This is a genomic window from bacterium, assembly GCA_026416715.1.
In the GTDB taxonomy this organism is placed as follows: domain Bacteria; phylum UBP4; class UBA4092; order JAOAEQ01; family JAOAEQ01; genus JAOAEQ01.
The window spans coordinates 1-49556 of record JAOAEQ010000024.1; the positions used below are offsets into that span (position 1 = coordinate 1).

42 protein-coding genes are annotated in these 49556 nt (G+C 41.3%); 24 read left to right on the forward strand and 18 right to left on the reverse strand.

Annotated features, from left to right (window positions below):
* Positions 1-580, forward strand: a 580-nt coding sequence (locus N3A72_10105) for an NAD-dependent epimerase/dehydratase family protein (protein MCX7919934.1), incomplete at its 5' end; no start/stop codon positions are given.
* 46 nt (positions 581-626) lie between these two features.
* Positions 627-1958 carry an MFS transporter gene (locus N3A72_10110; GenBank protein MCX7919935.1) on the forward strand — a complete coding sequence of 444 codons (1332 nt, stop codon included), beginning with the start codon at positions 627-629 and terminating at the stop codon, positions 1956-1958.
* Between the two features lie 33 nt (positions 1959-1991).
* On the opposite strand, the gene N3A72_10115 is transcribed toward N3A72_10110, so the two are convergent.
* From N3A72_10115 to N3A72_10130, 4 genes are all read right to left on the reverse strand, one after another.
* Positions 1992-2315: a prepilin-type N-terminal cleavage/methylation domain-containing protein gene (locus tag N3A72_10115; GenBank protein MCX7919936.1), complete on the reverse strand. Its 324-nt coding sequence runs from the start codon at positions 2313-2315 to the stop codon at positions 1992-1994.
* Positions 2316-2385: 70 nt separating this feature from the next.
* Entirely contained in the window at positions 2386-3252 is an 867-nt protein-coding gene (locus tag N3A72_10120; protein ID MCX7919937.1) for an SPFH/Band 7/PHB domain protein, read from the reverse strand.
* Positions 3253-3321: 69 nt separating this feature from the next.
* A complete protein-coding gene (locus N3A72_10125; protein ID MCX7919938.1) occupies positions 3322-4626 on the reverse strand; it encodes a nodulation protein NfeD in 1305 nt (434 codons plus the stop codon).
* A gap of 267 nt (positions 4627-4893) precedes the next feature.
* Positions 4894-6978, reverse strand: a complete 2085-nt coding sequence (locus N3A72_10130) for an ATP-binding protein (GenBank protein ID MCX7919939.1) — start codon at positions 6976-6978, stop codon at positions 4894-4896.
* A gap of 441 nt (positions 6979-7419) precedes the next feature.
* Between N3A72_10130 and N3A72_10135 the strand changes: the two genes are divergently transcribed.
* Positions 7420-10245, forward strand: coding sequence for a DEAD/DEAH box helicase (locus N3A72_10135; GenBank protein MCX7919940.1), 2826 nt, complete (start codon positions 7420-7422; stop codon positions 10243-10245).
* A 259-nt stretch (positions 10246-10504) separates the two neighbouring features.
* Positions 10505-10852 carry a hypothetical protein gene (locus N3A72_10140; GenBank protein MCX7919941.1) on the forward strand — a complete coding sequence of 116 codons (348 nt, stop codon included), beginning with the start codon at positions 10505-10507 and terminating at the stop codon, positions 10850-10852.
* Between the two features lie 145 nt (positions 10853-10997).
* Here N3A72_10140 and N3A72_10145 read toward each other — a convergent pair whose 3' ends face one another.
* Both N3A72_10145 and N3A72_10150 read right to left on the reverse strand, forming a co-directional pair.
* Complete coding sequence (locus N3A72_10145; GenBank protein MCX7919942.1) at positions 10998-11270, reverse strand: hypothetical protein; 273 nt, start codon at positions 11268-11270, stop codon at positions 10998-11000.
* Positions 11271-11329: 59 nt separating this feature from the next.
* Positions 11330-11563 (reverse strand): Lrp/AsnC ligand binding domain-containing protein, encoded by a 234-nt coding sequence (locus tag N3A72_10150; protein ID MCX7919943.1) that lies wholly within the window; start codon positions 11561-11563, stop codon positions 11330-11332.
* 288 nt (positions 11564-11851) lie between these two features.
* Between N3A72_10150 and leuS the strand changes: the two genes are divergently transcribed.
* The 3 genes from leuS (at position 11852) to N3A72_10165 (ending at position 16384) form a co-directional block, all read left to right on the forward strand.
* A complete protein-coding gene (gene leuS / locus N3A72_10155) occupies positions 11852-14335 on the forward strand; it encodes a leucine--tRNA ligase (GenBank protein MCX7919944.1) in 2484 nt (827 codons plus the stop codon).
* A 119-nt stretch (positions 14336-14454) separates the two neighbouring features.
* Positions 14455-15489, forward strand: a complete 1035-nt coding sequence (locus tag N3A72_10160; protein MCX7919945.1) for a Gfo/Idh/MocA family oxidoreductase — start codon at positions 14455-14457, stop codon at positions 15487-15489.
* Positions 15490-15625: 136 nt separating this feature from the next.
* Entirely contained in the window at positions 15626-16384 is a 759-nt protein-coding gene (locus tag N3A72_10165) for a sugar phosphate isomerase/epimerase (GenBank protein MCX7919946.1), read from the forward strand.
* Between the two features lie 106 nt (positions 16385-16490).
* Here N3A72_10165 and N3A72_10170 read toward each other — a convergent pair whose 3' ends face one another.
* A complete protein-coding gene (locus N3A72_10170) occupies positions 16491-17018 on the reverse strand; it encodes a DUF4416 family protein (protein MCX7919947.1) in 528 nt (175 codons plus the stop codon).
* Positions 17019-17042: 24 nt separating this feature from the next.
* Positions 17043-17747 carry an amino acid racemase gene (locus N3A72_10175; protein MCX7919948.1) on the reverse strand — a complete coding sequence of 235 codons (705 nt, stop codon included), beginning with the start codon at positions 17745-17747 and terminating at the stop codon, positions 17043-17045.
* 200 nt (positions 17748-17947) lie between these two features.
* On the opposite strand from N3A72_10175, the gene N3A72_10180 reads away from it, so the two are divergent.
* The 4 genes from N3A72_10180 (at position 17948) to N3A72_10195 (ending at position 22066) form a co-directional block, all read left to right on the forward strand.
* The gene (locus N3A72_10180; GenBank protein ID MCX7919949.1) at positions 17948-19021 is read left to right on the forward strand and encodes an aldose 1-epimerase family protein; all 1074 of its coding nucleotides are present in this window, start codon (positions 17948-17950) and stop codon (positions 19019-19021) included.
* Between the two features lie 118 nt (positions 19022-19139).
* Complete coding sequence (locus N3A72_10185; GenBank protein MCX7919950.1) at positions 19140-20660, forward strand: FGGY family carbohydrate kinase; 1521 nt, start codon at positions 19140-19142, stop codon at positions 20658-20660.
* Between the two features lie 53 nt (positions 20661-20713).
* Positions 20714-21571 carry a 16S rRNA (adenine(1518)-N(6)/adenine(1519)-N(6))-dimethyltransferase RsmA gene (gene rsmA / locus N3A72_10190; GenBank protein ID MCX7919951.1) on the forward strand — a complete coding sequence of 286 codons (858 nt, stop codon included), beginning with the start codon at positions 20714-20716 and terminating at the stop codon, positions 21569-21571.
* Positions 21572-21613: 42 nt separating this feature from the next.
* On the forward strand, positions 21614-22066 hold the full coding sequence (locus tag N3A72_10195) for a (2Fe-2S)-binding protein (protein MCX7919952.1): 453 nt from the start codon (positions 21614-21616) through the stop codon (positions 22064-22066).
* Between the two features lie 74 nt (positions 22067-22140).
* On the opposite strand, the gene acpS is transcribed toward N3A72_10195, so the two are convergent.
* The 6 genes from acpS to ftsH form a co-directional block, all read right to left on the reverse strand.
* A complete protein-coding gene (gene acpS, locus N3A72_10200) occupies positions 22141-22551 on the reverse strand; it encodes a holo-ACP synthase (GenBank protein ID MCX7919953.1) in 411 nt (136 codons plus the stop codon).
* Between the two features lie 66 nt (positions 22552-22617).
* The gene (locus N3A72_10205; GenBank protein MCX7919954.1) at positions 22618-23331 is read right to left on the reverse strand and encodes a pyridoxine 5'-phosphate synthase; all 714 of its coding nucleotides are present in this window, start codon (positions 23329-23331) and stop codon (positions 22618-22620) included.
* 76 nt (positions 23332-23407) lie between these two features.
* Positions 23408-23827, reverse strand: a complete 420-nt coding sequence (locus tag N3A72_10210; GenBank protein MCX7919955.1) for a CdaR family protein — start codon at positions 23825-23827, stop codon at positions 23408-23410.
* Positions 23824-24621: a diadenylate cyclase CdaA gene (gene cdaA / locus N3A72_10215; protein ID MCX7919956.1), complete on the reverse strand. Its 798-nt coding sequence runs from the start codon at positions 24619-24621 to the stop codon at positions 23824-23826. Before cdaA ends, N3A72_10210 begins: the two co-directional genes overlap by 4 nt.
* A 14-nt stretch (positions 24622-24635) precedes the next feature.
* Positions 24636-25526, reverse strand: a complete 891-nt coding sequence (gene folP / locus N3A72_10220) for a dihydropteroate synthase (protein MCX7919957.1) — start codon at positions 25524-25526, stop codon at positions 24636-24638.
* Positions 25527-25557: 31 nt separating this feature from the next.
* Positions 25558-27519 (reverse strand): ATP-dependent zinc metalloprotease FtsH, encoded by a 1962-nt coding sequence (gene ftsH / locus N3A72_10225; protein ID MCX7919958.1) that lies wholly within the window; start codon positions 27517-27519, stop codon positions 25558-25560.
* 572 nt (positions 27520-28091) lie between these two features.
* Here ftsH and ugpC point away from each other — a divergent pair.
* The 4 genes from ugpC to N3A72_10245 all read left to right on the forward strand — a co-directional run bounded on the left by ugpC (position 28092) and on the right by N3A72_10245 (position 31938).
* A complete protein-coding gene (gene ugpC, locus N3A72_10230) occupies positions 28092-29195 on the forward strand; it encodes a sn-glycerol-3-phosphate ABC transporter ATP-binding protein UgpC (GenBank protein ID MCX7919959.1) in 1104 nt (367 codons plus the stop codon).
* An 82-nt stretch (positions 29196-29277) separates the two neighbouring features.
* Positions 29278-29868 (forward strand): RNA 2',3'-cyclic phosphodiesterase, encoded by a 591-nt coding sequence (gene thpR / locus N3A72_10235; protein ID MCX7919960.1) that lies wholly within the window; start codon positions 29278-29280, stop codon positions 29866-29868.
* Positions 29869-30074: 206 nt separating this feature from the next.
* Positions 30075-31121: a recombinase RecA gene (gene recA, locus N3A72_10240; protein MCX7919961.1), complete on the forward strand. Its 1047-nt coding sequence runs from the start codon at positions 30075-30077 to the stop codon at positions 31119-31121.
* 127 nt (positions 31122-31248) lie between these two features.
* Complete coding sequence (locus N3A72_10245; GenBank protein ID MCX7919962.1) at positions 31249-31938, forward strand: regulatory protein RecX; 690 nt, start codon at positions 31249-31251, stop codon at positions 31936-31938.
* A gap of 182 nt (positions 31939-32120) precedes the next feature.
* On the opposite strand, the gene N3A72_10250 is transcribed toward N3A72_10245, so the two are convergent.
* From N3A72_10250 to N3A72_10265, 4 genes are all read right to left on the reverse strand, one after another.
* Positions 32121-33620 carry a DUF2779 domain-containing protein gene (locus N3A72_10250; protein MCX7919963.1) on the reverse strand — a complete coding sequence of 500 codons (1500 nt, stop codon included), beginning with the start codon at positions 33618-33620 and terminating at the stop codon, positions 32121-32123.
* The gene (locus N3A72_10255) at positions 33607-34599 is read right to left on the reverse strand and encodes a hypothetical protein (protein ID MCX7919964.1); all 993 of its coding nucleotides are present in this window, start codon (positions 34597-34599) and stop codon (positions 33607-33609) included. The genes N3A72_10250 and N3A72_10255 overlap by 14 nt, the downstream gene beginning before the upstream one ends.
* Before the next feature lie 203 nt (positions 34600-34802).
* Entirely contained in the window at positions 34803-36185 is a 1383-nt protein-coding gene (locus N3A72_10260; protein MCX7919965.1) for an ATP-binding protein, read from the reverse strand.
* A gap of 545 nt (positions 36186-36730) precedes the next feature.
* Positions 36731-37708: a WYL domain-containing protein gene (locus N3A72_10265; protein ID MCX7919966.1), complete on the reverse strand. Its 978-nt coding sequence runs from the start codon at positions 37706-37708 to the stop codon at positions 36731-36733.
* A 168-nt stretch (positions 37709-37876) separates the two neighbouring features.
* Between N3A72_10265 and N3A72_10270 the strand changes: the two genes are divergently transcribed.
* From N3A72_10270 to N3A72_10310, 9 genes are all read left to right on the forward strand, one after another.
* Positions 37877-40444: an SLBB domain-containing protein gene (locus N3A72_10270; GenBank protein ID MCX7919967.1), complete on the forward strand. Its 2568-nt coding sequence runs from the start codon at positions 37877-37879 to the stop codon at positions 40442-40444.
* 95 nt (positions 40445-40539) lie between these two features.
* Entirely contained in the window at positions 40540-41784 is a 1245-nt protein-coding gene (locus tag N3A72_10275) for a Wzz/FepE/Etk N-terminal domain-containing protein (GenBank protein MCX7919968.1), read from the forward strand.
* Positions 41785-41909: 125 nt separating this feature from the next.
* Positions 41910-43259, forward strand: coding sequence for a polysaccharide biosynthesis C-terminal domain-containing protein (locus N3A72_10280; protein MCX7919969.1), 1350 nt, complete (start codon positions 41910-41912; stop codon positions 43257-43259).
* Position 43260: 1 nt separating this feature from the next.
* On the forward strand, positions 43261-44154 hold the full coding sequence (locus N3A72_10285) for a class I SAM-dependent methyltransferase (GenBank protein MCX7919970.1): 894 nt from the start codon (positions 43261-43263) through the stop codon (positions 44152-44154).
* 3 nt (positions 44155-44157) lie between these two features.
* Positions 44158-45300, forward strand: coding sequence for a glycosyltransferase (locus N3A72_10290; GenBank protein MCX7919971.1), 1143 nt, complete (start codon positions 44158-44160; stop codon positions 45298-45300).
* Positions 45301-45326: 26 nt separating this feature from the next.
* Complete coding sequence (locus N3A72_10295; GenBank protein ID MCX7919972.1) at positions 45327-46589, forward strand: O-antigen ligase family protein; 1263 nt, start codon at positions 45327-45329, stop codon at positions 46587-46589.
* Entirely contained in the window at positions 46573-48312 is a 1740-nt protein-coding gene (locus tag N3A72_10300) for a hypothetical protein (protein MCX7919973.1), read from the forward strand. Before N3A72_10295 ends, N3A72_10300 begins: the two co-directional genes overlap by 17 nt.
* A gap of 67 nt (positions 48313-48379) precedes the next feature.
* Positions 48380-48562, forward strand: a complete 183-nt coding sequence (locus tag N3A72_10305; GenBank protein ID MCX7919974.1) for a hypothetical protein — start codon at positions 48380-48382, stop codon at positions 48560-48562.
* Positions 48563-48609: 47 nt separating this feature from the next.
* On the forward strand, positions 48610-49556 hold a 947-nt coding region (locus N3A72_10310; protein MCX7919975.1), incomplete at its 3' end, for a glycosyltransferase.

The following is a 49556-nucleotide window of genomic DNA, read 5'->3' on the forward strand; positions in this document are numbered from 1 at the left end:
TGGGGTATTTCGGTTGATTCATATCAGTGCCCTTGGTGCAAGTTCCGACCAACGGTTTCGCTATACCTATTCAAAATGGCTCGGAGAACAAGAAGTTAAAAATAGCGGAATTGATTGGACGATATTCCAACCGTCAATTATGTTCGGAACAGGCGATGAGTTCATCAATAAACTTGCCCGAATCATTCGACTATCGCCGATTATCCCGATTCTCGGTTCTGGGAAAACCCGATTCCAACCGATTTGGGTTGAAGATATCTGTACCTGCATCCTGAAAGTTTTAGATGATAATACAACTGTCGGAAAAACTTATCAACTTGGCGGTCCGGAACAGCTGACGTATGAACAGCTCATAGATATCCTTATGGCGAAACTCAATAAACGGAAATTCAAAGTGCATGTTCCGATACCGCTGATACAACCGTTCGTTAACATGATGGAGATGGTTATCCCAAACCCGCCGATTACTACCGACCAACTCGCTTTATTAGCCGTAGATAATATTACCGCACTGGATGCAGTCAATCACCATTTCGGTTTTCAACCGAAACGGTTACAAGATGTCCTAGACTATATCTAATGTCAAATCAGTGTATTTAAATTTCGATTTCTAATATCCCTTCATTATGCCGAGTTACGAAACTTATCAGGAACTAACCCAAACGATGGTCGCGTTCATTGCCGAGCGACCACGAAAAATGCGATTGATGCTGCGCGATTTGGTTGGAAATGCGCGTGTTCTGGTTATCACCGAACCGTGCTGGAGTATCCCAATCGGGTGGTTTTCAACCTATACGGTGCTATATATGCAAGCGTTGAATCTAACCAAACTCGATATCGGTTGGGTCACTTTCCTATTTGTTGCCGCGCAAATCCCTGCAACGTTAATTGGCGGTTATATTGCCGACCATTGGGGACGGAAAAGAACTGTAATGTGGTTCGATTTAATCTGCTGGGGTATCCCGTTACTCATCTGGTTATTCGCGAAAACAAAAACGGATTTTATTCTTGCAGCGGTGTTTAACGGATTCGCCTGGATCGTTCTGCCGGCATGGTTATGTTTATTTGCTGAAGATATTCCGCCGGAGAAAACCGCAAATAATTTCGGATTTTTATATGTCGTGTTCTTTCTTTCCGGCATGTTTGTTCCGGTCGGAGGATATTTCGTAGCTCAATTTGGCACGGAACTTGGCTGCCGCTTGATGTATGGGCTTGCGCTTATCTTGGTAGCTAGCGGTTTAACGATTCGCTGGATTCATTTAAAAGAACCGAAAAGAAATGTTACGGTTGCCCTGAACCAACAGTTCGTATGCAATATGAAAAATAGTTTTTCAGAGTATCTTGCCGCAATGAAATATGGCTGGAATAATTTGACCTTACGCATCCTTTTTTTCGCCGGATGTATTGGTGGACTCCAATATACGATCTGGACAACCTTCCAACCATTATACTTAACTGATACGAACGGGCTTCAATTTAACCAAGCGATTATCTCCTGGCTTCCGCCGGTAAGCGCAATAACGATGATCTTGATTATTTTATTAATCATTCCGCAGGTGCGCGCGAACCAAATAAAATTTTATCTCCGGATAAGCTATGGGCTTATCGTCTTATCCTCAATTATTTTTCTGCTCATACCAGCAGGTCAATTTCTTCTTCTCTTATTATTTGCTTCTATTTCAGCAGGAGGATTGGGACTTTTATCTCCCTTACGGGATAGTCTGGTTATGAACAGTTTGACGGAAGACCGATATCGGGCGAAAGTATTGGCAGTGAGCGGACTCGGGGCAATGCTCTTCAGTCTTCCCGGCGGACCGCTCGGCGCCTCTCTCTATACGTTCCATCCAAAACTACCGTTTATCACGGCATTAGGCCTGCAATGTATCAATTTTGGACTACTCTGCTATTTACAAAAAGTAAACGCGTGCGGAGTAACGGAGATAGATAATCTGCGCTAACGTAAACTCAGGATTTATATCCTCGTTCGAAGGTCATGGAAGGTAAATATCTCCCCGACTTTTCACGCCATTCGTCGGGTCGTAAAGCACCAATCCGGCATCATCTTGTTCATCGGGTCCGTAACTATAATCTATGCCGGTCTGCGGATTATATTGATATGGATTTCCCCACGGGTCAGCATCGGGGATTTTCGTCAACGATAACGGAGATGTTTTGATCAATCGCAGTTCTGCCATTGCTCGGGATACTTTCGACCGGGTTATCCCCTGAGAATAGTTGTATATCGCAACCGTGGCAATCAAAGCAATGATAGCGATTACCATTAAAAGCTCAATTAAAGAAAATCCGCGTTTCATAAAAAAGGGCGCAATCGATTCCGTCTAATTGCGCCCGAATATTTATTTTCGAATATGTTCAATCAAACATTTACTTCATTGATTCGCTCGCATGTTCGATAAACGGTTTCAGTAAGTTGGTAAATTCCATTGGAAGAACGAATTTCGTTGAAGCACTTGCTCCCAACGATTTCAAGGTTTCTAGATACTGTAAACTCATCGTTTTCGCATCAATAATTTTTGCTGAATCGTAAATCGTCTTCAATGCTAACGCATATCCTTCTGCGCGCAGGATCGCCGCTTGTCGGTCGCCTTCCGCCCGTAAAATAGCCGATTGTTTATCTCCTTCAGCGATAGTAATCGTTGCTTGTTTCTTCCCTTCCGCTTCCGTAACGATAGCACGCCGATTCCGTTCTGCGGTCATCTGTTTCACCATCGCTTCACTAACATCTTTCGGCGGTAGAATTTCCCGAATTTCAACGGTGGTAACTTTCACGCCCCATCGTTCTGTAACTTCATCAAGTTTGGTGCGCAGAACGACATTAATCTGTTCTCGTTTCGCAAGTACATCGTCGAGTAGAATATCTCCAACCACCGCACGTAACGTCGTCGTTGCTATCCCTTGGGAAGCGCCAGCGAAATTCGATACCTGAATAACGCTCCGTTCCGGATCCATAACTTTCCAATAGATTAAGAAGTCGATTGAAATCGGAGCGTTATCTTTCGTAATACAGGTCTGCGACGGAACTTCGAGGAATAGTTCCCGTAAATCTACCCAAACCGGCTGGTCTATAAACGGAATAAGAATAACTAAACCTGGTCCCTTCTGTCCAATACATTTTCCTAAACGAAACACTACCAGTCGTTGGTAATCTCGCACGATCTTGATTGCCATCGACCCGAGCATCAACAGAAATAAAAGAACGACAAACCCGATGATAACCGTGATTTGTTGCATATTCTCAATTCACCTCCTTTATGCAAAAGTTCAATGAAAAATGTACAATACTAAATTGGCTATGAAGGATTATACTCTTTCAACCTTAACCCGAAGTCCGTCTAAATCGATAACTCGGATTTTTTCACCACGCGCAATCGGTCCTTGCTCGGTAAACGCGCTCCATCGTTCACCTAACACCTGCACTTCACCAGCTGGATTCAAATCAACGGTAACTTCGCCGATTGCGCCTATGATACCTTCCTTTCCGCTGATAGTCTTTCGTCGTTGCGCAAGGAGTCCTTTCGTAATCGCAAACACGAAAAATGCCGTGGTTAAAATAACCATCGTGATAATAACACTTAATGATACGCCCATAGAGATATACGGTGCCTCCTTTGTCCCGGCAGGTGAAAAGATTAATAACGAGCCAATAAACAATGAGACAATTCCACCGACCGTAAGCACGCCATGTGTTGGCGCTTTAATATCCGCAATGAATAACGCTATCCCAAAGAGAATAAGCAGTAATCCCGCTAAGTTAAATGGTAAACTTTCAAATGCGACTAATGCGAGAATAATACATATTCCGCCTAGAATACCGGATAAGCCGAATCCCGGACTCGCCAGTTCATAAATTAATCCGTAGATGCCTAAAATAAATAATACATAGGCAACATTTGGATTGCCGAGCGCATGCAAAAATTGTTCGCGAAGTGTCATGGGCACTTCTTTAACCGTAGCATTTTTCGTTGCCAAAGTAATTTGTTTTCCGAGAACAGTAACCGAGACCCCGTCTAGTTTCGCTAATAGTTCCTGCCGGTCTTTCGCAATAAAATCTACCATCTTTAAGGTAGTCGCTTCTGATGCCGTGGCGGATACACTCCGTTTAACCGCCGCTTCTGCCCATTGGACATTTCGACCCCGCTGTTCCGCAATACTCCGAATATACGCCGCTGCATCTTCCGTAATTTTATCCGAAGCTCCTTTTCCGGTCATATCAACCGGATGCGCAGCACCGAGATTAGTTCCCGGCGCCATTGCCACCAGATGCGATGCTACCGCAAGGAACAACCCCGCTGATGCCGCTCGGCTTCCTGCTGGAGAAACATAGGTTATAACTGGAACTTTACTTGCCAACATTTTCTGGATGATACTCCGCATCGAACTATCTAATCCGCCAGGCGTATTCAGCTCCAACACGATACAAACCGCATTCTCTTTTTCCGCAAGTTCAATCCCACGAACGATATATTCCGCAGCAACTGGATTAATTATCCCATCTAACCGAATCCAATGTACCACCCCATTACTATCCGAAAAAGCAATCCCACTACATCCGATAATCAATATAGCACCAAATAATACTCGAAAAAGATATGTATTTTTTTTCATAGACTCACCTAAGAATTTATTTCTCAGTATTTACTAGCTGATATTATATGTAGCTAAAAAACTTTAACCTAAGCGCTAACGGTTGCGCTATTCCCTAACGAGGATAGATCAAAACAATCCGCCCAAAAGTTCGTTTCTACCCAACGTTAGTCGAAAATTATTAAGGATTTATCCTTATCCTTAAAATTATTCTTTTCAACTTCTAAACAACCGCTGTTCAGAATTTTTTGCAAGATTTTGGCGTTTCTGCCCTCGAGAACAATATTCTTATCTTCCTGCTAGAATGCGGCGTATCACCTCGCGAACCATTTGGATAGTAAACGGCTTCTCCAGAAATGCGGCCTGCGTTTGCGCTAGGAACTGTTTCGTTTGCGGATTAATGATATCTCCGGTCATAAACACCAGCTGAGTCACTAGTTCTGGTTTCACCTGCTTAATCTGTTGATATAATGTTTCACCATCTAACCCTGGCATTTTTATGTCACTTAACACAATATCATATTCCGTCGCAATAATTTTCCGCAAAGCATCACTACCGTTAGTTGCAATATCAACCTGATGCTGTTCATCGCGCAACGCTTCCTGCAAGAACATACCGATACTTTCTTCGTCGTCAATAACCAAAATCTTTTTCGGCTGCTGCTGACTTATATCCTTTTCGCTTCTAGTCAACGTCAACCTCGGTTTCGGTATTCCGTTCTCTTCTAATATTGGTAACTCAATGATAAACTTTGCGCCGTGACCAGGTTCACTCTGAGCAAATATCGTGCCTTGATGCTCTTGAATTATTCCATACGCTATCGATAGACCGAGTCCTGTTCCATGACCAGCTTCCTTCGTAGTAAAAAACGGGTCGAAAATTTTCGATAAATGCTCTGGCGCTATCCCCGGTCCGTTATCAATAAATTCAATTCGCAGCCGATTTTCTTCCGAAACCGCAAATTTGGTGCTAATGGTTAGTTTCCGCTCTACGGTTATCGGAAGCTGGCTCAACGCCGATTCGGCATTCATAATAATATTCAGGAACACTTGCTGCATCTGATGCGGGTCGAGCATTGTTTTCGGTAAATGTGGTGTATAGTCGCGTTCTATCGTAATACGATTGACCCGCAATTCGTATTCCCGTAATGCAAGAGTATCTTCGAGCACTTGATGAATATGCGTATAGATTTTTTCCGGCTTATATGGTCGAGCGAATCCAAGGAGATTCTGAATGATTTTCACTGCCCGTTGCGATTCACGATAGATTTTTTCTATTGCCGGCTTTACACTCGGGTCAAGTTCTTTCCGCATTAACAGTTCCGCATAACCGAATACGCCGGTTAACGGGTTATTCAACTCATGCGCTACTCCCGACATCAACTGACCTAGCGCAGCGAGTTTTTCTGATTGTATTAGTTGCTGTTGCATTTGTTTCCATTTCGTAATATCGCGGTTGATATGTACTGCTCCCGTAATTTCGTTCCGGTCATTCTTTATTGGTATAATGTTGATTTGCAGGGTTTCTCCCCGTTGGATATCATCAAATTCGTTGGTAACCGGTTCTTTGAGCAACATCATTTTATGTTGCTGACAATATTCTGGTGGGCGGTTCATTCGTTCAACAATTTCATAACATTTTTTGCCAATAATCTGATGGAACGGAAGACCGAGTTTATCCGCAAACGCACGGTTCGCCCGACGAATCGTGTAGTTCGTATCCGTAATAAAAACCTCGTCGGGGATAGCATCAAATGTTTCAACCCAATCCTGTTTCGTTTGTTGCATAGATTCAAAGGTACGCGCATTTTCAATAGCAATTGCAGCATGATTCGCTACCACGACTAAATGCTCTAATTCAGTATCAGTAAATTGTCGTGGTTCTTTGGTATAGACTCCGATAATGCCGATTAGGGTATCTCGAACCACTAATGGAGCACCTAGAAAAGAAGAAAAATCAAATCGTGCTCCGTGTCGGAAATAATATTCCCGAGTAATCGGATGGGTTTTAATATCATTAATTCGCAGGGGTTGTTTCTCGCGAGTGACGTATCCAGCAATACCTTCATTTGCTGGCAATCGTTCAAACACCATATCTTGCGGAATCCCAACTTGCGCACCTAATACCAATTCATCTCCTTCAAGTAACCGCAATACACAGATTTCGGTTCGTAATAGTTCTGCGGTAAAAAAAACGAGCTGGCTTAATATCTCTTTCAGCGAAAAAGTTGAGGTTAATGTCCAACTTATTTGCGATAAAAACGATAGCCAGATATGGTCTGCTTCCAATTCTTCAACGCGCGCTTGTAATTGGGCAAGCGTTTTCTGCAAATCAGATTCCGTGATTGTTTTCTTGTTATTTATATCTAGCATAAAACTGGTCAATAAACAAAACTATATATGTTTAAGTATCGCATTCAGTCCCGAAGTTGTCAAGTGAAATCGAACGAAAAAGTCAATTTTCTTCTCGGTTTTTATCAAGGAAGTAAATATATTTTTTTGGGTCTGCACTTAACTGATGAAGGTGAGAACTGCTATGTATTCTCAATTTTCATAACACCTAATCAAAACCAACAATAAACATTAGACCTGATTGCGCGTAGCTGAAGTATCATTATTCTTTCAGCAGGTACACCATCCGTTACATCAACGGGTAATTCGAACTCGCGTTTATTTGTCGAGAGAAAAGCATGAAGATTTCTATATTTCTTAAGAATATTCGTTCTGGTGGTTACCCCGACACAAGACTTGACAAATTTATAGCTATATATTATTATATATATAAAAATTATTGCATTTTTATTTGGTGGTTATATGAAATTACGGTATCTAGAAGCTTTCAACATTCCACAGGAAATTATTTCATTATGGGAGCAGAAGTATAGTGATAAATTATTGCCAATACAAGAGTTGGCAGTTAAACAATATCACGTTCTTGACGGCGAAAGTCTACTGGTTTTTTCACCAACTTCTTCTGGAAAAACGTTTATTGCTGAACTTGCTGCAGTTAAACAAGCGCTGGAAAAAAAGAAGGTTATCTTTGCGGTTCCATTGAAATCGCTTGCAGAAGAAAAATTTCGGCAGTTTCAGAATGTTTATACCCTATTCGGTTTGCGAACAGTTATCGCGACTCGCGACCGCATTGAATTTGACCGCAGTATTGAAGAATATCATTTCGAAATAGCTGTTATGGTGTATGAAAAAGTTAATTCGTTATTAATAAAACATCCTAAATTTCTAGACCATATCGGATTGCTAGTGATTGATGAACTGCAGATGCTGGGCGATGAATCTCGGGGAGTTGAACTCGATTTATTACTCACTAAAATTATTTTCGATAGGCAAAAGAACCGAAAAAATCTTCAATTGCTTGGATTATCCGCAGTTCTCGGTGATATAGAACAACTTGCGCGATGGTTAGCTATTCCGGTATTAACTCATGCCGAGCGACCGGTAGAACTACGGAAAGGAATCCTGTATAACGGCATATTCGAATATCAGGAACATAACTCGAAACAAAACGGAGAAGAAATATTTTTCGCACCTGAGACAGGAAATCAAAGAGCGATTCTTCGCACCAAACAATCCGTACATAATGGTTTGATACATCATACGCCTACTTCACCATCAATTGATGGTGATCCATATAATACTGACCAGATATTATCGCTGGTTCAATACCTTGCGGAAGTTAAACATGAATCCAGCGTCGTTTTCGTTCCCAAAAAATCGTTAACTCGGCTTTGGGCGAACATCTTAGCTGATAGAGTTAAACTTGACCCAGCACTCACTGCATTATCTGCAATGAATGAATTTGAAGATAGTCTGGTGAAAGAAGAGTTGTGTCGATTATTGAATCGAGCGATTGCCTATCATAATGCAGATTTAGATATCGAATTCCGTCAGATTATCGAAACCTATTTTCGCTCTGGGGAAATCCGAATTGTTATCGCGACTAGCACGCTCGGGCAAGGAGTGAATTTAAAGGCGAAAAATGCTATTATCGTTCCGCATACTCTCTGCTATCATCGCCAAGAAAAAACTGTTACCCCAACGATGATGAGCAAATCCCAGTTCGAAAATTTCGCTGGTCGCGTTGGTCGGTTCGGGATAGAATCGGAGTTCGGTCGGGCGATTCTCGTTGCGGGAAATGAACATCAACGGTTATCCTATTGGTTATGGTATATCGAGAGACCGTTCGAAAAACTTGCACCGCACTTCCTGCAGGAGAATCTAGAAATGCTCTGTCTGAATTTGATATGTTCCGGTTGGTGTAAAACGGTGAGGGAATTAACCGATTTTATCTGTCGGATGTATCGAAGTTTTGGAATCATTGAACGGAGAGACAGGGTTTTCCTGTCTGATCATTCAGATAATATAACCGCATTTCAACCTGGGACTACTGTCGAATTGAATTCAGATGTTCCTTTGGGCAATAGTATCACTCAATCGATTGACGTTGCACAACAATGGGGATTAATTACCACCTCTGCACGAAATGAATTAGAAGCTACTGCAATCGGCCAAGCAACAGCATCTGCTGGAATAACTTTTGATACTACCCGGCATTTTCTGAACTGGTTGCAACAAGTTGATTCCTGGCATATTTCAGAACTTGAAATACTGCTCGTCAGCGCATTGACTCCGGATGCAAGTCATCTCCTTTTTCCGATAACGAAAAACGAAATCAGAACCGGAATGTATCAAACTGAATTGATGAAACTCATCTTCGAATTGGGGACAGAACCTCGATTGTTTCTTAAGCACATTTTGAACCAGAGTCTACTCCCGATGCAAACGAAATTGCTCGCGATGAAAAAAACCCTGGTTCTCTATCACTGGATCAATGAAATCCCGACGCCAGACCTTGAACGCAGATATCGGGTATATTTCGGTGCGATTAAAAATCTTGCGGAAGAATTCGCTTGGTTAGTTCAAGCGGTATCCGGATTAGCGCAATCGCTCGGTTTACCCAATGAATCTATCGCAATCATGCACCCATTGATTTTGCGGTTACGCTATGGGGTTAAAACAGAATCACTTCCATTGATTCAACTCAATATACCCGGATTAGGTCGGATGCGAGTCGCCTGTTTGGTTCGAGAAGGATATTCAACTCCGGAAGCGATTGCTGAACTTACGCTCGACCAATTATCGAATCTCGTGACCCAACCAGTTGCGGAACGACTACAGCGGCGGATAGCTGACCTTTTACCACCTCGAGTAACGGTTCCATCTGCAGATACTCACGTTCAGCATACTTTAGAGTACGATACGCTCGAACTGCTCGGGATACCAGAGAGAAAACGAACCTTACTTCGCATCAATAACCAAGCAGTCGGGTTACGGAACCGCGATTATTTGATTCTCTTAAAATTAGCGCTAGCAGGCCAAAAGGGAATTAAATGGACGCATAAAGATGAACTTGATAATCCGGATAATGTTTCTCGATATTTATCTCGGTTGCGATGTGCGTTGCGGAGGTTCCAAAAACATAAAAAATATAAACTGATTGATAACGATTTACAGGGATATTATCGTCTCAATCTTCCGCCGGAAAATGTGGTTATCCACTTTGATAATTTCAGCCAGCATTGGCATCATGAGTTTCGAGAAATCATCCAACAGTGGCAACGTTAGGAACGGCATCTTCTCAATTCTACTAAAACTGGATTCGAACCGATTGAAATATAACAGGTTAAGATAAGATTTATTGTCATCTACCCGGAAGGTTAATTGAGCAAACTCCAGACTCTGGAGTTTGCTCAATTAAACTTTGATTTTTTTTTTACTATCAATTTTCTTATTTTAATGCTACAATAAAGCACCGAGATAATTCATTTTGTGTCTATACTATTGGGGTAATTCTCTCGGTGATTATGAGAATAGAGAAATATCTATGCCACAGAAATCGCCTTATAAATCGGTATTGTTAGCTGTGCTATTGAGCGTTTTATATCCCGGATTGGGACATTACTATGTTGGCAGTTATCTACCTGCAATACTTTGGGCAATTATTGGATTTATTACCCAATGGTTTATTTATAGTTGTTATAGTAGCCCGTTAGGATTTAATGAGGCGGGTGGTTGGTCTTATGTTATCATATATCTTGCGATTATCGTTGCAAGTTCTATCCGGGCATATATTGTTGCGGTTAAAAAAAATCAGCATATCGAACATTTGGAAAAAACGAAAAAAGAAGCTAGCCAACGCGACCGCAGCTACGATTTATTACCTAGACGATGACGATTCAATCCTCAACTCTAATCTCTCGATAATGCCTTTATAATGAACCAACCCAGTTTTTATGCGGAAACCACTATCCGAGCGATAGAAATCGTAGTGTGCAAAAGCTCATCTTTAGTGTAGCATCCGCGAGTAAACAGGAAAATTAACCATTATTAGCTGTCGGTTTATAATCTTTTCTATCAGCAATCTTTTTTTCCTGGAGAATCCGATTAAACCGTGGACGGTAGATTAATTCAAACTGGAACTCTTTATCGGGGAATAACTCGAGAACTTTTCGTTTCGTTTCCTCAATTAACTGCTGGGCATGCTCGGTATCAAAATTTCCTACTCGCAACTGTTGAGCAACTAAATCAACCAGCGATTTCAGTTTCCGCATACGCTGTTCTTCTTCATAGATTTCATGCAGTGTTGTCATAACGGAAGTTCCCACCGTTGACGCCGAAATATTCTCGACGCTTACCAGGGGTTATTAGCTCAAATTTCTACGACTAAGCAGGTGATTGTTTTACTCACCCCGCTTACCGCCCGAACCTTCGAGACCACCATATCCCCAAGCTCGTTGATATCTTTCGCTTCTGCATAGGCAATCGCATCATACGGTCCGGTTACCGCTGAAACACATTCTATCCCGTTAATTGCTTTAATCTTCTTTAACGCTTCTTTCGCTTTCCCACCAGTTAACTCGATGAGAATATACGCTGCTGCCATAAAGGTTCACCTCCTCTCTTCTCACAAACGAAAAGGTAAATATATCTCCAGTTAACATTATGTATCAGAGAGCGATCTTTTTCAAGTCGTAGTGTTAACGGTTAACCAAATTATTATTTCAGAATTTGGTATATAGCTACGGACATTGAGCGTCTCTTTTGCGAAATAAACCAAAACAGCTTATAATAATATGACTCAAATAAGATTTTAGAGAGATTATAAAATTGATTACATTGCTTGATAATCGTTGTAATCGTTTTTTTATACTCTGGATAATTAGGTTTTAGTATGGAAGAAAAATATCCATTCCACCAGATCGAAGCGAAATGGCAGAACCTCTGGCAAGAACAACAGGTTGACCGTGCGGAATCACAGTCTAATAAACCAAAATATTATGTGTTAGAAATGTATCCGTATCCTTCCGGAGATATCCATATGGGACATGTCCGGAACTATGCGATTGGCGATGTTATTGCGCGATATAAACGGTTACGAGGGTATAATGTTCTGCATCCGATGGGATTCGACTCGTTCGGTATGCCGTCCGAAACCGCAGCGATTAAACGGAATATGCATCCGCGCACATGGACGTATCAATGTATTGAACGAATGAAAACTCAACTGAAACGGCTCGGATTCTCTTATGATTGGTCTCGGGAAATCCGAACCTGTGATGCAGAATACTATCACTGGAACCAATGGATATTTTTAAAACTCTTTGAAAGAGGATTGGCGTATAAGAAATATGCTGCGGTAAACTGGTGTCCAACTTGCCAGACTGTTCTGGCGAACGAGCAGGTTGAATCTGGGAAATGCTGGCGTTGTGAAAGCACGGTAACCCAAAAAGAATTAGAACAATGGTTCTTGAAAATAACGGAGTATGCAGAACAACTACTCGCTGATTTAGAGAAACTTCCCGGCTGGTCAGACCGAGCGAAATCGTTGCAACGGAATTGGATTGGAAAAAGTTATGGTGTTGAAATAGATTTTCCAGTTCCGGATAAAAACGAAAATATTCGCGTGTTTACCACCCGATGCGATACGATTTTCGGGGCGACGTATGTCGTCTTATCTCCGGAACATCCGTTAGTCGAAAAATTAATTGTTGATTCCCCGGAACGACAAAAGGTTGAAGCGTTTATCCAGAAAGCGAAACAACAAGACCGAACGGTTGAAACTCTGCTTCTTCTAGAAAAAGAAGGGGTATTTACTGGGGTCTATGCAATCAATCCGACGACAAATGAACGTATTCCGATCTGGGTAGCGAATTATGTGTTAATGGAATATGGTACCGGAGCAATTATGGCCGTACCGACCCATGACCAGCGAGATTTCGAGTTTGCGAAACGATATCATCTTCCGCTGCGCGTGGTTATCCAGAATAAAGAACACAATCTTAACGAAGCGACGATGACCTGTGCGTATGAATCTCCGGGGATTATGGTGAACTCCGCCCAGTTCAATGGGTTACCAAGTGAAGAAGCATGGATGCAGATTGCTGATTGGATGGAACAGACCGGTATCGGCAGGAAAACCGTGAATTATCGGATTCGGGATTGGGGAATTTCTCGCCAGCGATATTGGGGTACACCGATTCCTATCATCTATTGTTCAGATTGCGGAACGGTTCCCGTTCCGGAAACAGACCTACCCGTTCTGCTCCCAGAAAAGGTTACTATCACCGGACAAAGCGGTTCACCTTTAGCGCATGTACCGGAATTTGTTAATACCACCTGCCCGAAATGCAAAAAGAAAGCTATACGAGAAACGGACACAATGGATGGATTTGTGGATTCATCTTGGTATTTCCTGCGATTCTGTGGATGGAAAGACGACAACCAACCGTTCGATGTAGCTGAAGCGAAATATTGGATGCCTACCGACCAATATATCGGTGGGATCGACCACGCAACGAAACATTTGATTTACGCCCGGTTTTTTACCAAATTCTTACGTGATATCGGTTATGTTACCGTGGATGAACCGTTTACGAACTTGTTGAATCAAGGGTGGGTACTCGGTCGTGATGGGCAGAAAATGTCTAAGTCGAAAGGAAATGTAGTTGACCCGATGGAAATGCTAGAGAAATATGGAGCGGATGCAACCCGGATTTTTATCCTTTTTGCTGCACCGCCGGAACCGGATATAGCGTGGTCGGATGAAGGTATAGAAGGTGCATCACGGTTCGTTAATCGCGTATGGAGAATCGCAAATCAGTATCTCGAGCTGATTAAAGATAGTCCGAGCGGAACCATTGCATCCGTTCAACCTGCAAGTAAACAACTACGGCGCATAACCCATGTAACGATTAAAAAGGTTACCGCTGATATTGAAGAACGATTTCATTTTAATACTGCGATCTCTGCGATTATGGAATTAGTGAATGAATTATATCGCTATGATGTTGGTTCTGTCCCTAAAGCGGAAGCGGCATCAGTGGTAAAAGAAGCAATTTCCGCAATGACTATTCTCATCTCCCCGTTTGCCCCGCATCTCGCGGAAGAACTCTGGCATCGGCTCGGGAATAAAACTAGTGTTTTCGCGCAACCATGGATAACCGCAGATGAATCTGCGTTAGTTGAAGAGAAGATGACTATTGTCGTCCAGATAAATGGAAAAGTTCGTTCGCGAATTGAAATATCCGCTGATGCAAATGAAGATGAAATAAAACATGCTGCGTTAGCGGACGAAAAGGTTAAATCTTGGCTTGCAGGTAAACCGATTAAAAATATTGTTGTAGTACCTAAAAAACTAGTTAGTATCGTACAATAAAACTATGAGGAGCTAACCGCGGTAGTCGCAAAGAATAACAAAACACGCAATAATAACCAATGGCGTTCTTAATCGATATTTCTTTGCACCGCTGCGGTTATGTTTATTATTAAAATTCTATGAGTAAAAAACGAAGCATGAAAGTTAAGGTTGGTATTATCGGATGCGGTGCAATTGTTCAGCGGGTACAATTACCGAAGTTTAAAGCGTGTAAAGAAGCTGAAGTGGTTGCCGTAGCGGATTCGAATGAAAAAGTAGCGAAACAGGTTGCGGCTGAATTCGGTGTTCCGCATTATTATACAGACTGGAAAGAGCTTATTGCCCGAGGTGATATTGATGCGGTTAGTATCGCTACTCCGAACTATCTCCATGCGCCAATGACCATTGCGGCAGCGAATGCGAAAAAACATGTTCTCGTTGAAAAACCGATAACAGTATCGATGCGAGATGCACATGCGATGATATCCGCTGCAAAAAAGAATAATGTATATCTGATGGTTGAACAGGTACACCGGTTTCGACCGCACCATGAAGTAGCTAAAGAATTAATTGAATCTGGAATTATAGGAAAAATAACATCAATTCGAGGTTATTTTGGGCATATGGGTCCGGAGTTCTGGAGTCCAACCGGAAAATGGTTTTTCAGCAAAACAGAAGCGGTAGGTGGTGCAATGGCAGACCTAGGTATCCATGCGATTGATACTATCCGCTATATTTTAGGAAAAGAGGTTAAACAAGTCGCAGCGTTTATCGGCACGTTAGAGAAAAAAATCGAAATTGAAGACAATGGGGTATGTATTCTTCAGTTTACTGACGAAACCTTTGGCACGCTTGCTGCCAGCTGGACTTATAAACCTGGCAGTATGCAGTATACGTTCTATGGAACGAAAGGAACGATGTGGGTTGGTGCAGGACTAAAATATGATAAACCAATCGTAATCGAGACGATTGCGCCGAGTGGAATTCTTTTACCCGACATTCCTGCGGAGAGTAAATTTGGGAATCCATATCAGTATTTCGTGAATTGTATTCTTAAACAAGAAGAACCGTTTGTTAACGGTGAAGAGGGGGCGAAAAGTCTGGAAGTGATTCTAGCTGCATATAAATCGAGTAGAGAAAAACGGTTCGTGGAGTTGCCATTACCAAGAAAGTAAACTAAATCTAAAATCTCAAACCCTAAATCCAAATAATTCGGTTTGATTATTTAATCGTTAAATGGGTAAATTTAGGGTGATGATGTATTTACCATTTGGATTTTGTTATTAGGATTTATCAGGAGAAGGAGGAATTATGTTTATCTGTAATAGCAGTTGGAGTTTTCATCGGATGATTCCACAACGGATGAAATTGCTTGAGTTTCCAGCAAAGTGCGCTTCCCTGGGGATAGAGGCGGTTGAATTATTAGAATATCATTTCGAATCGAAAGAAGAAAAATATCTCGATAGCCTGAAATCCGCATGTCAGAAAGCAGGAGTTAAAATCGCATGTTTAGCTATTGGGAATGATTTCACTATCGTTGATGATAAAGAGCGCGCGAAAGAGATAAAAAATGTTATCGAATCACTCAACATTGCAAATTATCTCGGTGCGCCGGTTATGCGAGTGTTTTGCGGGACGCGGAGTGTAACCGATGCGGCGGTGCATCGGGTCATCGAGTCGTATAAAGAAGTGGTGCCGATAGCAAAAAAACTCAACATCAAACTAGGGATGGAAAACCATTGGGGCGCCAGCGTTAATCCGGATAATGTCGTTCGGATAATTGAAGGGGTCGATTCGCCATATTTTGGCAGTTGTCCAGATTTTGGGAACTGGCAGCCGGATGACCGATATACCGCTATGGCTGCCGTTGCGCCGTATGCGGTACATGTTCATGCGAAATCGCATGCGTTCCTGCCGAATGGTGAAGAGAAAGATTTAGATTACCGCCGTCTCCTTGACATTCTGCGTGATGCCGGATATGACGGAGCGTTATCCATTGAGTTCGAAGGGAAAGGGAACGAAATTACCGGCGTTAAAAAGACTGTCGCATTACTGAAGAAATACCTATAAGATAAATCCGAAAAAAGCTAACCGCAGGGTTCGCGAAGAACATCGTAAAGAATGCTAACAACAGAAATAATCATAGCGTTCTTTGTTCATCTTAGCGACTTTGCGGTTAAGCTTGTTTTAGTTGTTCACGATAAATAGCTCGAATCCGGTTGAAGATATTCAGATATTCCGGAGTTCGATAATCTGGATACGTCCATTCATACGGTTCAAATTTGCCTTGGCGGAATCGGAGTGTTACTTCTGCATATATCCCTTGCCCGAGATAAATCCGATGCTGATAATCTTTCGTCGTTGCAAGAACTAATTTCGCATTCGAGACATACCCAGGGTCGAGGTTGATGAGTCGATTGGGAGCACCAAACGCTAACTCAATCTGATTCGTTGCGAGTTTTATTCCTATAATATCTGATGGATCAATCAGCTTTTCAAAACTGATAAACTGCCGCTGTAAATCTTTCCCCATTTCCTGCTCATAATAATCAGTATAGCAACTAAACGGCATCAGCGGACTGAGGTAATCTATCGCACCATAGCGTTCTTGTAATTTTTCTCGTGCTTGCTCAAATAATTCCAATCGCCCTGAAATCATCCCGCAAATCAGTTTGACTGGAATTGGAATTTTGATTATCCCCATAATTTTAATTTGTAAGATAGAAGTTTATTTTCTAGCCAATTGAACCAGAGCTTGTGCAGCTAGCCGGAGTGGATCTATAAATATATGACCTAGTCGGTTGCGCAGTTCAGTATGAACAATAGATAATTCCGTGCAACCGAGAAGTATTTTTACGCAACCTGCTTGGCGCAGATGGATAACTATCTTTTCCAGCCGATCAATAATACTCCTATCTTTAATGCCTTTCTTAATATCATATATCACCTCCATAACAATACGCTGGAACTTTGGTTCCGGTATAACTGTTTTCTCCGGCTGGTCGGGTAGCATAAAAAGCTGACTGTTAATTGTTCCGTCGGTAGCTAGGATTCCTACTTTACCATCCGAAACGATGATGTGCTGTTTAGCTAATTCTACGATGTTTAAGAGTGGTGTATTCAAGCTATTTTGGATTTCTTCAAATCGAGCATGCGCGGTTATACATGAAATTACCAAAATATCGATTCCTGTCTTCTCCAGTAGGAGCAACGATTCCGCAATCGCTTTTAGATACGACTCGCCATCATCTATTGTAAGTGATGCGGTACGGTCAGGGATATGCGGATTGGTATAGGTAATCACCTCGATATGGTCCTGGTCTATTTGCGCTGGAGTATGTTCGATAATCAACTGCTGTAATAATACCCCCGATTCCGGACCCATTCCACCGAGAATTCCTATTCGGAAATGTTTGCACAGCGAATGTTCCATTTGCTCGAACTTAACTTGAAGATTTTGTGTATTGTATTTAAATATTGTACCATTTTTCTTTTTGTTTGGGTATCGAACAATGTTTCCTAAATAAAATATACTCGCTTAAATCATTTTTAATCACACTTGCCCGATTGAAACTTTCAAGATACAATAACAAGAGAAAATACTCATTACACTAATAATTAAAAGAAATGATTATGCCCAATCTTTTTGGAAAAAAATACACTTACCGGCAATTGATACAATACATCGGCGATATATCACAACTTGGTGGATTGAAACATTATGAACTAGCTTCTGGAGTAGGAAAAGGAGTTGGAGCAGTAGATTTTAACACCGGGACAGGATTTGAGTTCACGGTTCTACTCGACCGTGGTATGGATATCTCTGAAGCACGATATAACGGTCAATCGTTATGCTGGCGGTCGAGTACCGGCGATGTAGCCCCTGCATTTTTCGACCCAAACGGAATCGGATGGCTCCGGTCATTTTTCGGCGGATTAGTTTTAACCTGCGGGTTAGATAATGTCGGTCCTCCCTGTGAAGATGGACAAAAACAATTCGGTCTCCATGGACGATATACCAGTATCCCGGCAAGTAATATCGAAATTGAGCAGAAATGGGATTGCGATGAATTCGTTATGTCGGTTGAAGGGCAGATGCGCGAAACCTCGGTTTTCGGAATGAACCTGTTGCTAACTCGGGAAATTAGTGCGAAACTCGGCGAAAGTCGTTTGGTTATCCACGATACAATCGAAAATCAGGGATATGAAAAGACACCGGTTATGATTCTGTATCATTGCAATTTCGGATTCCCGCTAGTAGATGAGCATGCTGAATTGATTTCTCCAAGCATAAAAGTTATCCCGCGAGATGCAGCCGCTGAGCAGGGAAAAGACGATTATGATAAATTCCAGCAACCAACTCAAGGATATCAAGAGAAAGTATATTTCCATCAATTGCAGCCGGATAAAGCAGGGTATGTTAAGGTAGCATTAATAAATAAAAAGCGGGATTTAGGCGTCTATCTGAAATATCAGAAAAAGCAATTGCCGCGGTTTACCCAATGGAAAATGCTTGGACAAGGGATATACGTTTGCGGATTAGAACCTGGTAACTGCGGCGTTCTCGGTCGGGCGAAAGAACGTGAAGCTGGAACATTAGAATTCTTGAATCCGGGGGAGAAAAAGGAAATTCAACTTGAAATAGGAGTACTTACCAATCAACAGGATGTAAGAAAATTTACCAATAATATAAAAAAAATAAAATAATGACAAATGTCTAGGATAAATGTTAGTTTTATTTCAAAATGGTCAACGGTTCTAATGCCAAAAATAAAAAATGTATTATTACCTTTTAATCTTTGGTATTTGACATTAAAATGGAATTATGTCGCTCCTAGGAATTGATGTCGGGACAACCGGCTGTAAAGTAGTTGCATTTAATCCGGATGGAAAAATCATCGCTTCTGCATATCGAGAGTATCCGTTGCGGTTCCCAGGACAACCCGGCTGGGTTGAACTAGATGCGGATGAAGTATGGCAAAGAGTCAAACATTGTATTCAAAACGTAGCTGCACAAACCAAGTCCGACCCGATTGAAGCGTTAGCTGTCTCTTCGCAAGGTGAAGGGGTAACGCCGATAGATAAAGCTGGACGAGTTCTCTATCATAGCATCGTTTCGTTCGATTCGCGAACCGTAGAATTTATTTCATGGTGGTTGAAACGGATGAGTGCATATCAGCTGTTCGCTGAAACCGGAATGACTCCGGAACCGTTCTATACCATCAATAAAATTTTATGGTTTAAAAAATATCGACCTAACATAGACCGGCGAACGTGGAAATATCTCTGTTATGAAGATTTAGTGAATTATCGGTTAACTGGAATACCGGCAATAGATTATTCATTAGCGGCGCGAATGATGTGTTTTGATTTGAAACATAACCGGTGGTCCTCGAAAATGCTTAACCTAGCTGGAATCGAAGAAGACCGATTAGCGTTTCTATATCCGCCCGGAAAAATTGTTGGAAATGTTCTCCCCAAAATCGCACAGGAATTGGGGTTACCGAAAGACACGCTAGTAGTCACTGGAGGACACGACCAACCATGCGGTGCACTCGGTGCCGGCGTAATTAAACCGGGGATCACTATGGATGCTATTGGAACAGTAGAATGTATTACTCCCGCATTTCCAAACCCGGTGATTAATCGAAAAATGTTAGCGAACCGGTTCTGCTGTTATCCGCATGTTGTGCCAAATCAATATGTTACGGTCGCGTTCAATTTCACTGGCGGGTCATTACTTCGCTGGTATCGTGACCAATTCGGACAGAAAGAAATTGAATTGGCTCGAAAATCAGGGAAAGACGTTTATGAAATATTAGTTCAGCAGATACCGAGCCAACCGAGTTCGCTATTTATCTTACCCCATTTTACTACTACCGGTACGCCTTATTTCGACCATCATTCCCGGGGTGCAATACTCGGGTTAACCTTAGCTACGCAAAAACCGGAAATAACGCGAGCGATTCTTGAAGGAATAAGTTATGAGATTCGATTGAATATCGAATTATTAGCGCAAGCTGGAATTCCGGTTAGAGAAATTCGAGCGATTGGAGGCGGTGCGAAATCCGCGCAGTGGCTGCAGTTAAAAGCGGATTTGTTCGGCAGAAAAATAGTTACCTTGAACGTCTCCGAAGCAGCATCGTTAGGGGTAGCAATGTTAGCTGGGTGTGCAATTGGCGAGTATTCATCGGTATCAGAAGCGGTAGCGCAAACGGTTAAAATCAAACAGACCTTTATTCCGAACCCGACGAATAAAAAAATCTATAACCGAAAGTTTGAAATATATCGACAAATATATCCACGGTTGAAAGAACTTAACCATACCATCGCTACGGAATTGTAATAAGTTATGTATATTCTAACACTAACCATAGCGTTCGCTGCGGAAAACTTGTGATGAATAATCTTGCTTCTTTAAAACAACAGTTACACCGATACGGAATCCATTTATCAAAACGGCGAGGACAATCGCTGTTGATTGATAGGACGGTATTAGCTGATATTGTTTCCGCAGCTGGAATATGCTCCGATGATATCGTCATTGAAATTGGAGCAGGAACCGGGATATTAACCGCAGAATTAGCGAAACTGGCGAAACAGGTTTATGCACTTGAAATAGATAAGCGGATGGTTCAAGTCGCTTCTAATACCTTACGGGGATATTCGAATATAACGTTGATTGAAGATGACGTACTCGCATATAATTTCCGAGAAATACGACGAACCTATCCCGATGAACCGGTTAAGGTTATCGGAAATCTTCCATATTCAATTACCAGTCCGGTTCTATTTAAGGTGGTTGAAAATCGAGAACTATTTACGGTAGCGGTGTTTATGATTCAAAAAGAAGTTGCGGAACGATTAGTTGCAAATCCGGGAACTAAAGCGTATGGTGTGCTAACGATTTCGATTACGTACCGCTATCAACCGGAAATAATCAGATATGTTCCCGCGCAATCGTTTTTCCCGAAACCGGAAGTGGATTCTGCGATAATCAAATTGATACCGCATCAGACCCGACCAGTTCAAGTAGATGATGAACTGTTCTTTTTTCGAATTGTTAAAGTAGCATTCAGCCAGCGACGAAAAACGTTGCTCAACACTTTAAACACGATATCACATCAGTTGAAATTAGATAAACCGAAATTGGAAGCGAGGTTAACTGAATTACATATCGACCCGAGTCGTAGAGGGGAAACTCTATCCATCGCAGAATTTGCAAAACTGGCGAACTTGTTAAAACCGCAGGCGTAATCGATAATATAATGCAATAACTTTAGGTTAAAAATTTCATGTATGCAAATTTCTTTTACTATTAATAGTCAATCCGTTACGCTTGATGTTGAACCGACTGAAACTTTACTGCAGGTTATTCGGGAACGACTACATCTTACCGGAACGAAAGAAGGATGTGGTCGTGGAGATTGCGGCGCATGTACTGTTCTCATGGACGGTTATGCCGTCAATTCATGTTTAATTTTAGCTCCACAAACTGATGGACATACGATTACGACGATTGAAGGGTTGGCTCGGGATAAACAACTCGACGCAATCCAGCAAGCGTTCATCAGTTCCGGCGCAGTTCAATGCGGATTTTGTACCCCGGGAATGATTCTTTCCACAAAAGCGTTACTTACCCGAAATCCGAATCCTACCGACGAAGAAATTCGTATCGCGATTTCTGGTAATCTCTGCCGATGTACCGGTTATATCAAAATCGTTAATGCAATTCGTTCCTTAAGAAAATAAATCACTAAAACCCCATTGTATCCGCTAAGAATATAAGTTATTTTTTATTTGTGTTTTTGTATTTTTGGGGTTAATCAAATACGGAGAGAAGTGGTTTGTGCAGGTGGATTCGCTTCTGCGATAACAATCGCAGTCGCTTGTTCATCGTTATGGGATAAACTTAGCGATAAACGAGTAATCCCTTTTTGTCGAGATATAGCCGCAGCCGTATCGTGGAGCAGGATATCAGGTTTCCCGAGCTCGTTTATGATAGTTTCAATTTCAGTATGTTTTATACTAAATCGAAATCCGGTACCGAACGCTTTAACGACGGCTTCTTTTGCCGCAAATCGTGCTGCATAATGCAAATGCGGTTCTTTTCGAGACCCGCAGTACGCAATTTCGCCCGGACAATATATACGGTTCAGAAATCTATCGCCATACCGGGCTATAGCTTGTTTTATCCGTTCCGTAGAAACAATATCGATGCCTACCCCAATTACCATAGTGAATATAAATCCCAATGTGAAAATCTAAACCCTTATATTTTACCAGTTTTATTCATTGTGAGTTCATCGTAATAATTCAAGCATCTCTCGCACTGCACGGTCTAACCCTACCAGAACAGCTCGCGCTACAATACTATGTCCAATACTAAATTCTTGAATCTCCTGGATTGCCGCAATCCGAGAGATATTCTGATAGTTAAGTCCGTGACCAGCATTAACCTTTAATCCGATATCCCGTGCGTGAATCGCAGCGTCAGCGATGAACTGGTATTGTTCATGTTCTTCATCCGTGCCGAATACTTCACAATATTTCCCAGTATGGAGTTCGATATAATCTGCACCGATGCTTTTCGCTGCATCTACTTGCGATTGTATTGGGTCAATAAAAAGACTGACGGGAATATTCTGCTGATGCAATTCTGTTATTGCTGACCGCAATGGCTGGATAAGGCGCACCACATCAAGGCCGCCTTCTGTAGTCAACTCCGCACGTTTTTCGGGAACGAGCGTAACCAAATCCGGTTTTATTGTCCTTGCGATGTCGAGCATCTCACTGGTTGCTGCCATTTCAAGATTTAAATTGATATGCAGGATTTCCCGGAGTAGTTTAACATCTCGGTCTTGAATATGGCGACGATCTTCCCGAAGATGAACCGTTATCCCGTGTGCGCCAGCTAGTTCAACTAACACCGCAGCATAAATCGGGTCAGGTTCTTTGGCTAGCCGTGCCTGTCTGAGCGTTGCAATATGGTCAATATTAACACTTAATTTAGCCATACTCTACCACCTTTGCAAATAGTTAGTTAGTCGGTTGCCTAGAAACAGTATATAGGAAAAATCTTTTATCCACCAGTTACTTTCTACCGTTCACGGTATTATCAATCAATTCTGTTTCAATTTCTAAAGTTTCTGGAATAATACGAACCACTTCAACTCGATTCTGAAATACTTTTGGTAAAACAACATTTCGGGCGATAGATAATCGAAATGTTTTTTTACCCGGGCTTAACCCGGATACATCTACACTTACACTAATTAAATCTGGCTGAATTCTATCTAAAATAGTTGCTTGTCCTTGAATCACAACATCAAGATTTTTTGGATACTGGGATTTAATCGCCAGATTCGCCGGTTTATTTTTTAGCTCGATAAAGGGATAATAATGCCGCGTTTCAATTCGCTCATTTTTAACGTTTAACCATAACGCGAGCGCAACTAACAAAGATATAATGAGTAATCCAAAATCAATTTGGCGTAGCCAATCCCGAATCATAATCCTTGTTCCGTTTTCTCTTCTTCCGGATAACCAAAAAGTGTGCGGAGTAATCTCCGTAACGATTGCGGGTCAAGATCACGGGTTAATTTACCGCCACGTGCTACCGATATTGACCCAGTTTCTTCAGAAACAACGATAACCAACGCATCAGTTTCTTCAGTCAATCCGATTGCAGCACGATGCCGCATCCCAAGTTCCCGGCTTAAATTCGTCTCCTGGGTTAACGGAAGTAAACATCCCGCAGCCGCAATTCGGTTTCCTTGCAGTATCACCGCACCATCGTGTAACGGAGAATACGGCGTGAAAATAGACAAAATTAATTCTGAAACTATACTACTATCAAGTTTAACCCCGGATTCCATATATTCCTGTAAACCCGTATCCCGTTCAAAAACAATGAGCGCGCCATGTTTCTTTTTTGCTAACGTACTTACCGCTTGTACAATTTCAATAATAAACTGTTCTTCCGGTCGGAAAAACCGACGGAAAAATCGCTGCTGTCCAAGTTGAGCAAATGTTCGACGGATATCCGGAGCGAAAATGACTATCAACGCGACCAACCATACCGTCCAGAATTTATTGATTATCCAAGCGATAGTGGTTAATTCTAACCTCTGCGCTATAAACGAGATCAGCAGAGTTGCAATAACCAAAATAATCAGCCCTTGGATAACCTGCACCGACCGTGTCCCGCGAAGAAACTTAATGATTCCATAAAATAATGCGGTTACCAACAGAATATCCAATATATCCCGCCAATGGCTAACTATATTTTGAATGAGTGATACCATATAGTTCCTTAAATTTACGAGCTTACCCGAATCGCATCCGCTATTTTCACTACTCGAACCATTGCTTTAACATCATGAACTCGAACGATTTTCGCACCATGTATTACCGCTATCGCTACCGCAGCTGCTGTTCCTTCAAGTCGCTCATCAACCGGTAAATCGAGAATTTTCCCGATAAACGATTTCCGAGAAACCCCGATGAGGATTGGCCGACCTAATCGCAGAAATTCCGATAAATGATGTAAGATGCTCAAATTATGTTCGAGCGTTTTCCCGAAACCTATTCCCGGATCAATAATTATCTGTTCCTCATTAATTCCCGCTTGTTTCGCAATTTGTATAGCATTATTTAGATACTCTATTATATCAGAAACAACATTGGTATACTGGGGATTAAGTTGCATGGTTTGCGGTGTACCCTGCATATGCATTAAAACCACTGGGACACCGGTTCGTGCAGCTAACGGTAACATTGCTGGGTCATAGGTCATTGCGGTAATATCATTAATCATTTGTGCGCCAGCATTAATGGCAGATTCAGCGACCTGCGCTTTATAGGTATCAACTGAAATAGGGATATTCGTTGCGGTAGCTAATCGTTCTATTACCGGGACAATTCGGGCTATTTCTTCTTCTGCAGAAACCGGTTGTGCACCCGGTCGAGATGATTCTCCACCAACATCAATAATATCTGCTCCTTCTTCTATCATCCGCATCGCATGCAGATATGCTTGGTCTGGAGTATAATATTTTCCGCCATCAGAAAATGAATCGGGGGTAATATTTAATATCCCCATAACGAATGTTCGGTTAGCGGATACATCAAGTATACATCGCGGGCATTGGATAGGCGGATAGGTTCGATGAACAATATCGTTAGATTGAGATTGTGAATTGCAGGACATCGGTTACGTTTTATCGTTGGTTATTAAACAGTTACGCTGGGGTAGTATCATGTTTCGTTGCTTGAGCCGGTTCCGACGAACTAGACGATTCAACCGCACTCCCAGATTGCGGAGCTGATTTTTGCTGCATCTGATTCTTTATTGGCGGCAATGGTTCCCCACGCATAAGTTTTTCAACATCATCATGGTCTAACGTTTCACGTTCGAGTAGTGCTTCAGCGATCGTGTGTAATTTATCCATATTTTCGCGAATCAGCTGTTTCGCCCGCTGATAGCACTGGTCAATTATTGACCGAACTTCATTATCAATAGCGATTGCTGTCTGTTCGCTATAATCTTTCGACCGGGTAATTTCTCGACCGAGGAAAATATGTTCTTCACGGCGACCGAACGTCATCGGTCCTAACTTCTCGCTCATACCCCATTCGCAGACCATATTATGGGCGATTTGCGTTGCGGTTTTGATATCGCTCGATGCACCACCGGTAATATCCCCGAACACTTCTTCTTCCGCAACTCGACCACCCATTAAAACTGTAATATCATTTAAATATTCAGTTTTATTCCGTAAATGACGGTCTTCTTGCGGTAACGCTTGGGTTAATCCCAATGCTAAACCCCGTGGGATAATCGTAACTTTATGTACCGGGTCAGTTCCCGGAATCAACCGATTGACTAACGCATGGCCAGCTTCATGATACGCAGTGATTTTTTTCTCCCGTTCCGAAATAACCCGACTTTTTCGTTCCGGTCCCATCATAACTTTATCCCGCGCTTCTTCCATATCAATCATTTCGACTTTTTTCTTATTCCGTCGTGCTGCAAGTAACGCCGCTTCATTCACCAAATTCGCTAAATCCGCTCCGGAAAAATATGGGGTTCCTCGTGCGACAACATTCAAATCTACATCATCACTCAACGGGATTTTTCGCGTATGCACTTTTAGGATCCCTTCTCGTCCTTTCAAATCCGGTAAATCGACAACTACGGTTCGGTCAAATCGTCCCGGACGAAGTAATGCCGGGTCAAGCACATCCGGTCGGTTCGTTGCAGCTATTAAGATAACTCCTTCATTCGTATTGAATCCATCCATTTCAACCAGAAGCGCGTTTAACGTTTGTTCACGTTCATCATGTCCGCCACCGAGCCCAGCACCACGTTGGCGACCAACCGCATCTATTTCATCAATAAAAATAATACATGGCGCATGTTTTTTTCCGGTATCGAATAAATCACGGACTCGCGAGGCACCTACTCCAACAAACATCTCAACGAAATCCGACCCACTAATCGAAAAAAACGGAACATTCGCTTCTCCAGCAACCGCTCGCGCTAATAAGGTTTTCCCGGTTCCAGGGGGACCGACAAGGAGCACTCCTTTCGGAATCCGTCCGCCGAGTTTCTGAAATTTCTGTGGGTCACGCAAAAATTCAATTATTTCTTGCAATTCTTCTTTCGCTTCATCTGCACCAGCAACATCGTTGAACGTTACTTTCGGTTGCCCTTCCCCAATCACTTTCGCACGACTGCGCCCGAACGCTAACGCGCGATTACTTCCAATCTGCATCTGTCGCATGATGAAGAACCAGATGGCAACAAAGAATACTACGGGGAGAATCCAGCTCATTATCTGATACCAAATCCGTGGTTGCAGTTGCATTTTAAATTTAACTTGTTTATCCGGTGGAACCGTCTGATTATACGCAACCAATGCTTTTACCACTTCTTGTCCAACAGTTTCAAGAATTGGCGAGTTAAATCTAACTTCTTTATAGTTAGTGACTGAACCCGTGGTCACAGGTAATAATAGTTTCCCAGCGATTTTATTATCATAAATTGCAACTTCTTTAACCTGACCATTTTGCAGGAATGTGAGGAATTCGCTATAATCGATAGTCCGCTCGAGTTCTTTCGTAGGCAAAAAAATCGCTGAAATTACCAGTACAACCAGAATCGCTAGCCAAAATGTCAGTTGTTTAATCAAGTTTTTCAAAGAAATCACTCACCTTATCACGGTTAGTTAATCCTACCTCCAACAACCTGTCGATATCAAATATTGTATCCTATGCAGATACGTTTTGTAAACCGCAGGAGGTAGGAGCGTAAGCGTATTAGACACTATATTATTTATAGTTGTGGTATATGTATATAACCGATATACAATTCAGTAAGATTATCGAAATCCAGGAACTCGGTCGATTATTTTGCTTTTGACATTATATACCGTCGTGGTCACCTTTTCTCGGCAATATCTATCGACCTTTACAAACGATACTCAGAAATCAGATGTACTTCAGTAAAAATGTATTGTTTGCGCTCATCGTTTATCTTTGATAAGGTCAAATTTCAAAATTGCCCGCTCTTTCCTTGTAATATTTTACCATAAAACCATAGGGAATTGAGATGATTTATCTATCCGCTTGACAAACCTTATCGAAGTTACATACAATTACTTGATTAAATACTTCGGTAAAAATATAAATCTATTTAAGTATTGAAATTAGGGTTTGAAGTTGTATAGGAATTTGATTATTAAGCATTTTTCTTTTGGAGGGTAAATTATATATGGCGAAGGTGACGTTGAAAAATGTTACAAAGATTTTCCCGCCGGATGTTAAAGCGGTACAGAATGTTAACCTCGAAGTCGCAGATAAAGAGTTTGTGGTGCTAGTCGGTCCGTCCGGCTGTGGAAAATCTACCACACTCCGGATGATTGCTGGTCTGGAAGAAATCACTTCGGGTGAAATTTATATTGATGATAAATTAGTTAATGATGTTCCGCCGAAAGATCGCGATATTGCTATGGTGTTCCAGAACTATGCGTTATATCCACATATGACCGTCTATAAAAACATGGCGTTCGGATTGATGTTACGGAAATATCCGAAAGCTGAAATTGAACAGCGAGTTAAAGAAGCGGCAGAAATTCTTGGGATAACCGAACTGCTTGACCGAAAACCAAAAGCGCTTTCCGGTGGGCAACGGCAACGAGTTGCGGTCGGTCGAGCGATTGTTCGAAAACCGAAAGTATTCCTCTTCGACGAACCGTTAAGCAACTTAGATGCGAAAATGCGCGTCCAGATGCGCACGGAATTAACCAAACTGCATCAGCGGTTACAATCTACGATGATTTATGTTACCCATGATCAAGTAGAAGCAATGACCATGGGCGACCGCATCGTAGTTATGAAAGATGGGATCGTTCATCAGGTTGCTGACCCTATTACTCTTTACGATAAACCGGTCAACAAGTTTGTTGCCGGATTTATCGGTAGTCCACCGATGAATTTTATCGACGGTACCTTAATTCAGAAAAACGGCGCTATCTATTTTAACGAAGGGAAATTTGAAGTTAAACTCCCAGAAAAATTTTATCCTGCGCTAACCAACTATGTTGGTAAAGAGGTTACGTTCGGGGTTCGGCCGGAAGATATTGCGGATACCTCCTACGCTTCATTTGCGAAACCGGAAAATACAATCACCGCTAAAGTTGAAGTGGTAGAACCGATGGGATCAGAACTCTATGTATATCTGACGACCGGAAAAACACCGTTTATCGCTCGGGTTGAACCGCATCTGAAGGTTGAAGTTGATGAGATGCGAAGTCTCGCGTTGAATATGGATAAAACCCATATTTTCGATAAACAGACAGAACAAACTATCGTATAGTAATATTAAACCAGGATTGTCACGGATGTAGACGGATTCAAACTAATGTTTAAATCCGTCTACATCCGTTTTTTATATCCGGATGAATCCAGTTCAACGTATTCGTTCATTCATCGCTATCCCCCTACCGGAAGAGATTCATCATCGTCTCGCTGAATTCCAAACTTCACTAAAAAAATATCATGCGGATATCAGCTGGGTTAAACCTGAAAACATCCATCTCACGTTGCAATTCCTGGGAGAAATCGAACCGAATCTGGTTGAAAAGGTTGAACGATGTTTAGCAGAAATTGTTCCAACACAATCCGTCTTTCCTTTTGAAATTGCGGGAACTGGCGTTTTCCCGAATCCGCAAAAAGCGCGAGTTCTCTGGGTCGGGGTTACCCAAGGGAAAGAACAAATCGTTCAGCTCCAATCAGCAATTGAAAAATCATTGCGGAAATTAGATATCCGAGCTGAAGAACGGAAATTTCACCCGCATTTAACCCTAGGTCGAGTTCGTTCTTCTAAAAATCTTGATGCGGTAGTAACTGAACTATTGAACCACAACAATGTCTCTTTTGGAACCGTTGCGGTTACGGAAGTTATCTTGTTCTCTAGCCAACTCTCTCCCTCTGGTGCAATATATACACCGTTAAAAAATGTCCAATGTCATAGTTCAAACGCTAAATGAATGTTACAACAATATAATTAATCGTATAGGATTATTTTCTCTGCGTATGTTGCGTCTGCTTTCCGTTCTCTGGAATTAGGTTTTTACTCTCTAATGTTTGCAGGGTTACGATATACATTTTATTTCGGATTTCGATATTCGGATTTGTATTGATTTCGTGGTATAATTCGTTATTAAAAAATAAATTTTTTAAGGAGAAAATGGGTATGGCACTGCAAGATGTAAAAGATACGAAAGTTAAATCGAATCGCGAGAAAGCGCTCGAATTAGCGGTCTCCCAGATAGAAAAAGATTTCGGTAAAGGAGCGATTATGCGACTGGGAGAAGCGATGCCTCGACTTGAAGTCCCGGCGATTCCAACCGGGTCGTTATCACTCGATTACGCGCTCGGTATCGGCGGAGTCCCCCGCGGGCGAATCGTTGAAATTTTCGGTCCGGAATCTAGTGGGAAAACTACGCTCGCGTTACAAATCATTGCGCAGGCGCAAAAGCTTGGCGGTATCGCAGCGTTCGTTGATACCGAACATGCGCTCGATTCCGGTTATGCCAAACTATTAGGGGTAGATTTAGATAATTTATGGCTTTCGCAACCGGATTTTGGTGAACAAGCGCTGGAAATTGTTGAAACGCTGGTTCGGTCGAATGCGATTGATGTGATTGTCGTTGATTCGGTTGCGGCGTTAGTTCCGCGCGCTGAACTCGAAGGAGAAATGGGTGAATCGTTTATGGGCGTGCAAGCGCGGTTGATGAGTCAAGCGATGCGGAAACTCGCTGGAGCGATTAGTAAATCGAAAACCTGCGCGATATTTACGAACCAGATTCGGGAAAAAATCGGCGTGATGTTCGGAAGTCCGGAAACCACGCCGGGCGGTCGCGCGTTAAAATTTTATGCTTCTGTGCGGATAGATATTCGGCGGATTGGCGGGATTAAATCCGGGGAAGAGAATATCGGAAACGAAACCAAAGTTAAAATTGTTAAAAACAAACTCGCACCACCGTTCCGAGAAGCGAAATTCGATATTCTATTCGGGCAAGGAATATCCAAAGAAGCGGATTTACTAGAACTCGGGCTAACCCATAAACTGATTGAAAAAAGCGGTACCTGGTTCTCGTTCGGTTCTGAGCGACTCGGGCAAGGCCGAGAAACCGCAGTTAAATTCTTACGTGATAATCCGGATATTGCCGCGAAACTCGAATCCCAGCTTCGGGAAAAACTCGGGTTGAAACCGCCTACCGCTAAAGTAGAAGAATAAACCTAGATAGTTCCCGACGGATTATTGTAGATTCAATCCAGACAAAAGTAGAATTCATTGTAAAATGTTAAATTAGCATTGCAAAATTTAGAATACTAAATTTGCAATGGTTGTTTTTTTGCCAACCATGCCTACCATAACGGCTATCTCACCGCAGAAGAAGCATCGGAACCGCTATTCGATTTTCGTTGATAATCAATTCTATGCCGGCGTTGATACTGCAGTGGTTGAAAATCTCGGTTTACGGAAAGGACTTGAAGTTGATACGAAAAAACTTGCTACTATCCTCGAGCAGGAAGAATATCAACGGGCGAAAAATTATCTATTCCGGCTTTTATCCCGAAGATTATATTCCTGTGCTGAAGTCAGAAAGAAACTCAACGAACATGGGTTCGGCCTTGAGATAAAAGACAAAAGAACGGTAGGACGAAAGGACGAAGGAACCGAAAAACAAGATACAAACCCAGATTTAATCGAACAGCTGATTACTGAATTTACCGAGCGAGGCTGGCTTGATGATACCCAATTTGCGCTCCAATGGACTGAAAGCCGACTTCGGTTAAAACCGTGCGGGCTCGGATTAATCCGACGCGAATTATTGCAGAAAGGGATTGAAAAAGAGTTGATTGATGAAGTACTGGCGAAATATACCGATTCGGAAGCAGAATTCGACCGAGCACTCGCTGCATTGAACAAGAAAAAGAATTATACGAACGAACCAGACCCGATTAAACGCAAACGGAAAATCTATTCTTATCTCGCCCGACGCGGGTTTAGTTCGGACATAATAGAAAAACTGATGAATCAGCTTACATAATATTTAATCGGCTGATTAACGCCGATGATTTCGTTCCCACAGATGAAGTAGCGTTCAATCTAAATTATACATCTACTGGTTAAATTGGATTACACGAAAATAATTTTGCAATAAAAGTTTTTGTATCTTGTCTATCAACGATGAAGCTAACTCGACTCTTGCGACGTCTTACCGCTTACCCTTTACTTCTGACTTTCTGATTTGTTAGAAATTAGATTATTTAGCGCAATTAAGATGCCCATCAGCCCTTCCGTATCCTGGTTACAATAGCGGGCTAGCGCAGTTCGAACGCGAGTTTGTTCCTCCGGAGTAACTTCGGTGTAGGTAACTCGCAAAAATTCACGACCCGCTTCTTCACCATCGCTAATTTCCATATCGTCATATCCTTTTCCGATAAGCGCTGGCATAACCGATTTTAAAGAAGCGCTACCATTTTGGTTCGGATGATAGTAAGCAAACGACTGAAATGGTTTCAATAAATCTACAAACCGGGGAATAATACTTTCAACCCACGGTTGATATTCCGGGAACCGTTTCGCGCAATTGGTCAATATTTGGGATTCAAACGAAACGTTATAGACTAGAATCGAACCGTAGTCTCCGAGTTCTTGTTTCAGTCGAGCTAATATTTCCGGTCGTGGGTCAGCTCTTCCATCAGCGAGATAACTGAAATGTTCCGGATTTCCTCCAGGATGACTAACCAGATGTAATGAATATTGAAATGGTATTTTTTCATAGGGACTAGAGTTATCATGTAACGGGATTGCCGGATTATAGGTTTCAAAATCCAGGAAGTATAAGGGATAAACCAATTGGTCTATAAAATCCTGAATCGATTTCGGTTCGATATGCGGTTGGCCGGATTTTTCGGATTTAACCTGTATCTGCTGATTATGATTAAGCGGAAAATCTGCCGGGATATCTTTTATTGCTAAAATGTTTCTATTAAACAGTTCTGGTATCTTATTTCCGCCACGATATAAACAAAAAACATTTCTTTCCGGCAGGAACGACCAGCATCGTTCTTGCAATGGACATGGATTTGGTTTACTACACTGGCTACCGATTTTGATATCAGGTTCCTGCGGTAAATGGATAATCGCAAGCATCATGGTAAGAGTATCGCTGATTTGGGGTAATATCGTATCGACTTTTTCGGTTATCTCAACCTTTTTGAATAGTTTTTGCGGTTCAATTTCACCGTAACGCGTATAGCTAGTATCAATTAATAAGAGATAACATTGGTTGATGGTAATCCCAGCATTCTGGCAGACATATTTCTGGAAAGCTACATCAACAATATGCTCATCTTTACAACTCGTACTCGATTTGACTTCAATAATATCCCATTGATCGCTTGATACCGGTTCTAGAATATCGACTCGCGCATAGCCATTCTGATATAAGAATCCCGCTTCAAATAACGGCTTACGCTCTTGCAATTTCTCTTGCGTTCGTTCGACAACTTCTTCCAGTTGAATATCCCAACCAATCTCTATTCCATTTGGATAAAGTCGTTTCGCATATTCACCAACCAGATGCCCTTGGTCGAACAACGCTTGCGTCGCCGCATCGGTCTCCGGGAACACAGAGTTATCATTATAATAATACCAGAGCAGTTTATGGCATTGCATCCCGGCAAGATATTTGCTTTTTGAGATTGAAACATTAGTGTTGTTCATTTAAATACTTTTTTGCTTCTTCTAAAACCAACTCGGCCTTTTTAAATATTTCCTTAGTCCAATTCCAATCGATTTTATCTGTATTCTCACTTCGATAATCTTTGTCAAAAACAGCTACTGTCATCGTTTTTCCGAGACCAAATCGAGATGGCTTTTTTGCTCCAAGATTTAGTTTTATTGCTGTTTCTATTACTGCGGTAGAAAAATTATTCCTGAGTTTGGATTGCATATTTTTTTCGCTAACAAATATTTTCCAGCATAGCTTGTCGTGTTCTAATTGTAAGTATCCATAAAAATTTTTTTCAGCAATTTCTTTGGGAATTTTCCACCAAAAACCCATAAAACCACCGCTTCGGTTAGGAACATAATCCCAATCGCCTCCTAAATCAAATTTATCATTTAAAGTTGAAAAATAACCTATCCAATCATACCGATTCCATTCGGCTAATTTTTTGTCCGTAAATGCATTTGTATAATCTTCGATTTTGTTTAATAGTGTTCCGTATGCTGCAGCTAAATCTCTGAGATCATTATCAATCGAATTGGTTGTAAGCGAATTAACAGCTTCCCTTAGTTCTTGAAGGCCAATTGTTTCAATAGATTCCTTAACATTTTCTTTATCTTGTTTTTTGCATATCGATAATATCTTTTCTTTATCCCATTTTAAACGAGTAGTTCCTATTAGAAAATATAATAACATTTCTTCATTTTTTAAATTTTTTATTTGTTTAATAATTTGGTTTTCTTCTAACGGTGCATCAATTTTTAATTCAATATGAACATGCTTTTTGTTATCAACTATGATTGTAAAATCATATAACCGATTTTGTGTTTCTATATTTAGTTTTATATCATTACATTTTATACCTATATCAAGCTTATCCAATAATTTTGTTTTTTCTAATAAACAAGCAAGAACAACTTGGTGCATCCTTTCAGAAGTAGCCGCCCAATCAAATAATAAATCAATTGCTGCCATATTATACCTCCAATTTAATTGTGCAATTCGTTTTATTAGGCGTAATTCTATATTAAAATCTAAAATTTTACAATTTTTATGATTTTAATACATTTATTATTATGCGGAATCAAAAATTTATTATTTCATCATTACAATCTTTCGCAATCCACATGTTGAATTTTCTGCGGCCTTTGCATCCTTTGCGTCTTTGCGGTTAGCTTTTATAAAATATAGAATCCTAACGCTTTTTCCTTCTTTTTCTGTACCTGATTTAACGCTAACTCGAAATGCGTATCCGTTAATTTAACGATATTCGATTCATCATAATCTTTCTGTTCAATTGCGACTTTGGTCGCCAGGATAACCAGTTCATGCAGATGCGCACCGGTGAACCCTTCCGTCTTTTCCGCAATCCGGTCGATATTAATCCCATTTGCGGTTTTCCCACGTAACGCTTGCATAATGATTTGTTTCCGCAATTCAACGTCCGGGAGTTTGAACTCAAGCACGCGATCGAATCGGCTCGGTCGGTCTTTCAACGCCGGTTCGATTACCTGTAAATCGTTAGTCGTTGCGATAACGATTACCCCTTCATTTTCAACGATTCCATCCATCTGGTTCAGGAGTTCTCCGAGAATCGGAGTGAAATGGATATGCCGGTCAATCGCGAAACAATCTAAATCTTCAATGAAAACGATACTCGGCTGCAGTTCTCGAGCAAACTGGAATAATTGCGTGACTGATTCCGCATTTTTGATTTTCGCTGCAGTAACCCAAATAAACGTACTATCTACCTGACTGGCAAGAACTTTCCCTACTAGCGTTTTCCCGACACCAGGTTTCCCATAGAAAATCAACCCGCGTTTTGTCGGGATTCGGTTCGCTTGATAGATAGGAATATACTTAATAAAATCAACCACGTTCTCGATAATCTCTTGTTTAATTGCCGGGTCGAGAATAATATCATCCCAAGTATATTTTCGTTCGATAGATAAAAATTCTCCTTCAGCGGTTATCTTTTTTCGGCGATAATAATTATGGTCTTTCATCCATTGGATAAGCTGTTTCATAATCTGCTCCGCTAACCGAATCTGGTCAGGAAGCGCAAAGATTGATAGAATTGGATTAATCGTATAATTATTAATAACATCCCAGCGTCTTTCTGTGATATATCGGGTTAAAATTCGATGTCCGTCGGCGGTTATCCAGCCATCAATCGCCATCTGGAGCGCTAACTGCGTTGTATTCCAATCTGTTTTGATGGCTATATACCCTTGCTCAATCGGGTCGGAACTAGGGTCGAATTCGATATGAAATGCATGCGTATAATCCTTGAGCACGGATTCCAGCGCCGGCTGTATCATTCCCAAACGATACGGCTGTAAGGTTTCACGGATACAAATTACTTCTCCACGAGAACGACCGAGAAATTCGTTCATGGTTTTGTATAACGTTTCCGTCTTGAACCGATCACGGGCGATTTGATTCGTAATAACGCCAAATTTTATCAATTCCCGAATCCAGGCATGATTCCCCTGTGAATTCGATAGTTCTGCTGTATCAAATAGTCTCGTTTGGTCAATGATAGTTTCATGAACTGGCATAAACATATTCTCCTTTCTCGTTTCTTGCAATGGATGCGACCACTATTTTTGTCACTCATTGCAAGAACAGATTTTATGTTCTGTAATTATTCTAAAATAGAGATACGACAAGATAGGTCGCACTGTAACAAATATTAAGTATAAAATAAATGGGAAAACGAAGGAGGGAAATAAGCGCCTAGTATTAAGGAAAAAACGCTGGGAATATACCGATTTTCAACTCAACATAGGTACCTAAGCTATATAACCGAGGTCAATTTTGCCTTTTCCATTTGACATTGATATGGTTATATAGGGTAACGATACTGGAGTATAACCAGTGTGGGTCTAACCCACACTGGTTATACTCCATTCTTTCTTGCTATTGGACGGAGATATTTTTGAGAATTTTAGTAATAAAGGTTACGCTTGGAGTAATTAACTTTTCTAAACCAATTGACTATCCATGGGTATCAATGAAAAATTTTTGGGGTTAAAATAATTCTGCCAATTGGGATTCAGCTCTTCCGCATCGAGATATAAGTTTAGTAAATTCAGGAGATGAATTATTGTGAATACTTTTTAAGCGTGGTTTTAAGGGTAGTTATAATTTCATTGCGTAGTTGTTTCGGTTCGATAACCTCGGCATTTTCACCGAAGGAAAGTATCCACCATTTAATTTCGTCCCAGCCGGAGGCGCATAACGTTAAAATCATATCGCCATTCGGTAATTCTTTGCAGGTATGGTTCATATGTTGACATCGCGACTTAACTACTGATACAACCGGTTGATTGAACCGGACAACAAAATTCTGCGGTTCTCCTCGCATAATCCCGAACGCATCCCGCATAAATTCGGAAACCTTAAACTCTTTTGGTTTCTTAAACGAGATATTTGTCGGTGTGATTTTTCTAATTCGCGATATGGTAAATAATAATATTTCCCGATGTTTCGGCAGGAACGCAGCGAGATATAATCGGTCATAGGTTGGGAATATCGCATACGGTTCAATATGATAAGTTCGCCATTTTTCTTTACTTGCGGAATAATACTCTATCGTAACCGCTTTCTCATCCAGAATCGCTTGCTCTAGTTCCGGCATTACCTTCGCTAAATATGGATATTGTTCCTGCGCAACATATCGCGATTGAAATACTGTAGGGAATCGGTCGAAATAGCGTAACGTTTTTTCCGGCAGGAACGTTTCAATTTTTTTAACCAGTGTTTCTAAATCCTGTCTAAATAACGTGGTGCCGAACATCGCTAAAATATTCCGACTTAAATAGAGGCTTAATATTTCAGAAATCGTGAACGGCATCGGAATGTTCGACTTATATCCGTCAACAAATTTCCATCGTTTTTGCCCGTTAACCAGGTCATCGTATATCGGGAATCCGGCATCGCTCAAGGTCGCTAAATCGCGTTCGATGGTTCTGCGCGATACCCCGAATATTCTAACTAAATCCGGAATTGTTACCCCGTATTTGCTGTCTAAATATCGGATAATATTTAAATGACGGAGTAGTTGTTTATTCCGAGCCATATAAATCAATCTACCTTACTCGAATGATTGCGAATGCCTTGAATAACCCTTATATTATTTAATTCATCCTGCTTTTTCAATTCGCGTTACTCGCGTTATCTCTTGACAATTCTCCTATTTTCACTGACAATTTTACATATATTTTATAATATTGGAGAAATAAATTCTATGGGAAAAATAAGAATGTATTATATTTTATCCATTATTTTCATCCTAGGATTAAGTGCTCGTTCAGTTTCTGAACAAGCCTATCCGTTCGGACTCCAGCCGACTCCGGTGTTTCCGGTTCCGCAATTTTCTCCGTATAGCATAAGCACCGGTATGCCTTTATCCGGATATCAATATGGAATCTCTACTGGGATGCCAGCGGTACCGCCCGGATATCCGTTTCCGAAATATCTATACGGTATCGAGACTTCACTCTTACCCGGATTCGGACTCGAAACCCTGCTCCCACCGGTAACCGTATCTACGGCAACTGCGGTTCCGCTCTATGAAAAATCTGAAATCGAAAAGATTTATGCCGGCGAATTCCCAACGGAAATCTCCACGGAAATTCAACAGTTCGGATATACTACGTTTCAGCAGACGGTATCGACTTTTGCGCCGGTTCTCGACGTCCCGGTTAGTGAAGATTATGTTATCGGACCGGGAGATAGTTTCCGGATAACCATCTGGGGTCGAGTGAATGTAACCTATCCGGTAGCGGTTGATCGTAACGGAGAAATTTCGGTTCCGGAAATAGGTGTATTAAATGTCTGGGGGTTAACCTTTGGCGAATTAAAAAAATATCTGAATCGAGAAATCGCAAAATATTATACTGATTTTGAAATGACGGTTACCATGGACCGGATTAAAACGATTCGGGTCTATGTTGTCGGAGAAGCGCGATTCCCTGGCAGTTATACAGTGAGTGCGTTAGCAACATTATTCAATGCGTTATATGCTGCGGGTGGACCGAGCAAACAGGGAACAATGCGGAATATTCAACTGATTCGAAATGGTAAAGTAGTTCAAGTAGTAGATTTATATGATTTCTTGCTGAAGGGCGACCGCACCGCTGATGTTCGACTGGAAAATCAAGATACCATATTTATCCCGATAATCGGAAAAGTTGCGGGGATCGCTGGGCATGTAAAACGACCAGCGATTTATGAATTTAAAGAGACGATGAATTTATCGGAACTGATTGCGCTTGCTGGCGGTGTTTCTGCGGTTGGGTATCTCGAACGAGTACAGGTTGAACGAATGGAAGCGAATCGAAGACGGATAGTCGCGGATTTTAATCTAACCGGTATCGAAACGACCGCAGTAAAGCCGGAACTGAACCTTCTGCTTCAAGATGGTGACTTGGTGAAAATATATCCGATACTGCCAGAAAAAATGAATGTAGTTTATCTTGAAGGACATGTTGCTCGACCGGGAGAATATGAATTGAAACCGAATATGCGACTTCGTGATTTAATTCCCAGTTATGATGTGCTCTTACCACAGCCATCATTGGAATATGGCCAGATTATCCGATTACAGGAGCCGGATTTGCATCCGGTCGGGATTCAGTTCCATCTCGGGAAATTACTCGCCGGCGATGCAACACAGAATATTGAATTAAAACGATGGGACCGTGTACAGATATTCCCATGGTCAGCGCGGTTGAAGAAAAGTGTGCGCGTTAGCGGGTTAGTGTTTCAGCCGGGAGAATATAGTTTGCATGAAGGGATGCGCGTGAAAGATTTAATCACCGCTGCTGGCGGGTTCACGAAAAACGCTTATCTGCGTAACGCTGAAATAACCCGTCGTATCATTACCCAAGATGGTATGGAAACACAAAAGTTAGAAGTGGATCTGGAAGAAGCGATGCGCGATAATCCAGAACATAATATTGTATTGCAGGATTATGATAATCTCGTCGTACGCCCGATACCGGAACTTGAGTTCGACCGATATGTAACCATCACCGGGGAAGTACGGTTTCCGGGAAATTATCCGGTTAAAAAGGGAGAACGATTAAGTTCATTGATTGAACGTGCGGGCGGATATACCGAGAAAGCATATTTAAAAGGAGCGGTGTTTACTCGAGAAAGTGCGCAGGTTGAACAGCGGAAACGATTGAATAATCTGATTCGCGAGCAGGAAGAACGGCTGTTATCTATGTCTGCGTTAGCGGTTAGCGGTGCGCTGGATAAAGAAGAAGCAGCAGCGCAACAGCGATCACTCGCATTGCAACAGCAATTATTAGCAAAACTTCGAACGGTTCCTATTGAAGGGCGAATGGTGGTTAAACTCGATACCCTCGAAAAATTGAGAGGCTCGGAAAATGATATTGAATTAGAAAAAAATGATGCTCTATATATCCCGGAAACTCCGGGACATGTGAATATCATGGGAGAAGTATATAATCCGACTTCGGTCATTTATGAACCAAATCGAACTGTGCAATATTATCTAACCAAAGTCGGTGGCATGACACGGGATGCGGACGAACGGCAGATATATATTATCGGAGCTGATGGTACTGTACATAGCCGGGAACAAAAAGGATTTGGTCGGATTACCTGGGATAAAGACCAGCATCGGTGGATAGCTGGTGGATTTTATAATATAAAACTAGACCCCGGTGATACCATTTTAGTTCCGCGCCGTCTCGACCGAACCGAATGGGTTCGAAACACGAAAGATATTACGCAGATACTGTACCAGATAGCTGTCAGTATCGGCGTTTTAGTTAAAATATAAAATATTCCGAATAGTCCGAATAGTTGCGAATACACCGCATCAAGGGTTGTTCGTGATAGTTGCTGTTTTCATTCGCTGCTTTCGGAAGCAAGTGTATGGAAGAAAAAGATTTAACTATAGTTGATTATCTTCGTCCGTTGATACGATACCGTCGGTTTATTGTTTGGTTCTGGCTGATAGCGGTGATTACCTCAATAATTATTAGTTTACTGTTACCAAAAATATATTCTGCAACCGCATTAATCGCCCCGCCGAATACCGCAGAAAATACCGCGGGAATATTGAGTAGTTTAGGTGTTTCCGGACAGATGGGCGCATTTGCCGCATCGTTTCTCGGTATTCCGAGTTCAGCAGATTTTTATATTGATATATTGAACAGCCGAATTATCGCTGAAACCTTGATTGACCGATTTAATCTGATGCAGGTATATAAAACACGATATCGTGAAGATACGATTATCAGCCTAGCTGACCATACACTCATCAAGAAAACAAAAGGGGAGCTGATTCAAATCACCGTTGAAGATAAAGACCCGAACCGAGCTGCAGCGTTAGCGAATGCTTATGTCGACGAGCTCGATAAACTTACCCGTCAGCTTGGGATGGATAACGCTGGACGAATGCGCGTGTTTTTAGAAAAGAGAATCGCAGAAACCAAACGGGAACTACAAACTGCGGAGGAAAAGTTGAAAAATTTCCAAGCGGAACATAAAATGATTGCGCTCGATGAGCAGACGAAAGCGATGGTCGTTGGTGCAGCTGAACTAGAAGGGCAGCTGATTGCCGCAGAAACTGAACTGGGGATATTGCGTAGTTTCGCTACCGAAGATAATGTTCGGGTTAAGCTGGTTAAAGCAAAAATAGCGGAACTTAAACGACAGCTCGATAAAATTGAAGGAACGGTTCCGCCCCGAACAAATCAGCAGAAGATACAAGCAACCAACCGCAAAATCCAGAATTCGTTTTATATTCCGCTTACGCAGATTCCCGATTTAGGGTTAGAACTAGCGCGATTACTCCGTGAAGTTAAAATTCAAGAGACGGTGTTCGAATTATTAACCCAGCAATATGAACTTGCCCGCGTAAGCGAAGCGAAAGATACGCAATCGATTCAAATTGTTGCTCCGGCAAAAGTGCCGGATAAAAAAGCGAAACCGAAACGAATTCTGATTGTCATAACCACTGCCGTGCTGGCGTTAGGGATAGCGATATTTATCAGTTATTTTCGTGAGTATTTAGCAACCTTGGATACCGAAAACAAACAACAGTTGTTTACGCTCATCCAGGAACTTAAAGGAAAATCAGGAACCGCTAACGGTAGCCGGGAGATTAACAATTAGTATCATCAATCGCTTACGGACTAAATGTTGCAGCGAGATTTCATTGCCTGACAATCAATAATAATTTGTTACGAATACATAAGGTAGTTCCATCATCTCCTGCCTAAGCCATGCACACATAAATAATGTTTCAAAACATAAAAAATTGTATCATCCGAATTCAGGAAAATTCGATTGTTCGCGACACCCTAGTTACCACCTTTTTTGCTACCGGTGGAAAAGCGGTAGGGTTTCTTATTCCCTTTTTTATTGCTGCCTGGTATGGAGTTGGAACAGATACCGATGCCTTTTTCTTTGCCTATAGTTTAATTATCTATTTAGCGACCATCTTTGCCCCAGTTCTTGAAAGCATTATCGTTCCATTTATTGCGGAAAAAAAAGCAAATGATGAAGATATCAGCGTTTTTGTCGGACGGATTCTCGGGTTAAGCGCAATCGGGTTACTCGCGATATCCGGTATATTTCTGGTGGTTATCAAACCGTTGTTATCGGTACTAACCCGGTTTTCGAGTGATGGATTAACCTTAATCTATGAGCTTTTGTTAGAAACCATTCCTTTAATTGTTCTGCTAGTCTGGACGAGCATTTTATCCGGTGCGTTGAATGCATATAAAGTTTTTGTTATCCCGGCAATATCCCCAGCATTGCGTGCGGTTATAACGCTCGGATTTATTTTTCTATTTAAAGAATCACTGGGAGTGCATGCAATCGCTTTAGGGTATGTGATAGGAGAAGTCTTCCGATTAGGACTTCTTTTCTTATTGATTCGACAGTTACAGTTATTTCGAATTCGGATTGTGTTCAATTGGGAACCGACTTTCGCTAAATTTCTAAACATCGCTGGATACCAACTTGTCGGAATGGCAATTATGGCGTTTACTCCGATCATTAATAAAGCGATGGCGTCTTGGCTTGGTAGCGGTAGCGTTTCTATTCTAGAATATGCTGACCGATTATATATGATTCCGGTAACTTTTTTTACGAGCGGGTTCACTGTAACATTGCTTGCCCATTGGAGTGAACGATACCAGAATACTTCGGCAAAATGGTTAGAACAAGCGGTAATTCAGGCGGTAAAAATTATTGGTGGGATTGGATTGGTGTTAACCTTAATCTTATACTTTGGTCGCGGTATTTTTGTTTCATTAGTTTATGGGTACGGAAAATTTCAACCTCAGCTGGTTAACGAGGTGGCGCAAGTATTCGGGATTTTTGTGTTAAGTTTAACCCCCTATTTTTTATCCCAGATTTATGTGCGAGCGATTTTAGTCAGAAAACAGACCCAATTCCTATTATATCTCTCACTATTTCGCACCGTAGCGACTATTGTTTTAAATTGGTTCTTTATGCAACGGTTTGGTGTTACCGGAATCGCAGCATCAACAACGATAGTTTCCGCCTGTGCTTTAGGTTTGCTGATTTTCTTCTTACATTTCTTTTCCGGAAATCAAGAGAACACTCAATGTAGAGTTTAATATGCTCAATATCTATTGGAACCGTAACCGAACGAATCGTCTCGAACCACCACCTTGGATACAACACCATTATGAAGTAGAACGGACGTTTGCTCAACAAATTAGACAAACCGAGAAAAACTCCGCTGCGCGAAGGAAATTATTGCAAGAAGCATATGCGCAAGTTACTGAAATCCAGATGAATTATCCAGGCGGATTCCCGGCTGAAACCAAAGAGGCACAATATCTCTGTTCGATTATTGAATCAATCCCTACAAAGGGACGTAAGGTTCTTGAAGTCGGTTGTGGCACTGGAAATCTCGCTATTGCTTTAGCAGAAAAAGGATTTGAGATTGTCGGACTAGACCTTGACCAGCAACGGATTCAACGCGCGCTAGCTAAAACGAACTTGTTTACCAATCGTGTTACGCTGTACATGTCGGATATTATGACAGTTGACTCTAACTTGGTTCCGGATAATAGTTTCGATATAGTCGTGAATGATAATGTTCTGGAACATATTGTACCAGATGAAGCTGATGATTTTATTGTTCGATGTAAATCTAAACTTAAACCAGGCGGATGGTTGGTTACCGTAACGCCGAACCGTTTTATCGGTCCGTATGATGTTAGCCGCCATTTTCTTCCTAAAGGAACTCCGGCTCAAGGACTACATTTAAAAGAATATAGTTTTCAGGAGTTAATCGAATTAATCAGTCGAAATGAATTCAACAAGATTATAACACTTCCCGCTGCCGCAAGTATTTCTGTGAAATTGGGGTGCAAAAAAGGGGCTCGTATCTGGATGTATAAATCTAAATTATTTGAAACCATTTTAGGTTATGTACCGGCCGGGATACGTGGTGAAAAGATTTTTCGGCTTCTGGTAAGCGACATTATTCTCGCACAAAAATGAACTATGTCGAACCATAGAACGAAAAAAAAGATATTATTTATTATTCCGTCATTAGTCGGTGGTGGCGCGGAAAAAGTTATGCTTTTACTCCTAGAGCATCTCAATCGAGACCGGTTTCAACCGCAGTTACTAGTTTTTGAAAATAGAACCGATTACCGAACGGAACTCCCCGCTGATATTAACCTGACTTCGCTGAATAAACGAACACGATGGGGTAATTTGCGAATTCCTATTGCATTAGCCCAAGCGTTCAAATCAATAGCACCAGATTTGATTTGTAGTTTTCTAACGACAACGAACTGGATGTGTTTGCTTGCGAGAAAAATTGCTAATGTATCGACCCCGCTCGTTATTTCAGAGCGGAACTATCTAAGTGAAAACCTAACGCAACAGAACTGGCAATCGGTGCATCGTTGGTTCATTCGTCGATTGTATCCGGAAGCGGACAGCATTGTTTGTATTTCTGAAGGTATAAAGGTTGATTTAGTGAATAATTTTCGAGCTCGACCAGAACAATGCACTGTCATCTATAATCCGATTGATATAAAACGGGTTCAGACATTAAGTCGGGAACCGGTTGTTTTCCCTTGGTTTCAAGAGGATATTCCGATATTGATTTCCTGCGGTCGATTAACGCGACAGAAAAATTTTCAACTTCTTTTAACCGCATTTGCTCTTTTACTTAAAACGATGCCGGCTAGGTTAATTATCTTTGGGAAAGGCGAGCTAGAAGCTGAACTCAAACAAACTGCGGTATCGTTGAATATCAACGACCGAATAGCGTTTCTCGGGTTTCAACAAAATCCATTTAAATATATGGCGCGGGCGCAATTGTTCATCCTCTCATCTTCCTGGGAAGGATTAGGGAATGTTATTATTGAAGCGATGGCGTGCGGTGTGCCGGTAATTGCGACTCGATGTCCTTCAGGTCCGGACGAAATTATCACCGATGGAATCAACGGGCGCTTGGTTCCGAAAGGCAATCCAGACCAGCTTGCAGAAGCAATGAAACAACTACTGCTCGATGATGGGTTACGTCGCCGAATCGCTAAACAGGGGTTGCGCCGGGCGAACGATTTTGATATCTCGCAACAAGTGAGGAACTATGAAATGTTATTTGAAACTATTCTCGAAGGTAAATTATAAGAAACGATCCATGTTGAGGCGGTCTTATGCCACAGTATCTCATTAATCCATTTTTAGTGCTCCTGTTTTTTCTATATCCATTTGTATCATTACAGCTGGTTTATGGCGACCTGAATATACCTTTATCGGATATTGTTGCTTTAGGATTAGGTTTCATTTTTCTCTGGTATATTTTGGGAAAAATATTCTTGCAACAAACCTTTTCACAATTACGAATTAAAGGAATTTCCGCATATCTTATCTTTCTCTTGATTGCGCTGGTGTCAATATCAAATTCTCTTGCTGCAGATTTAAGTCTGAAATATTTTTTCCGATTCCCATTATTTTATTTTGTTACCTATTATCTCGCTGCTGGAACTTTATTAATTCAGGTTTCGAAAACTAAACCTACGTTCTTGCAATGGAATCATCTGTTTTGTATCAGTATATTTCTTGTTTCCTTAATAAGCATTATAAGTTCAGTATATCGAATCTGGCTAGGAAACTTTTGGGGAATCTTCGAAATCCCATATTTAACCGGAAATCATAAAACAATTGCGATAACGTTAGTAGTAGGTTTACCGCTTCTTATTGGAATGATAAAAAATATCAAGGGTTTACCACGACTATTTTATTTGATAACTATAGTAAGTTGCATCGTTGGTATTTTTCTTTCTGCATCAAAAGCGGCTTGGCTAACAGGGTTGGTAGTATTCATTTTATGGGGAATAAAACTCTTTGATCGATTCAACCTGGTAAAATCTGCGGTCATGATATTTGCGCTTCTCATTCTATTTGGAATAGGGATTGTGGGGTATTTGATGTCATCAAACCAGCCGGAGGTGATTCGTGCGGAAGTTAGTAGGACGGTTTTAGGCATCCATGCGATTCAACTATTTGCAAGCCATCCATTTATCGGGAGTGGAATCGGGAATTTTGCAATCAGCTTGGAAACATATTCAGAATTTTTGTTAAAATTAGGTTATCCCGGATTGATTACTCGCGATGCACACGGGTTAGTGTTTAAACTATTATCCGAAACCGGTCTTCTTGGATTGTCAGCTTTCGCGACATTTTATTTTGTAAACCTTTATTGGCTTTATCAGAATTATAAGAATCATAAACAAACTGGAAATATTTTTGCGGAAAACATGTTATACGGAGCTATATCGGGATTAATAGCATTACTCGTAGTAAACTCGTTTTTTGGCACCGACACCTATACCCCGCGATTTTGGTTTCCTTTAATGTTTATCATTATGCAGGGAGCATTTGCAGAAAGGCAAGAACTTGATGCAACTCGGAATTAATTGGAAAAAAGATACTACACTGGGTAAATACCGCGACTTGTTTACGTTGCCAGCGATTCGACAAGCCCTAGGGAAAAAGCTGCAGCAAATATTGTCGAGTACTGGCTATATTCGGTATCCGGGCGGTACCTACGTTCAGGAATTACTCCTGGATGAAGCTGAAGCGGAATCGGATTATACTATCCCGGGGTATCCAAACTTCTACCAATTTTGTAAAGAATATAACCTGCGAATACTCCAGCAGTTACCGACTACGAAATTAGCGTTTGCGGGAAAACTCCGAACGATAAAATCTTCGGTTAAGGAACCAATTGATTGGTATATCGTCGACCAAATTATTCAACAAACCAAGGGTATGATACAATGGCTTAACCGTAATAAATTAACTAACCTGGTAGCTTATTGGGAATTCGGAAATGAAGATTATCATGACCGGGAAGGACGGTTACGTCCAGAGGAATATGTAGAACTTATTGCGCGATATATTAGTTCGCTAGACGATTTGATTCCTCCGGACAAACTATTAATTGTTGCCCGGTTAGGGCAACGCGCTGGTGTTACTAACTGGGGCGCTGATGTGTTAACCCTGTTAAAAAAACGAGGGTTTGCTGAATCTATCGGCGGAATAACCACCCATTTATACCCCTATTTTTTAGAACAGGATTACGTAGATTCGGCTCAATTTGATTTTAATGAATATTGTCTAAGTGATCGGTTAATTCAGTCGGTTCGAGCTGAATATCAGCAGTATGTTGATATCTTATCAGCGTTAGAGTATCCCGAGAACATAAAAATTCATATTACTGAATTTAGTATTGATATTCCTGGTCCGATTCGACGTGTTGATAATTCGCATACGTTTGGACACAATCAGAAGACTTATGCTGGAGCGGTTGGAACAGCTCGGATCGTATCAGAACTAGCTACCAATGTCCGGTTTGGTAGCGCAGCATACTACTGTCTATTCCATAAATATTTACTCGCTCCTGAATCGCAGAATCCAACTCCCTGGAAACAATATACTACGGTTAATGATTGGGGTTGGGGTCAGTGTTGGTATGTTCCCCAAGAACCAAGAGCACCATTTATTATCACTCCGGTGTTAGAAGTCTGGAGTATCCTTACCCGTCTCCTAGAGAATGCAACAAATATCAAGAAAATAGATACCCAAATGTATCTCGCAGTTGCAAATACTCCGCAAACCCTGGTTCGGCTCTTGTGGTTAAACCTATCAAATAATACAAAAACCCTACCAGCTCGTGGATCAATACCGGGTCTGCTAATTGGAAACGGAAACTTGGACCAGCGTGCGGTTCGATTAGGGAGCGAAGGGAAGATAACCGACCGAACTATGGTGACTCCGCAACTAGTTAAATTAACTGGAAACGTTCAGCTTCCGCCGTATAGTATTTTTTTCGCGCAAGGAACCGATATAACGTTAAATAATGTTCCGATTGTACCTGAGTTTATCCGAACGCGGGCTAGGTTAAATGGTAAGCCCGTTCCGTTAGGTGAATATTCAATTCAATATCGTAACGGGAACTTTATTTTATCACCTGAAGGGGTAGTGCTTGAGAATTATCCGTTATCTGCAATTATTAACGATAATGGGTTGACCGCAGCAGATTTTGCTCATATTCTATTTGGAACCAGTCCAGGCAATATATCGGAATGGCAAATATACTTGAATAAGGAATCAGAAACAGAAATATTTCCTGGATAAGTGATCGGCGTATTGGTTAACATGAACACAATTGACCCGCTTTAGGCGGGAAAATAACATAGATACTATGGAACCACAAACGGATTTACACAAAACACTGACTCGGAGAAAGTTTATGTGCTGGCTTGGTATGATTATGGTCTCGCCATTTATCCCAGTAATTCGAATATTCCGACCGAACCGCACTAAACTTTTTCTGCAATGGAAAACAATTGACGGAATCCAACATAGCCGAACCCTCTCAGTATAGAACTCGCTGTTCATAAAAGAATAGCGAAAAAACAATAGAACCTGAATATGAAAATCCTGTTGGTAAACAAATTTTTCTATCCTAAAGGAGGCGCAGAGATATCATTTTTTTCTACTGCTGAGTTATTAGAAAAACACGGACATACGCTGGTCTTTTTTGCCATGCAGCATCCGCAGAATCTACCGTCATCATCCAGTGCTTATTTTATCTCTCCGGTAGATTACACCACTGTTCCCGGGGTATTGCAGAATCTTAAAACCACTTGCCGGATATTCTATTCTTTTGAAGCTAAACAGAAAATTCTGCAATTAATAAATTTGGAAAGACCAGATATCGCTCATCTCAATAATATCTATCATCAAATTTCACCGTCAATTATTGATGTTTTAAAAAAAGCACAGATTCCGATAGTGATGACCCTGCGGGATTATAAACTCACCTGTCCGGTATATACCCATTTATCAGGTAATCGTGTCTGCGAAGAATGTCGCGGTCAGCGATTCTATCGAGTTGTCGTTAACCGCTGTACAAAAAATTCAGTGATGAAAAGTATAATCAATATGCTTGAAATGTATCTCCATCATACGATATTGCATATCTACAACAAAATTGATTGTTTCATTGCACCCAGCAAATTTCTGCTGGAAAAAACGATACAACTTGGGTTTCAAGGGCGACTTGTTCATCTACCAAACTTTATTGACTCCAGCAGATATACCCCGGAATATCAGGCAACAGGAAACCGACTGGTGTATTTTGGCAGATTATCTGAAGAAAAAGGTTTAACAACGTTGCTTGATGCTATTAAAGGTCTCGAAATTCAATTAAAAATTATTGGCGAAGGACAGCAGAAAGAACAACTATTAAATAAAGTCAAACAAGAGAATATTTCGAATGTAACTTTTTTAGGATATAAAACCGGTAATGAATTACAGGATGAGATTAGGCAGGCAATAGCGGTGGTGTTGCCGTCAGAGTGGTATGAGAATAACCC

Excerpts from the sequence above, each read along its gene's own strand:
- N3A72_10280 (MCX7919969.1), top strand. The coding sequence starts at position 41,910 with ATGTTTCAAAACATAAAAAATTGTATCATCCGAATTCAGGAAAATTCG.
- cdaA (MCX7919956.1), bottom strand. The coding sequence starts at position 24,621 with ATGGTATCACTCATTCAAAATATAGTTAGCCATTGGCGGGATATATTG.
- N3A72_10305 (MCX7919974.1), top strand. The coding sequence starts at position 48,380 with ATGGAACCACAAACGGATTTACACAAAACACTGACTCGGAGAAAGTTT.
- N3A72_10255 (MCX7919964.1), bottom strand. The coding sequence starts at position 34,599 with ATGGCAGCAATTGATTTATTATTTGATTGGGCGGCTACTTCTGAAAGG.
- N3A72_10120 (MCX7919937.1), bottom strand. The coding sequence starts at position 3,252 with ATGCAACAAATCACGGTTATCATCGGGTTTGTCGTTCTTTTATTTCTG.
- N3A72_10115 (MCX7919936.1), bottom strand. The coding sequence starts at position 2,315 with ATGAAACGCGGATTTTCTTTAATTGAGCTTTTAATGGTAATCGCTATC.
- folP (MCX7919957.1), bottom strand. The coding sequence starts at position 25,526 with ATGTCCTGCAATTCACAATCTCAATCTAACGATATTGTTCATCGAACC.
- N3A72_10130 (MCX7919939.1), bottom strand. The coding sequence starts at position 6,978 with ATGCTAGATATAAATAACAAGAAAACAATCACGGAATCTGATTTGCAG.
- N3A72_10165 (MCX7919946.1), top strand. The coding sequence starts at position 15,626 with ATGTTTATCTGTAATAGCAGTTGGAGTTTTCATCGGATGATTCCACAA.
- leuS (MCX7919944.1), top strand. The coding sequence starts at position 11,852 with ATGGAAGAAAAATATCCATTCCACCAGATCGAAGCGAAATGGCAGAAC.
- N3A72_10270 (MCX7919967.1), top strand. The coding sequence starts at position 37,877 with ATGGGAAAAATAAGAATGTATTATATTTTATCCATTATTTTCATCCTA.
- N3A72_10210 (MCX7919955.1), bottom strand. The coding sequence starts at position 23,827 with ATGATTCGGGATTGGCTACGCCAAATTGATTTTGGATTACTCATTATA.
- N3A72_10145 (MCX7919942.1), bottom strand. The coding sequence starts at position 11,270 with ATGACAACACTGCATGAAATCTATGAAGAAGAACAGCGTATGCGGAAA.
- N3A72_10285 (MCX7919970.1), top strand. The coding sequence starts at position 43,261 with ATGCTCAATATCTATTGGAACCGTAACCGAACGAATCGTCTCGAACCA.
- ugpC (MCX7919959.1), top strand. The coding sequence starts at position 28,092 with ATGGCGAAGGTGACGTTGAAAAATGTTACAAAGATTTTCCCGCCGGAT.
- acpS (MCX7919953.1), bottom strand. The coding sequence starts at position 22,551 with ATGGTAATTGGGGTAGGCATCGATATTGTTTCTACGGAACGGATAAAA.
- N3A72_10160 (MCX7919945.1), top strand. The coding sequence starts at position 14,455 with ATGAGTAAAAAACGAAGCATGAAAGTTAAGGTTGGTATTATCGGATGC.
- rsmA (MCX7919951.1), top strand. The coding sequence starts at position 20,714 with ATGAATAATCTTGCTTCTTTAAAACAACAGTTACACCGATACGGAATC.
- N3A72_10245 (MCX7919962.1), top strand. The coding sequence starts at position 31,249 with ATGCCTACCATAACGGCTATCTCACCGCAGAAGAAGCATCGGAACCGC.
- thpR (MCX7919960.1), top strand. The coding sequence starts at position 29,278 with ATGAATCCAGTTCAACGTATTCGTTCATTCATCGCTATCCCCCTACCG.
- N3A72_10150 (MCX7919943.1), bottom strand. The coding sequence starts at position 11,563 with ATGGCAGCAGCGTATATTCTCATCGAGTTAACTGGTGGGAAAGCGAAA.
- N3A72_10250 (MCX7919963.1), bottom strand. The coding sequence starts at position 33,620 with ATGAACAACACTAATGTTTCAATCTCAAAAAGCAAATATCTTGCCGGG.
- N3A72_10180 (MCX7919949.1), top strand. The coding sequence starts at position 17,948 with ATGCCCAATCTTTTTGGAAAAAAATACACTTACCGGCAATTGATACAA.
- N3A72_10110 (MCX7919935.1), top strand. The coding sequence starts at position 627 with ATGCCGAGTTACGAAACTTATCAGGAACTAACCCAAACGATGGTCGCG.
- N3A72_10260 (MCX7919965.1), bottom strand. The coding sequence starts at position 36,185 with ATGCCAGTTCATGAAACTATCATTGACCAAACGAGACTATTTGATACA.
- N3A72_10265 (MCX7919966.1), bottom strand. The coding sequence starts at position 37,708 with ATGGCTCGGAATAAACAACTACTCCGTCATTTAAATATTATCCGATAT.
- N3A72_10275 (MCX7919968.1), top strand. The coding sequence starts at position 40,540 with ATGGAAGAAAAAGATTTAACTATAGTTGATTATCTTCGTCCGTTGATA.
- N3A72_10195 (MCX7919952.1), top strand. The coding sequence starts at position 21,614 with ATGCAAATTTCTTTTACTATTAATAGTCAATCCGTTACGCTTGATGTT.
- N3A72_10125 (MCX7919938.1), bottom strand. The coding sequence starts at position 4,626 with ATGAAAAAAAATACATATCTTTTTCGAGTATTATTTGGTGCTATATTG.
- N3A72_10290 (MCX7919971.1), top strand. The coding sequence starts at position 44,158 with ATGTCGAACCATAGAACGAAAAAAAAGATATTATTTATTATTCCGTCA.
- N3A72_10205 (MCX7919954.1), bottom strand. The coding sequence starts at position 23,331 with ATGGCTAAATTAAGTGTTAATATTGACCATATTGCAACGCTCAGACAG.
- recA (MCX7919961.1), top strand. The coding sequence starts at position 30,075 with ATGGCACTGCAAGATGTAAAAGATACGAAAGTTAAATCGAATCGCGAG.
- N3A72_10300 (MCX7919973.1), top strand. The coding sequence starts at position 46,573 with ATGCAACTCGGAATTAATTGGAAAAAAGATACTACACTGGGTAAATAC.
- N3A72_10135 (MCX7919940.1), top strand. The coding sequence starts at position 7,420 with ATGAAATTACGGTATCTAGAAGCTTTCAACATTCCACAGGAAATTATT.
- N3A72_10185 (MCX7919950.1), top strand. The coding sequence starts at position 19,140 with ATGTCGCTCCTAGGAATTGATGTCGGGACAACCGGCTGTAAAGTAGTT.
- N3A72_10170 (MCX7919947.1), bottom strand. The coding sequence starts at position 17,018 with ATGGGGATAATCAAAATTCCAATTCCAGTCAAACTGATTTGCGGGATG.
- N3A72_10140 (MCX7919941.1), top strand. The coding sequence starts at position 10,505 with ATGCCACAGAAATCGCCTTATAAATCGGTATTGTTAGCTGTGCTATTG.
- N3A72_10295 (MCX7919972.1), top strand. The coding sequence starts at position 45,327 with ATGCCACAGTATCTCATTAATCCATTTTTAGTGCTCCTGTTTTTTCTA.
- N3A72_10175 (MCX7919948.1), bottom strand. The coding sequence starts at position 17,747 with ATGGAACATTCGCTGTGCAAACATTTCCGAATAGGAATTCTCGGTGGA.